The sequence below is a fragment of the Altererythrobacter sp. MTPC7 genome (genome assembly GCF_042851395.1).
Lineage (GTDB): Bacteria > Pseudomonadota > Alphaproteobacteria > Sphingomonadales > Sphingomonadaceae > CAJXSN01.
Map to the genome: position 1 here is coordinate 169,184 of NZ_BTGS01000001.1, position 55,867 is coordinate 225,050.

Below are 55,867 nucleotides of genomic sequence, written 5' to 3' on the forward strand. Positions count from 1 at the left end.
CGACCGTGCCCAAGATCACCGTCATCACCCGTAAAGCCTATGGCGGCGCCTATGACGTGATGGCGTCCAAGCACCTGCGCGGCGACCTCAACTACGCCTGGCCCACCGCCGAAATCGCCGTGATGGGCGCGAAGGGCGCGGTGGAGATCATTTTCCGCCAGGACCGCGACGATCCCGACAAGATCGCCGAGAAAACCAAGGAATACGAAGACCGCTTTGCCAACCCCTTCGTGGCGGCACAGCGCGGCTATATCGACGAGGTGATCTACCCGCACTCGACGCGCAAGCGGATCGCGCTGGGGCTACGCAAGCTTCGGACGAAGCAGCTTGAGAACCCGTGGAAGAAGCATGACAATATTCCGCTCTGACACCAAGTCACTGCTTCGGACTTACAAGGCTCTCTTGTGGGAGGAATGGGATCCGATCGAAGTGAATGATGGGGTTAATGATGGCGAAGGTGAGTGGCCCGACGATGAGTATGACAGTTACGCGCCGCAGCTTTTGAGCCTTGTTCAATCGGGTAAGTCAAAAGTTGAGATCGAAGCTTACCTGACGACTGTCGAAACAGAGTACATGGGGCTGCGGCCATCGGGACGATCAGGTCCGGTTGCTGATCGCGCTATTCAGATTTTCGGAGAGAGAAAATGAAACTCGGCCGTCTCAACCATATCGGTGTCGCCACGCCCTCGATCGAGGAATCGGTACGCTATTACCGCGATGTCATGGGCGCCACTCGCTTCTACAAGCCCTTCGATCTCGAGGCCCAGGGGGTGAAGGTCTGCTTCGTCGACACGCCCGGTGAGAACGGGACCAACGGAACGCAGATCGAACTGATCGAGCCGCTCGGCCCGGACAGCCCCATTGCCAAGTTTCTCGAAAAGAACCCCGCCGGCGGGCAGCATCATGTCTGTTACGAGGTCGAGGATATCGAAGACGCCCGCAAGTGGTTCGAGGACATGGGCAAGCGCATCCTCGGCCCCACGCGCATCGGCGCGCATGGTACGCCAATCTTCTTCCTCCACCCCAAGGACATGATGGGCCAGCTGACCGAAATCATGGAAACGCCGAAAGACGGGCATTGATTGCTCCCCCATCGTCGGCCCGGACTTGATCCGGGCTGATGCTTTCTTCAATCCGGCGCTCAGGTAAGCTGGACCCTGGATCGAGTCCGGGGTGACGAGAGATTTCGAGATGACCGACACGAACAATTCTGGGCCCACCTACGACGACTGGAAAGCCCGCGCCGACAAGGAGGTGAAGGGCCGCGACCTCACCTGGCACACGCCCGAGGGCATCGCTGTGAAGCCGCTCTATACGAGCGAGGACACCGCCGATCTCGATCCCGGCGTTCCCGGCATCGCGCCGTTTACGCGCGGGCCCTATGCCTCCATGTACACGGGGCGTCCGTGGACCATCCGCCAGTATGCGGGTTTCTCTACTGCCGAGGAATCGAACGCCTTCTACCACCGCAACCTCGCGGCGGGTCAGAAGGGGCTGAGCGTCGCTTTCGACCTCGCCACGCACCGCGGCTATGACAGCGACCATCCGCGCGTCGTCGGCGATGTCGGAAAGGCGGGCGTCGCGATCGACACCGTGCGCGACATGGAAATCCTGTTTGACCAGATCCCGCTCGACACCATGAGCGTGAGCATGACGATGAACGGCGCGGTGATCCCCGTGCTCGCTTTCTACATCGTTGCGGCAGAGCGGCAGGGGGTGAGCCAGGAGAAGCTCGCCGGGACCATCCAGAACGACATCCTCAAGGAGTTCATGGTCCGCAACACTTATATCTACCCGCCCGAACCGAGCATGCGGATCGTCTCCGACATCATCGCATATACCTCGGCCAACATGCCGAAATTCAACAGCATTTCGATCTCGGGCTACCACATGCACGAGGCCGGGGCGACGGCGGTGCAGGAACTCGCCTTCACCATCGCCCACGGCAAGGAATACGCCAAGCGCGCGATGGAGGCAGGCCTCGATATTGACGCCTTTGCGCCGCGCCTGTCCTTCTTCTGGGGCATCGGCATGAACTTCTTCATGGAGATCGCCAAGATGCGCGCCGCGCGTACGTTGTGGCACGACGTGATGACCGATCTCGGGGCCGAAAACCCCAAGTCGAAGATGCTGCGCACCCACTGCCAGACGAGCGGTGTCAGTCTGCAGGAGCAGGACCCCTACAACAACGTCATCCGCACCACGATCGAGGCGATGGCGGCGGTGCTGGGCGGCACGCAGTCGCTCCACACCAACGCGCTGGACGAGGCGATCGCGCTGCCGACCGACTTCTCCGCCCGCATCGCGCGCAACACGCACCTGGTGATTCAGGAAGAGACTGGCATCACCAATGTCGCCGATCCCTTGGGCGGCAGCTATTATATCGAAAGCCTCACTGCCGCGCTGGTGGAGCAGGCCAAGGCCATGCTCGAAGAGGTCGAGGCGGCTGGCGGGATGACCGAATATGTCGCCAGCGGCAAACCCAAGGCACAGATCGAGGAGGCGGCCGCGGCCAAACAGGCCAGCGTCGACCGGGGCGAGACGGTGATCGTGGGCGTCAACAAGTATCGCCGCGACAAGGAAGACGAGATCGACACGCTCGATATCGACAACCACGCCGTGCGGCAGAGCCAGATCGCGCGTATCGAGAAGGTCCGGGCAGGGCGCGACAATGCTGCTTGCGACGCGGCGCTGAAATCGCTGTCCGAAGGTGCGCGGGGCGGCGCGAACCTGCTCGAACTCGCCGTAGAGGCCGCGCGCCACGACGCGACGCTGGGCGAGATCAGCGCGGCGATGGAGGACGTTTTCGGTCGCTACGACACGCTACCAAAGCCGGTGCGCGGAGTTTTCGCCGCGGCTTACGAAAACGACAGCCGCTACGACCAGGTGGTCGAGGGCGTGAAGGCCGTCGAACGCCGCCTGGGCCGCAAGCCGAAGCTGATGGTCGCCAAGATGGGCCAGGACGGCCACGACCGCGGCGCCAACGTCATCGCAAGCGCCTTTGCCGATATGGGCTTCGACGTGCTCTCCGGCCCGCTGTTCCAGACGCCGGAAGAAACGCGCGACATGGCCCTCGCCAACGATGTCGACGCCATCGGCGCGAGCAGCCTCGCGGCAGGCCACAAGACGCTGATCCCTGAACTAATCACCCTGCTGAAGGATGCGGGCCGCCCCGACATCAAAGTCGTCGCCGGCGGCGTGATCCCGCCGCAGGACTACGACTTCCTGCGCGATGCCGGGGTGCAGGGCATCTATGGCCCGGGCAGCAATGTGGTCGAATGCGCAGCGGACGTGCTGCGGTTGCTGGGCCACAATATGCCGCCCGCAGGCGAGGATCTGGACGAGGCGGCGGAGTGAGGAGGCAAAAGATGAAAAATATTCGATATTTAAGTTGGTTTGGGGCAGGTTTCCTCCTCAATTTCGCACTTCCGATTCCTGACCCAACTATCGTCACGACAATCGACGTGCTGCTTGCGAACAGTCTGGTCGCCATACCCTTCGGACTGCTGGGACTGGTGATCGCATTTTTCTTTCGGAAGAAACCTCAAGGCGATCTACGATACCCTGCCGTTACACTGGCCGCGATTGTCGCTGTTTTGGTCTTTAAACTGATCCGGTTAGATATATTTGCGCTGCTTGCTGCTGGCGTTTACATTTGGTCGTTGCGCCGCAAGCCCATTCCAAAGTCAGAGTCCTAAATGACCCAAATTCGTAACGACTGGACCCGCGAGGAAATCGCGGAGCTTTTCGACCTTCCCTTCACCGAACTGCTCTTCCAGGCCGCCACCATCCACCGCGAGTTCCATCCGCCCGAGCAGATCCAACTGTGCACGCTGCTGTCGATCAAGACCGGCGGGTGTCCGGAGGATTGCGGCTACTGCTCGCAGTCGGTGAAGGCCGACAGTGGGGTCGAGGCGACCAAGCTGATGGACGTCCAGCGCGTTCTGCAATCGGCAGCGCAGGCGAAGGATGCGGGCAGCCAGCGGTTCTGCATGGGTGCGGCGTGGCGCAATCCGAAGGACCGCGACATGCCCGCGATTGCGGAGATCGTGAAGGGCGTGCGCGCCATGGGGCTGGAGACCTGCATGACGCTGGGCATGCTGACGCCGAAACAGGCGGATATGCTCAAGGAAGCGGGCCTCGATTACTACAACCACAATGTCGATACCGGGCCGGAATATTACGAGCGCGTGATCTCGACGCGCAACTACCGGGACCGGCTAGATACGCTGCAGAACGTGCGCGATGCGGGCATCAATGTGTGCAGCGGCGGGATCGTAGGCATGGGCGAAACGCGCGAGGACCGGGTGGGCTTCGTCCACACGCTCGCCACGCTGGAGCGGCATCCCGAAAGCGTGCCGGTCAACGCGCTGGTGCCTGTGAAAGGCACGGTGCTGGGCGACATGCTGGCGGACACGCCGCTCGCCAAGATCGACGATATCGAATTCGTCCGCACCGTCGCAGTCGCGCGCATCACCATGCCGATGAGCATGGTGCGCCTCTCCGCCGGGCGCGAGAGCATGAGCGAGGCGACACAGGCGCTGTGCTTCCTGGCGGGTGCGAATTCGATCTTCACCGGCGACAAACTGCTCACCGCGCCCAATGCGGGCGATGACAGCGACGGGGCGCTGTTTGCCAAGCTGGGCCTGACCCCGCTGGTGCAGGAAGAGCCCAAGCGCGCCTCTGCCCCGGCCTGCATGGCGAGCGAGCCCGCCGAGTGATCGGCATCCTTCCTGCCCTGGCACTGGCCGCCGCCTCTCCGGTCCAGTCCGGGCCGGAGGAAGCCATTCCCGAGCCGATCACCATCGGCGAGGCTTACAGCCTCGATGTGCTGGACGCGGCGCGGCAGGTGAACGTCATCCTCCCGCCAGCTTATGAGGCAGAGCCTGATCGGACCTGGCCGGTCATCTACATGCTGGATGGCGGCATGGAGCAGGACATTGCCATGGGGATCGGCATTGCGCGCTGGAACGCGATGTGGGGGCGCAGCGCCGATGCGATCATCGTGGGGCTGGAAACGAAGGACAGGCAGCGCGAATTGCTGCCGCCGACACAGGATGCGGCAGAGGCCGCCCGGTACCCGGCCGCAGGTGAAAGCGACCGTTTCCGCCAGTGGATCGCGCAGCAGGTAAAGCCGCTTATCGAAAGCCGGTATCGGCATATTGGGACCGCTGTCCTCGTGGGTGAAAGCGCGGCCGGTCATTTCGTCATGGAGACATGGGCGGATGCGCCGGGGATGTTCGACGGATACGCCGCGATCTCGCCAAGCCTGCAATGGAATGGGGAAAACCTGAGCCGGCGTTTGGCGAAGGCCGGTGCCTCGCCGCGGCCGAGGCTTTACCTCTCGCTTGCGGACGAGGGCGGGGCGACCGAGACGGGCATGGAACGCGCGCTTGCCGCCATGGGGGAAGGACAGGCCTACTGCTTCTCCGACCGCCGCGAAGACCTTCGCCATGCAACCAGCCTGCACGGTCTCCTGCCCGAAGCGCTGCAATTTCTGCTGCCGACGGAGGCGGACTGGCTGGAGGAATATGGACTGACCCTGCGCTGCGATCGGCAGGGGCAGGCCGCCGACTAATGCCGCGGACGCCGCGCGGTTCGATGCCGGCTCTGGGTTTCGACGTCCCCTCGTTGCTGGGCAAGGCGCGCAGCGGCGGGGCGCTGAAGATCGGCCTGTCGAAGATCGATGAACGAGATTGGTTGCAGCCCCGGCCCGACCGCGCAGCGCGTGCCGCCGCATTCGCAGAGTTTCCCGGCGGCATACAGATGACCTCCGAAGCGGCTCGCCCGGGGGCAGAGCTCGCCGGGATACTGGGTATCCCAGGCGGCCTCGCCGAAGCGGCGGCGAGCAGGCACGAGGATATGTGCCTGCTGTCCCGCAGGGAAGGCGAGGAGGTCTATCGCCTTATCGGGGCTGCCGTGGCCTGGCCTTCGGACTGGCTACCGTGCGAGAAGATGGGGCTACCCATGCGGGGGCTGCACGCCCCGATCCATGGCTACGAAGACCAGCTCGCGTCCGGCGTCGACCGGTTCATGGACAGGCTGAAGCCCGGCGCGATCTATGGCCGCAGCAACTGGTTTATCGCTGCAACCGGGGCGATGCGCTGGGTGGCGGAGCTGCCGGACATCGCCTTTGCCGGTGCGACCTCGGCCAATGCGGGAAAAACACTTTTCGTCCGGTCGGAGCGTCAGACCCTGCGGCGCCTGCCGGAAACGGGCGCGATCCTCTTCACGATCGGCATCTATGTCCAGCCGCTCGGCGCGCTCCCCGGTGCCTCGCTTCGATGGCTGGCAGACGCCGCTCGTGCCATACCTCCGGGGGAAAGGGAGCGGAGAGGGATCGGGGCTTACCTTCCGGCTCTAATCGGCTATGCGGAGAGCCGCGGAGAGGAGAGTGCGCGATGATGATCATGGCCCTGATATTGCTGCAAGGCGCAGCGACGCTGGATTGCGACAACGCGATGACCCAGACGGACATGAACCGGTGCGCTGCTCGTGAATTCGACCGCGCCGACCGCGCCTTGAACGTGCAGTGGACGCGCACCGCGGAGGAAATGCGCCGGCGTGATGCCACGGCATTTCGCGACGGGCGACCCGGCTATTTCCAGACCCTGCTTGAATCGCAAAGAGCCTGGCTGAATTTTCGCGATACCCAGTGCCGGGTGGAAGGATATTACGCGCGCGGAGGGTCGCTTGAACCGCTGCTGGTCGCCACATGCAAGACGCAGCTGACCCAGGAACGCACGCAAACCCTGCGCGATCTCGTCACCCAGTAAATGCGGCCTTTAAGCCGCCAATTCACGCCATTAGAGGCCACTTCATGTTCAAGAAAATCCTGATTGCCAATCGCGGCGAAATTGCATGCCGAGTCATCACGACCGCGCGCCGCATGGGCATTGCCACCGTCGCCGTCTATTCCGACGCCGATGCGCGCGCGCCCTTTGTGCGGATGGCGGACGAAGCCGTGCATATCGGCCCGGCCGCAGCTGCGGAGAGTTACCTGGTCGCGGACAAGATCATCGAAGCCTGCAAGCAGACCGGCGCCGAGGCCGTGCATCCGGGCTATGGCTTCCTGTCCGAACGTGCCAGCTTCGTGGAGGCGCTGGAGAAGGAAAACATCGCCTTCATCGGCCCGCCTGCCGGGGCCATTGCCGCCATGGGCGACAAGATCGAATCCAAGCGGCTGGCCAAGGATGCCGGCGTCAACACCGTACCGGGCTCGCCCGATGCGATCGACACCACGGAAGAGGCCCTGAAATGGGCCAATGACATCGGATATCCGGTGATGATGAAAGCCAGCGCCGGGGGCGGGGGCAAGGGCATGCGCCTCGCCTGGAACGACACCGACGTTAAGGAAGGCTTCGAGGCGACGAAGCGGGAAGGCCTCAATTCGTTCGGCGACGACCGCGTCTTCATCGAGAAATTCATCGAGGACCCGCGCCATATCGAAATCCAGATCCTGGGCGACAAACACGGGACCATCCTTTATCTCAACGAACGCGAATGCAGCATCCAGCGGCGTCACCAGAAGGTGGTCGAAGAAGCGCCGTCGCCCTTTGTCACGGAAAAGATGCGCAAGGCGATGGGCGAGCAGTCCGTGGCGCTGGCGCGGGCCGTCGATTACCATTCCGCAGGCACCGTCGAACTGATCGTCAGCGGCGCGGACAAGTCGGGCGAAAGTTTCTACTTCCTGGAAATGAACACCCGCCTGCAGGTCGAACATCCGGTGACCGAGGCGATTACCGGCATCGACCTGGTCGAGCAGATGATCCGTGTGGCAGCCGGCGAGAAGCTGGAGATGACGCAGGCCGATATCGGTATCGACGGCTGGTCGATCGAAAACCGCGTCTATGCCGAAGACCCGTATCGCGGCTTCCTGCCCAGCACCGGGCGCCTTGTCGAATACGACCCGCCGCTGGAAGGCTGGACCGACGACGGCAAGGCCAACGGCCGGCGCGGTGTCGATGGCGTAAGGATCGACGACGGCGTCTACGAGGGCGGCGAAGTCTCGATGTTCTACGATCCGATGATCGCCAAGCTGGTGACATGGGGAGAGACGCGCGACGAGGCTGCAGACCTCCAGGTGCAGGCGCTCGATGGGTTTCGCATCGAAGGGCTGGGCCACAATGTCGATTTCCTCTCCGCGCTGATGCAGCATCCGCGCTTCCGCTCGGGCGAATTGACGACCGGCTTCATCGCCGAAGAATATCCCGACGGGTTCGAGGGCGCGGCTGCTTCAGAGGACCTGAAGCGCGGACTTGCCGCCGTGGGCGGCGTGATCGCTGCCGCCGATGCCGACCGCGCGCGCCGGATCGACCAGCAACTCAGCGGACCGCTTTATGCGCCGGGGGACTGGGCCGTCCGCATCGGCGAACGCGCCGAGGGGGCGAGCGATTATGCCGTGCAGCTGGGCGAGGAAGACATTCGCGTCGACGACGCGCCCGTCGATCTCAGCTTCGACTACACGCCGGGCGACCGGATGATCGCCGTCGAACTGGACGGTGAGCTGCTGCGCATCCAGCTGGAGCCGACGCGGACGGGCTATCGAATGACGACGCGCGGGGCCACGCACACGCTGCGCATCCTGCCCCAGCGTCTTGCCCACCTGACACAGCACATGATCGAGAAGGTTCCGCCGGACCTTTCGAAGATGCTGATCTGCCCCATGCCCGGCCTGCTCGTGAAGCTGCATGTCGAGGAGGGCGAGCAGGTCCAGCCGGGCCAGCCCTTGGCCACGGTAGAGGCAATGAAGATGGAGAACATCCTGCGTGCCGAGAAGGAAGGCACGATTGCCAGCATCAATGCGGAAGAAGGCGAAAGCCTGGCGGTCGACGCGGTGATCCTGGAGCTGGAGTAGATGCATCTGAGCCATGCCCCGGATGCGCCTGCTGCGGAAGAAACGGATTTCGCCACCTTCCTGAAGGCCGATATCCGGGCTGGCACGATCCTGTCGGCGGACGAGTTTGCGGAGGCCCGCAAGCCATCCTACCGCCTGCTGATCGATTTCGGTCCCGCCATCGGCTGCAAGAAAAGCTGTGCCCAGATTGTCGCCAATTACGCGCGCGAAGATCTGGTCGGGCGGCAGATAGCGGCGGTCGTCAATTTTCCACCGCGCCAGATCGGCCCTGCCATGTCGGAAGTGCTGACGCTCGGCTTTGCGGACGATAAGGGCGATGTCGTGCTCTTTGCGCCCGACCAGACGGTGCCCGACGGATCACGGCTTTTCTAGCAGGTAGATCCCGTCAGAGATCGAGGTGGTAACATTGATTATGAGGCCCGTTCTCGTATCCGGCGAAGGCGTCTCCGGCCTCGAAACCGTATTTGCGATACAATGAGATGGCAGGGGCAAACCGTTCACTGGTCCCGGTTTCCAAGCTGAGCCGCTTGAAGCCGGAGGCTTTGGCCTTGGCCAGTATGGCTTCCAGTACCTTGTGTCCGGCGCCGCGTCTGGTGTGTTCCGGATCTGTCCGCATCGATTTGATTTCGGCCTGACGGTCGCAAATACGGTTCAATGCACCGACAGCCATCAGCGTATCTCCCTCTATCGCTGCGAAAAGGGTGATGTCGCCGCCGGAGAGGCCGCGAAGATCGAGAGCGAAGCTGGTGCCCGGTGGCGAGATTGCATGCATGTCCCGCTGGTGCGCTTCCAAGAGGCGGCGAACGGCGGGGTCGCCAAGATCCGTTTCGCTCGCGGTAATCAATGCGCCTGCAACTGCCCGGAGAGGAAATGCGCGACGTCCGCTATATCGACATCGTGCGCCAGATGCGCCTCTCCGATCCCCTTCAGCAGGATGAAGGGCAGGGTGCCTGCATCCATCTTCTTGTCGTGCATCATGTGGCCGGCCAGTCCCTCGCCGGAGCAGGAAAGGCCCAGCGCCGCTATTTCGGACGGCAGGCCGGCGGCAGAAACAGCCTCTGCGATGCGCGACGCATCATCTTGTGCCAATTCGCCGCGCCGGGCGGAATAACGCGCTGCCAATACCATGCCCAGTGCAACAGCCTCGCCGTGCAGGAGCCGGTCGGAAAAGCCCGTTTCCGCTTCCAGTGCGTGGCCGAACGTGTGGCCCAGGTTCAGCAGCGCCCGCGCACCGCTCGTCTCGCGCTCGTCCTGCGCGACGATCCTTGCCTTCGCCGCGACGCTCCGCGCGACGGCTTCTTCCAGTTGCGCGCCGTCATGCGCCAGTACGGCTTGCCCATGCCGGTCCAGCCAATCGAAGAATTCGGCATCGCCAAGCACACCGTATTTCAGAACCTCGGCATAGCCTGCGCGCATCTCCCGCGCAGGCAGCGTCGACAGACAGTCGGTATCGGCAAGGACCAGCGAGGGCTGGTGGAATGCACCGACCAGATTCTTGCCCGCGGCTGTATTGATGGCCGTCTTGCCGCCGACAGAGCTGTCGACCTGCGACAGGAGGGTGGTGGGCAATTGCACGAAGCCACAGCCGCGTTTCAGGATCGCGCAGGCGAACCCGGTCAGGTCGCCGACCACCCCGCCACCAAGCGCCAGCACGTGATCCCCGCGCTCGACCCCCTGTTCCAGTAACCAGTCGATCAGGGTTTCCAGTCCGGTCCAGCTTTTCGAACCCTCGCCGGGAGTGACGAGATAAAGCGCGGCGGTCTTCCCTGCATCCGCAAGCGAGGCAGACAGGCTGTCGCCATGGGCGTCCCATGCGTTGCGGTCGGCCACGACGGGCACGGTATCCTTGCGAAGGAACGGCGCTGCCTGAGAGCCGGTTTCGGCAAGCAGGCCGGGGCCAACCCTGACTTCGTAACTGCGGCCACCCGGGGCCACGGGAATCACAGCCATCTGTCGATCGCCTCCAGTATGCGCATTGCGGTCTGCTGGTGCGGGCCGTTTTCGCTCACGATCCTGACCTGCGCCTCGGCATATAATGGCGCGCGCTGCGCATTGAGGCGCGTGAGGATTTCTTTGGGATCGCCATTTTTGAGCAGGGGCCGCGTCCTGCGGCGTCCGGTGCGTTCGACCAGCGTATCGATATCGCAATCGATCCACACGGCGATCGCCTGTTCCCGGATGAGGCTGCGCGTTTCATCGTCCACGAACGCACCGCCGCCTGTTGCGATCACGCCGCGGCGTTCCTCGATCAGCCGGGCGATGACCCGCCGCTCGCCATCGCGGAAGACCGCCTCGCCATAGGTTTCGAAGATTTCCGCGATCGAGCGCTGGGCCGCGTCCTCGATCTCGCTGTCGGCATCGACGAAGTCGCGCTGGATCATGTCGGCCAGCTTCCGGCCGACGGTCGATTTGCCAACGCCCATCAGACCGACGAGCACGACCGGCCGATCGATCCGGTGGGCGATCCGGGCAATATCGGCGGTTTGTGCGGATGCTGGCTGCGTATCCATTGCCGCTTCGCCTAGAGATAGGCTAGGGCCGTGGCAACCACGGGCGCAGGCCGCCTGCAAGAGAGTGTAAGGTGACGGGTTTGACGATGGGTTTGCGAAAGACCGGGCTGGTCGTGGTCGCGGCATTGCTGGCGGTCCTCGCATGGGCCTGGTGGGACGGTGGCGAACGTCCGCTGGAACCGGTCGTCCAGCCGGTCGACCTGCCGGAGGGCTGGCAATGAAGCGCGCGCTGCTGGCCGGTACGGGCGCGCTCGCCCTCGGCTCGACGTTCCTTGTCGGAGCTTTCGCCGCAGCGCAGGGAACCCCTGAAAGCCTGCTGCCTCCCGGTTTCGAGGATCCGGCTCCTGCACCGGCGCCCGCACCGCGGCCGTCTCCCGCTGCTACGCCGCGACCGGCTCCTGCACCGACACCGACATCCGCTCCGCAGTCGCAGGGCACGCCGGTTGTGCAGCCGATACCGCAGGGCGGTTCGTCGGCGTCGTCGTCCTCGTCATCTCCATCGTCTTCTTCCAGCCGGTCTTCCTCCTCATTGCCGAGCGGGCTGCCGTCACTTGCCGAACTCGAGGCCCTGGAGACGGACGAGCTCGATGCGCTGCTGGGTCTTCGTCCCCGCACCGACATCCCCCCGGCTGCACGTCGCTCGCTGGGTCAGATCGGCGTCATCGGCGAGAGCGAGGGCGGACTGCCTTCAGCCTCGCTTGCCCGCCAGCCGGCATCTCTGGTGCAGGCAGCGCTGTCTGCCACCGAGGGTCCGCTGGTGTCGCGGTGGGGTCACATCATGCTGCGCCGGGTGCTCTCGAGCCGGCTGGCCGCGCCGGAAAGCATGGACCCGGTTACCTTTGCCGCCCTGCGCGCGCAGGTACTCAATCGCATGGGCGAACATGCCGCAGCGCGCGCCGTCGTGCAGGATATCGACACCGAGGACTGGAACGGTTCGCTCGCCGGGGCTGCAATCAACGCCTATGTCGGCACGTCGGACATTGTCGGCATCTGCCCGCTCGCGCGCTATCGCGGAGACATCCAGGAAGGCGAGCGCTGGCAATTGCTGCGCTCCATCTGCGCTTCTTTCGCCGGGGAAACGTCGCGAGCACGCCGGGATATCGGGCGCCTTCGCTCGAGCGGAGACGTTCCCGTCATCGATGCGCTTCTGGCGCAGCGCTATGCCGGCGCGGCCGGAGAAGGGCGCAGCGCGGTCAACCTGGAATGGGACGAGGTCGACGAACTGACACCGTGGCGGTTCTCCATGGCCAATGCGCTCGGCGCGGAAATCCCTGAAAACCTGTTGTCCGACGCCGATCCCTATTACCAGCGCATCGCTGCCGTGATGCCGATGCTCGGCTTCGACCAGCGCATCCCCGCTGCCAATCTGGCCGCGCGCGAGGGTATCCTGTCGAGCGAGGCGCTGGTCGACCTTTATTCGCAATATTACGCCTTGTCCGGCCGCGAGGGCGAGATCGGGGAAGACGCCCTTCGCCTGCGTGTCGCCTATGTCCATCAGGACCCGGCGCAGCGCATCGAAGCGATCCGTACCCTGTGGGGCAATGCGCAGGCCACTCCGGATTACGGGCGTCAGGTTCTCACCGCCTACGCCGCTGCCCGCATCCCGGCCGACGAAGATTTCGAGGAACAGGCCGCGGACCTGATCGCCTCGATGCTGGCGGCCGGGCTCGACCGCGATGCCATGCAATGGGCCGGCGTCGTGTCCGAAGGGAGCGAGAGCTGGGCCCTGCTGGCGCTGGCGCAGGAACGCCGTGCAAACCCGGTCGACGATGGCGCGGTCGATGCGTTCATCAGCGACGACGAGAGCAACGGGCAGCGCAAGTCCGGCTTTCTCGTCGCCGGGCTCGCCGGACTTGGCCGTCTGGACCAGGGCGCGGCGGAAGGGTTCAACGAGGACCTCGGCCTTCGGCTCGGGCGCCAGACGAAGTGGAGCGAGGCCATCACGCAGGCGGGCGAGGCGGGCAATGCTGCGCTCGTTGCACTGCTCGCGGGGCTCGGAATGCAGGGTGACGGCTGGGACAAGATGACCCCGCGCCATCTTTATTTCATCGTCCGCGCACTGGACAGGTCGGGCCTGTCGGCGGAGGCCCGCATGATTGCAGCCGAAGCCGTCGCCCGTGGCTAGGTTTCCCTTCGGGCCTGCGGCCGCAAGGACGTGACGCCGGCTGCACCCAAGGGCAGTGCAATCGAAGAATTCCTCGCCATGCTGGCGGCAGAGCGAGGAGCCGCTGCCAATACTCTGGCGGCCTATCGAAGGGATCTGGAAGGCGCCGAGGAAATCGCCGGTTCGCTGGCAGAGGCGGACAGGAACAGACTGGCTAAGCTAGGCCATCACTGGTCGGACCTCGCGCCGGCCACCGTGGCGCGCAAGACGTCGGCATTGCGCCAGTTCTACGCGTTCCTGCAGGACGAAGGTCTGCGAGCAGACGATCCCTCCAGCGCCCTGCCGCGTCCCGTCCCGCGCCGGGCCCTGCCGAAAATTCTTTCGCACGATGAAATCGCCGCTCTTTTCCGCACGGCTGAGGAGGCTGCAGATGCGGGCGCCCCGCTCGCGGTTCGCACTCTGGCCTTGCTCGAGATGCTGTACGGCTCAGGCCTTCGCGCGACCGAGCTGGTCTCCCTACCTCTTGCTGCGGTCCCGCGAGATGCGCCGTTCCTGACCGTGAGCGGGAAGGGCGGGCAGGTGCGGATGGTGCCTGTCAGCCGCCGGGCGAAGGAAGCGCTGGGCCGCTGGCTGGAAGCACGGGGGGAGGACGGTTCCGCGTTTCTCTTCCCGTCGAGATCGGGCCATCTTTCCCGCGTTCGGCTGTTCCAGCTGGTGAAGGAACTGGCCGTGAAGGCCGGGCTCGATCCACACAAGGTCAGCCCCCACGTCCTGCGCCATGCCTTCGCCACGCATCTGCTGGAGGGCGGCGCGGACCTGCGCGTTCTCCAGACCCTGCTCGGCCATGCCGATATCGCAACGACGCAGATCTACACGCATGTCGATGCGGCCAGGCTCGTCACGCTGGTGAACGAGCGTCATCCTCTCGGCAGGATGAATGGGTAGCGTTCGTCCGGCGACCCTGCCCCCGTGGGACGACGGGCGCCAATCGAGGCGGCAGCGCTTGCGCAGCCAATGGAGGCGGAGTAGCGCAGCGCCATGAATTCCTATCTCGAATTTGAAAAACCCATCGCCCAGCTGGAAACCCGCATTGCCGAACTGCGTGCGGCGGCCGAAGGCGATGATGTCGACATCTCCAACGAACTCCAGCGACTGGAACAGAAGAGCGCGGACCTGCTTGCGAGCACCTATTCGTCGCTCTCTCCCTGGCAGAAAACGCAGGTCGCGCGCCATCCGCAGCGGCCCCATTTCCGCGATTTCGTGGAGCATGCGTTCGAGGATTTCGTGCCTCTCGGCGGCGACCGGAACTATGGCGAGGATGAGGCGATCATCGGCGGCTTTGCGAAGCTGGACGGCCGCAAGGTCATGCTCATCGGCCATGAAAAGGGCCACGACACCGAAACCCGCCTGCGGCACAATTTCGGCATGGGCAAACCGGAAGGGTACCGCAAAGCGATCCGCCTGATGGAAATGGCCGGACGGTTCGGCCTGCCGGTGGTCACTTTGGTCGACACCTCCGGGGCCTTTCCCGGCGTTGAAGCCGAGGAACGCGGTCAGGCGGAAGCGATCGCCCGAGCGACCGAGGCCTGCCTTGCCTTGCCGGTCCCGATGGTAGCCACAATCGTGGGGGAAGGCGGCTCCGGCGGCGCAGTGGCTCTGGCTAGCGCCGAGCGCGTGCTGATGTTCCAGAACGCTGTCTATTCGGTCATTTCACCGGAAGGCTGCGCATCGATCCTGTGGCGCACGGCGGAGAAAGCGCCAGACGCGGCCGGAGCGATGAAGATCACCGCGCAGGATCTCGCAAGGCTTGGAGTGATCGACAGGATTGTGCCCGAACCGGTGGGCGGGGCGCACCGCGATGCAAAGGCCGCGAGCGCATCGCTGGCAGAAGCGATCGCCGACGAACTGGACGGGCTGGCCACCATGTCTACCCAGGAATTGCAGCGAATGCGCGAAGAGCGTTTCCTGCAGATGGCGGGGTAAATTTTCCCGGAGTAATCGCGCCGGCCTGATGTCGGTGCGACCGTTTGCGGTCGCCGGGGAACTCGCACGGCGTGCAATGGGTTGGGTAACCGAACCTGATGCGGCGACTGGTGGCGCGCATCCTTATTACTTCGGGGAGCCCATAATGATTTCCAGGAAATTTGCCGCACTTTCGACAACCGCCGCGATGGCGCTTACCCTTTCGGGCTGTGCCGCGGTGGGCGGTGCGCCGGTGCCCGGCACCTCCGCGCCGATTACGCAGAGCGAAGCGCAGCAGGGGGCGGAAGCGCATCCGCAGTTGCTCGCCGAATTCGGCGGCGCAATGACCGGTCCCTATGCCCAGTATGTCGAGCAGGTCGGCCAGAACATCGCGGTCCAGTCGGGGCTGGGCAATGCACGCAGCTCCTTCACCGTGTCGCTCGTCAACAGCCCGGTGAACAACGCCTTCGCCATCCCGGGCGGCTACGTCTACACGACGCGCCAGCTCGTCACACTGATGAACAACGAAGCGGAACTGGCCGGCGTCCTGGGTCATGAAGTTGCGCACGTCGCCGCCCGTCATTCGCAGCGTCGCCAGCAGGCAGCCCAGCGCAACACTCTGCTGGGCGCAGCCGGCGCCATCCTGTCGGGCGTCCTGCTCGGCAATAGCGGGCTGGGCGATACGCTTTCGCGCGGCATCCTGCAGGGGTCGCAATTGCTGACCCTCCGGTTCTCGCGCAGCCAGGAACTGGAAGCGGACGAACTCGGTATCCAGTACCTGACGAAGGCGGGGTACGATCCGATGGCCATGTCGACCGTGCTGCGCAGCCTCGCGCTGCAGAACAACCTCGATGCGCAGGTCCAGGGCCGTGACAATGCGACGATCCCCGAATGGGCATCGACTCACCCCGATCCGGCAAGCCGCGTCCAGACCGCTGCAAGCAAGGCTCAGGGACTTCCCGGAACGGTTACGAATCGCGACACGTTCCTGACGCGGATCGACGGTATGATCTATGGCGACGACCCCGAGCAGGGCATCGTCGAAGGGCGTCAGTTCATCCATCCCGAACTGAAACTGTCCTTCACCGCGCCGCAGGGCTTCTACATGGTCAATGGTACCCGCGCCGTTTCGATCAACGGGCAGAGCGGACAGGCGCAGCTGACGCTTGCGCCTTATAACGGTAACCTCGATACCTATGTGAACAACGTGTTCGCGAATTTGGGTGGGGAAGGCCAAACGCTTCGCCCGGCGAATTTGCAGCGCACGACCGTGAATGGCTTGCCTGCCGTTTACGGCACCGCGCGGGTCAATTCCGGCAACGGCCAGGTCGATGTGGTGGTATTCGCCTACGAGTTTTCGAACGACCGCGCTTATCACTTCCAGGCAATCAGCCAGGCCGGGCGCGCCAGTGCATTTACGCCGATGTTCCAGTCGATGCGCCGCATTTCGGCTTCCGAAGCGGCGAATGTCGTCCCGCGCAAGGTCGACGTGGTGACGGTTCGTGCCGGTGATACCGTCGCATCGCTCGCAAACCGGATGGCCTACACGAATGCGCAGGAAGCGCGCTTCCGCGTCTTGAACGGTCTGGGCAACAATGAAAGCCTCCAGGCCGGACAGAAGGTCAAGATCGTCGTTCGCGGGAGCTGATCGCGTTCCTTTGAAAACAAAAAAGGCGGCGGGGTTTCCCCCGCCGCCTCTTTTTGGTAATTGGTAGCTGGGATTAGCCGCCTTCAGCTTCTTCGCCCTTCATCTTGGTGGAGACTTCGCCGAACGTGGTGCTCAGCTGGCCGCCCAGCGTGCTCATGGCGCCCATGGCAGCCACGGCGATCAGTGCAGCAATCAGGCCGTATTCGATTGCGGTCGCGCCCTGTTCGTCGCGGACGATATTCTTGAGAATGTTCATAATTTAACTCCTGGTCTTGGTCTTCGGTACCCGTCTCGCCCGGACGGGCCGGATCGAGTGATTTGGGGTCTAGGCACAATCAGTTGACAAAATCCTAAGCTGATCGCGAAAACCGTAAGCTGTGCCGTCAGTCAGCTTTTGTTCCGCGCTCGCGTGCGTCGACGACTTCGTCCGAAACCCGGTCCCACATGAGCCCGGTCTCCGTTCCCACACCCGCGGCAGCGCCCACCATGGCGAGGAAAACGAGGGCGAGAATCAATCCGTATTCAATCGCGGTCGCGCCGCGGATATCGGCCAGCAGGGCTTTAATGTATGCGCGCATGGTTTCACCTCTGGTCCAAAAGCAACATCGCGCCGCTTTGACCGGTCAGGGTAAAGAAAGCCTTTCAAGGAACGGGAATAATGGAAAAATTTCTGACACCCATGCTCGTCGTTGCATGTGCGCTGCATCGAGGGGATGGCCGATTCCTGCTGCATCGTCGCCCTCACGGTAAGGCAGATGCCGGATTGTGGGAGTTCCCCGGCGGCAAGGTCGAGCCGGGGGAGGGGGCGGCACAGGCCTTGTCCCGGGAACTGATGGAGGAGTGCGGCCTCGCAGTGCCGCCAGAAACTTTCGAGCCCATAAGCTTCGCGCCCGAACCGCGGTCCGGCCGGGAACTGCTCCTCATGCTGTTTTACAGCAACGCCAATGTCGGCGACCCGCGCTCGCTGGAGGGCGGCGTGTGGCAGTGGCATTCGCTGGACCGGGCCCGGTATCTGGACCTTGCACCCCTTGATCGGCAGCTTTGCGAAAATTTGTCGGGCTGGCTTGCCCGAAAGAGGGCTTAAGGGGATTGCCAAGCCTGCAAAGCACTCCTATGCACCACCTCCACCGCGCGCCAGTAGCTCAGCTGGATAGAGTACCTGACTACGAATCAGGCGGCCGGAGGTTCGAATCCTTCCTGGCGCGCCAAGAAAGCCCATCCTCGTGAAGAGGGTGGGCTTTTTTGTTGCCGGTCGGTCCGGTGCGGAACCGTCAATGGGCCTTCGTGGTTGACCCCTCGAACGCGCCGAAAAAGGAAATCCGCATGACCGACACGCAGGGCATCTTCAAACGCCTGAAAGAAGACCACGACCATCACCGCAGGCTGCTCGACCAGATGGCGGATACCTCTGGCGAGACGGAAAAGCGCAAGGAATTGCTCGAAACCTTCACGAAGGAAGTAAAGAGCCATGCGGCGGCCGAGGAACAGGCCCTGTATTCGACCATGCTGCGCAAACCGCCGACCACGGACGAGACGCGGCATTCGGTCGCCGAGCATCATGAATTGAACGAAGCGCTGAACGACCTGGCGGCAACCGACATGTCTTCCTCGGCATGGATGGCGAAGTTCAAGCAGCTCGACCACGATTATCGCCACCACATCAACGAGGAAGAGGAAGACCACTTCCCCGATTTCGAGAAGCACCTGAACGAGGACGACATCGCCCACATGCAGGAGGTCTTCGATCGGCGGAAGAAGGAAGAGAAAGCCGAAGCCGAAGTGACGCCAGAATCGATGGACGAGGCGAAGGAATAACCCTAGGCGCTGGCGTCGATGTCCGGCGAAAACACAGAAAAACAGGCGCCCGATCTCGATCATTCGGTCGAGCCGGGCGTCTGGCGTTTCGGCAAGGCGGAGAAGGCGTCGGTCATCATCGATGCCGAGGCCTATTTCGAGCACATGCAGGCCGCAATGCTGGAAGCCCGCCGCAGGATCATGCTGATCGGGTGGGACTTCGATACGCGCATCCACCTCTCACAAGGCCGGCGCTGGTACAAACGGCCTGTCGATGCGTCCCCGCCGAAACGGCTGGGCAGTTTCCTGATGTGGCTTGCCCGGCACAGGCCCGAGCTGGAAATCAAGATCCTGAAATGGGGCCTCTCTGTCCTCCAGTTCGCCGCACGCGGATCGATGTTGCTCGACGTCATGCGCATGGCGCCGAAACACCAAATCACTTTCAAGTTCGATACGAAGCATCCCGTCGGTTGCACGCATCACCAGAAGCTGGCGGTGCTGGACGAAAAGCTTGCAGTGTGCGGCGGGATCGACCTAACTCATGACCGTTGGGACACGCGTGAGCACAGGGAAATCGAATCGCGGCGGAAGCGTCCTCGCGGCAAGCCCTATCCCCCGTGGCACGACATCACCTTCATGATGGAAGGCGAGATCGCGGGCACGCTGTCGGAACTTTGCCGGGCCCGCTGGCAGCGCGCCGGTGGCGGCAAGCTGACCGATCTGAAGCCATCCGAGAAGAGCCTCTGGCCCGAAAAACTCTGCGTCGATTTCGAGGATATCGAGATCGGAGTTGCGCGTACCCGCGCCGAGTACGAGGAAACGGACGAGGTCAAGGAAATCGAGACGCTTGTCCTGTCACAGATCAGGGCCGCCAAGCGCTTCATCTACATTGAAAACCAGTATTTCACCTCGCGCAAGATCGCCAATGCGATCATCGACAGGCTGGGGGAGGACGATCCGCCGGAGATCGTTTTCGTTCATCCGAAGAACGCCGAAGGATGGTTGGAACAGCAGGCCATGGATCACGCGCGCGCGGAACTTGCGCGCGTAATAGCGGAGGCGGACAAGAAGGATCGCTTCCGGCTGTATGTCGCATGGTCGGGCGAAACGCCGATCTACGTCCATGCAAAGCTGATGATCGTGGACGACTGCATCCTGCGAATAGGGTCCGCCAATCTCAACAACCGCTCCATGGGCCTCGACAGCGAATGCGACGTGTTCATCGATTGCAGCAGACCTTACAACCGGGGGCGCGACCTGGAGAAGACCATCCGCGATGTGCGCATATCGCTGCTGGCAGAGCACTGCGGCGTAGGGGAGGAGGCAATGGGCGACCTGGTCGATTCCCTGGGCTCCATGCACGAGGCGATCAGGCGCTTCGGGAAAGATGGCATTCGCCAGCTTCGCCCGTTCGAAGTGCCGGAGAAGAACGAGGTGCAGGACGCTTTGGCGGGATCGCAGATCCTGGACCCGGAAAAACCGGACGAGATGTTCGAACCGTTCGCCCATGGCGGACTGTTCCGTGATGGCAGCCGTCTGGGGCGGCTGCGCGATAAGGTGAAAAGGAAAACATGATGGGCAGTCTGGTAGGTCCCGACGAAGACAATCACCTCGGCAAGCCCGATGTGCCGGACGACGTGCAGGACGCGATCCGTACGCTGATCCGCTGGACGGGTGACGATCCCGACAGGGAGGGGCTGCTTGATACCCCGAAGCGCGTTGCGCGGGCGTGGAAGGAATATTGCCAGGGCTATGCGCACGATCCGGCGGTCCACCTGTCGCGGGTCTTCGAGGAGGTGGGGGGGTACGACGAGATCGTCTTGCTGAAGGACATTCCGTTCCAGAGCCACTGCGAGCACCACATGGCCCCGATCCACGGGAAGGCCGCGATTGCCTACCTTCCGACCGACAAGGTTGTTGGCATTTCGAAGCTTGCCCGCGTGCTGCACGGATACGCACGCCGCCTTCAGATACAGGAGAGGCTGACCGCCGAGGTCGCCGAATGCATCTGGGACAACCTCGAGCCGCGCGGCGTCGCGGTGGTAATCGATGCCAGCCATGCATGCATGACCGCTCGCGGCGTTCGTACGCCCGGCGTATCGATGGTGACGAGCCGGATGATGGGGACGTTCCTGGAAGACCAGCGCAGCCGGAAGGAAGTGTTGAGCCTGATGGGCTACGGCTGAGGCTGTCCGCCCGCGATTACGTGCCTGTTTGCGAACCGATGCCTTTTTCCAGGATGCCGCGAGCAATATCCGCTACGGCATCGGCTTTCCGGTTCGCTTCTTCGGAAGGGTCTGCCCACACGGCATAGCGTAGGCCGAGAAACACGTTCATCCCCATGATCGCCCAGGCATGGGCTTCTTCCAGGTCGTCGCGAAATTCAGCCTTGTCCATGCCGGCTTGCAGGCGGGCGTGAATGCGCTTCGCCGTGGTCTCGTAATGCAGGCGATAGCTGGCCGGATCGACGAACTCCGCCTCGTCGATGATCCGGTAGATTTCCTTGTGCTCGCGCGCGAAATCCAGGAACGCGGACAGTGCGCGTCGTTCGGTGTCGAGCGCGCTTGCATCCGGATCGGCACTGCCCGAGGCGGCATCGCGAACGCCGTTGCTGAAGTCGGTCACCAGCGCCCGGAAGATCGCGTCCTTCGTATCGAAATAGGTGTAGAAGCTGCCCAGCGCGACGCCGGCGCGGCGCGTGATGCCGCTGATCGAAGCCTCGTGAAAGCCCTTCTGCCCGAATTCGACCGTTGCGGCGTCCAGAAGCTTGCGGCGGGTGCGCCGTCCGCGCTCCGTCGCCGGCTCGGTAGCGACCGCCGCATTTTTTGCATCCCGTCCCATGCCACCCGGTTACGGCGAAGCCGCGCTTTCCACAAGTCAAAACTTGAAAGGTGGTTCAGGTTTCAATATGGGAAAGAAAAAAGTTTGTGGGAGAGATAATCATGACAATGCAATCCGCCATCCGCCGTGCGCTCCTGACCGGCTGCGCCGGCCTTGCGTTCAGCGTGCCGGCATACGCGCAGGGCACTGCGGTGGAAGAGCCAGTGACCGGCCCGGTCATCGCCGACGATGCGAGACTGTCCGGTACCGACAACGGCGTGATCGTCGTGACAGCTCGTCGCCGGGAAGAAAGCCTCCAGGACGTGCCGATCGCGGTCACCGCATTTTCCGGAGACGAACTTCTTCGCTCGGGTACGCTCGAATTGACCGAATTGACGCAGGAAGTGCCCAACCTGACGCTGGAAGTCAGCCGGGGTACCAATACGACGCTGACCGCCTTCATCCGCGGGGTGGGGCAGCAGGACCCGGTCGCAGGCTTCGAGGCGGGCGTGGGCCTGTATGTCGACGACGTCTATATCAATCGACCGCAGGCTGCCGTGCTCGACATCTATGACGTCGAGCGGGTCGAGGTTCTGCGCGGTCCGCAGGGGACGCTATACGGCCGCAACACGATCGGCGGGGCCATCAAATACGTGACGGCACGGCTGCCCGACACTGTCTCTGCGAAGGTCCGCGCGACCTACGGATCATACGATCAGGCAGACCTCGTCATCTCGGCCTCCGCGCCACTTGGCGACAATCTCCGGATCGGGGCAAGTGGCGCGAGGCTCAGCCGCGGCGGCTTTGGCGATAACCTCGTCCAGGCTGGCGTTGAAAACTACAACAAGGATGTCTGGGCGGCTCGCGGGACGATCGAGTTCGAAAGCGGTCGCCTGTTCGCGCGGCTGTCGGGCGATTACGTGAAGGATGACAGCGACCCGCGGCAGGGTACGCGCCTCATTCCGAGCCTGCTGACCGGCGCGCCCGTGCTGGACGATGTCTACGATACGCGTGCGGGCCTCGATGTCATCCCGCAGGAGGTGGAGGCCTATGGCGGTGGCCTCAATCTCGAATACGAGGTCAGCGACACTGTCACGCTGAAGTCGATTACCGGTTACCGTGAAGACAAGTCGTCCACCCCGATCGATTTCGACAGCCTGTCTGCCGCCGATCTGGACGTGCCGGCCATCTACGAAAACGACCAGTTCAGCCAGGAATTGCAGCTGCTGTATGAAGGCGATCGGCTGAGCGGGGTGCTGGGTGCCTATTATCTCGATGCCAACGCCTTCACCGCATTCGACGTGGCGCTGTTCACGACCGGCGATTTGATCGGTCTGCCCGGGCTCAATGCCCAGACGCTGGGCGATGTCGGAACCAAGACGTGGTCAATCTTCGGCGATTTCACCTATGATCTGACGGACCGGATCAGCCTGTCGCTCGGCGGGCGTTACACCAGCGACAAGCGGACCAGCCGGGTGCTGAGGACCACCTTCATTGGCGGCTTCTCGGACCTTTTCGGTCCTTCGGACGCCATCCCCATTGCCGTCACCTCGGACTTCAACGGCAACGAGACATTCAAGAAGTTCACCCCGCGCGCCTCGATCAGTTTCGAGCCGACGCCTGACCACAATTTCTATTTCTCCTATGCGCGCGGCTTCAAGGGCGGCGGCTTCGATCCGCGGGGCCAAACGACCGGCGCGCCAGATCTGGACGGCGATGGCGACGTCGATTTCGATGACCAGTTCGAATTCCTGAGGTTCGCCCCCGAAACTGTCGACAGTTTCGAAATCGGCTACAAGGCGTCGCTGATGGACAATCGCCTGAATGTCGCTCTGGCGGTGTTCAAAGGGGACTATACCGACGTGCAGATCCCGGGGTCCGTCGGGATCGATACCGATGGGGACGGGGTCAACGACCAGTTCACCGGCGTTACGTCCAACGCCGGCGACGCCGATGTGAACGGTATCGAGCTTGAGGCGAATGCGCTGGTCGGGCGCGATTTTGCAGGGGCGGGCAGCCGGCTGAACGTGAATTTCGCGCTCGGCCTGCTGGATGCGGAATACAATCAGTTCATCGATGCCTTCGGCGTCGATGTCGCCGACCAGCGCGTCTTCCAGAACACGCCGGACGTCACGCTGAGCGCTGGGTTCGATCTGGGCCTGCCCGTTGGGCCGGGAATGGTCGACCTGATCGGTGGCATCGCCTTCCGTTCCGATGCGAGCCAGTTCGAAACGCCCAATCCCTTCCTCGACCAGGATGGCTTCGCGCTGGTCAATGCCAGCATCGTTTTCACCGACGACAGCGACCGGTTCTCGATCGGTGTCCACGGGAAGAACCTGTTCGACAAGCGGTACATCGTATCGGGATACAATTTCGTCGCTGGGGGAACGAACGGACAGCCTTTCGTCCCGACCCTCGGGCTGGAGGGGACGCTGACCGGCTTCTACGGCGATCCGCGGCGGGTATTCGTGACCGGCGAAATCCGCTTCTAAAAAACGTGCTGACAAACAGAAAAGGGGCGCCCTGCTAGAGGCGCCCCTTTCTTTTCGCCGAGTGGCGAGGCCTAGAGCTGGCCGAGCATGTGCTCCGCGCTGCTGACCGAGAAATCGCCCGGTGCCTCGACGTTTAGCTCGACGACCTTTCCATCGTCGACGATCATAGAATAGCGCTGGCTGCGCTCGCCCAGGCCGAAGCCGCTGCCGTCCATCGTCAGGCCCAGCGCCTGCGCGAAATCGCCGTTGCCGTCGGCCAGCATGGTGATGTCGGGGCTGCCGGCGGATTTCTGCCATGCATCCATCACGAACGGGTCGTTGACCGAAGTGCAGGCGATCTCGTCCACGCCCTTGGCTCGCAATTCGTCGGCTTTCTCGATGTAACCGGGCAAGTGCTTCGCAGAGCACGTCGGGGTGAACGCGCCCGGCACGGCAAACAGTGCGACCTTGCGACCGGAGAAGAAGTCTTTCGCCTGGACCTGTTCCGGCCCGGCCTCGGTCGCCTTCACCAGTTTTGCGTCGGGGAGGGTGTCGCCTTTGGAAATCGTCATGCTCTGGGCATCCTTTCTGTTTGCCGCGAATATCTGCTCCACCAGATAAGCCGCTCCCGGTCGCTTGCAACCATGCGCTGGCGAAATTGGATCGAGTAAGAAAATAACGTCGGCGGGGCGGGGTCCGCAACGAATTTGCGGAGCGTGCAATCAAGGCGCATTTGGCGATATAAAGATATCTTTATATTTGCCCCAGGGGCCCTGTGTCGCTATGTCTTCGGCCAACCTTGTCGCAGCTTTTGCCCTGCATTGGCTGCCCCGTATTCATTGACAATTTTCGAGGAGATTTCCCAATGGCAACCGCCGTCAAGGATCAGGATTACATCATCAAGGACATCGGCCTCGCACAGTACGGCCGGGACGAGATCGCCATCGCCGAAACCGAAATGCCGGGCCTGATGGCCCTGCGCGAGGAATACGGCGAAGCGCAGCCGCTGAAGGGTGCGCGCATCACCGGCTCGCTGCACATGACGATCCAGACCGCGGTTCTGATCGAGACGCTCGTCGCTCTCGGCGCGGAAGTGCGCTGGGCGACCTGCAACATCTTCTCGACGCAGGACCACGCCGCAGCGGCGATTGCCGACCAGGGCATCCCCGTCTTCGCCGTGAAGGGCGAGACGCTGGCCGATTACTGGACCTATGTCGGCCGCATCTTCGACTGGGCGACCGAAGACGATGCCGATCTGACCGCCAACATGATCCTGGACGATGGCGGCGATGCCACCATGTTCGCCCTGTGGGGCGCGCGCCTGGAAGCGGGCGAAACCATGCTCGATCCGCAGAACGCCGAAGAGATCGAGATGCAGAAGGCGCTGAAGAAGTTCGTCGCCGAGCGTCCGGGCTACCTCACCAAGAGCGTCCAGAACATCAAGGGCGTTTCGGAAGAAACGACCACGGGCGTCATGCGCCTCTACCAGATTGCCAAGCAGGGCAAGCTGCCGTTCCCGGCGATCAATGTGAACGATAGCGTCACCAAGTCGAAGTTCGACAATCTCTACGGCTGCAAGGAATCGCTGGTCGACGCGATCCGCCGCGCGACCGACGTGATGCTGGCCGGAAAGGTCGCCTGCGTTGCCGGTTACGGCGATGTCGGCAAGGGCTCTGCCGCCTCGCTGCGCGATGGCGGCGCCCGCGTGATGGTGACCGAGATCGACCCGATCTGCGCGCTCCAGGCTGCCATGGACGGTTTCGAGGTCGTGACGATGGAAGAAGCGGTGAAGCGCGCCGATATCTTCTGCACCGCGACCGGCAACGAAGACGTCATCACCGCCGAGCACATGAAGGCGATGAAGAACATGGCCATCGTTTGCAATATCGGCCATTTCGATAGCGAGATCCAGATTTCCGCGCTCGACAATTACGAGTGGAAGGAAATCAAGGAAGGAACCGACCTCGTCACCTTTCCGGACGGCAAGAGCCTGCTGATCCTCGCCAAGGGTCGCCTCGTGAACCTGGGCTGTGCCACCGGCCACCCCAGCTTCGTGATGAGCTCCAGCTTCACCAACCAGACGCTGGCGCAGATCGAGCTGTTCAAGAACACGGACCAGTACAAGAACGACGTCTATGTCCTGCCCAAGCACCTCGACGAGAAGGTCGCGGCGCTTCACCTCGACAAGCTGGGCGTCATGCTGACGCAGCTTTCGCAAAAGCAGGCCGATTATATCGGCGTGCCGCAGGAAGGTCCGTTCAAGCCCGATCATTATCGCTACTGATTTTTCGGGTCAGCCGATAAAGGGAAGCCCCCGCCGCCTTCACGCAAGGCAGCGGGGGTTTTTCGTTTCCGCAGGCGTTGCATCGGGCGGCCTGCCCTAATAGCTGGAATGCCATGGAATTGTCCTCCACAGCACTGGTCTTCATCGCGCTGCTGCTGGCGGCGTGGACGGCGGCCGCAGCCGGGCTGCTGATCGCGGCGGGTTCGCGCAACCGCGAGGCCGAGGCCAGCCGCCATGCCGCACGTCGCCTTGCCCGAATGATCGACGAGGCGCCGGCAATCCCGCTGCTGGTCCGCAGCGATGGCCGGATCGAAGGGTCTGCACGCCTGGCGCACTGGCTCGGCCTGCCGAAAATGCCCGAATTCCTGAGCGAACTGCACCGTGACGAAGAAACCGGCCTGTCTCCCGAACAGCTGGAGGAACTGACCGGTCATGTCCGCCGCGCACAGAAAACGGCAGCTCCGTTCCGGATGGAGCTGAGCGTACCGGGTTCGCAGCGCAGCCTTGCCCTCAGGGGCAATCTGGCAGACGCGCAGATTTCGCCGGGCGGGGCGGCCATCGTGTGGGTCTTCGATTTCAGCGAGAGCGAGACCGAGCTTGCGCGGATGCGCGAAGAGACGAGCCGGGCGAAGGGCGACTTCGCCGCGCTGGTCAATCTGATCGAGGCGGCGCCCATGCCGATGTGGTTCCGCGGGCGCGATACGAAGCTCAGGCTGGTGAATGCCTCCTATGTCGAGGCAGTCGATGGCGGCACGGCCGACAATGTGATCGCGCAGCAGATCGAACTGGTGGAAAGCGTGGACGGGCTGACCGCCGCGCAAATCGCCGGGCAAGCCTCGCAGCAGGCGCAGCCGATCGAACGCATCGTCCAGGCGACCATCGACGGGGAACGGCGCGCGCTGCGTGTCAGCGACCTGCCGGTCCAGGGCGAAGGCATTGCGGGATATGCCGTCGATATCGAGGATATGGAGCAGCAGGCCCGTGGCCACCGCGCCTATTCCGAAGCGCAGCGTTCCATGCTGGACCGGCTGTCCGTCGGGGTGGCGCAGTTCGACGGGGAGCGCAAGCTCGCCTTTGCCAACCAGCCTTTCCGGCGCATTTTCGGCATTCGGCCCGGCAGCGGAACGCTGGGCATGGCCTTCGACCGCTGGCTGACGGAAGCGCGCGAGGAAAACCGCACGCCGGAGGTCCGCGACTTCCCTGCCTGGCGCAAGGAGCACCTGGAATGGTTCTCGGTCGACCAGGTGCAGGAAGAAAACTGGCCGCTTGCCGATGGAACGCACCTCGCGATCGTGGCGCAGCCGATGCCCGATGGCGGCCTGATGCTCATCGCGGAAGACCGGACCGAACAGCTTGCCCTTTCCGCGACCAGGGACACCATGCTGCGCACCCGGACGGCCACGTTCGACAGCCTGTTCGAAGCGCTCGCCGTGTTCGCGCCGGACGGGCGCCTGCAGGTCTGGAACCGCTCCTTCGCCGCGACATGGGGTGTCGACGAGGCCTTGCTGGACACCCATCCCGCTGCCGACGAATTGCTGGCCGCGATTGCCCCGGGATTGTCGCGCCCGCCGCGTGTGAAATCTATCGGGGAGACGATCCGCAGCGCCACCCTCGATCGCAAGCAAACGGCTGGCCGGATCGCCATGGCCGATGGCCGGACGCTGGAGTTCGCGGGCGTGCCGCTGCCCGATGGCAACGGACTTCTGACAGCGCTCGACGTGACGGCCAACGAACAGGCCGAAACGGCCCTGCGCGAACGCAACCAGGCACTGGAAGCGGCAGACCAGGTGAAGACGCGTTTCCTCGCCAACATGTCCTACGAATTCCGGACGCCGCTCACCTCGATCGGAGGCTTCGCCGAGCTTATCGACAGCGGTGTCGCCGGCGACCTTTCGCCGCAGGGCCGCGAATATACGCAGGCGATCATCGAATCCGTCGGCCGGCTGACCGAGCAGGTCGAGAATGTCCTCGACCTGTCGCAGGGCGAGGCGGGCCTTCTCCCGATCGCCAAACAGAAGCTTGAACTGCAGAAATTCGTGACCGGCATCGTGCGCGAGCGCGAGCAGGCGATCGTCGGGAAGGGGCTGTCGCTCGACCTGCGCGGCAGCCAGACCGCGCGGCTGGAAGCGGACCCGCGCCAGCTCGGCCGCGCCGTGGGCCACCTGCTGGACAATGCGATCGAGGCAACGCCGAAAGGCGGCAAGCTGCTGGTCGATCTGTCGCGAAAGAAGGACGGTGTCAGGATCGTCGTCTCCGACAATGGCCGCGGGATGACAGCAGAGGAATTGTCCCGCGCAATGGACGGCCTGCGCCCTGCCGAAGACGGCGAAGGGCTGGAGCGCCGTCAGGGTCTCGGCATACCGCTCGCCCGGCAATTGGCGGAACTGCATGGCGGTTCGCTGGAAATTCATTCGGAGCGCGGCGTCGGCACGACGGCGATCATTCACCTCCCGTGACCATCGACCTGCCCGATCTGGCCGCGATGGATGCGCTGGGCGCGCGCATCGCCGCACTGCTTAAGCCGGGCGATGTCGTCGCGCTCAGTGGCGGGCTGGGCGCTGGCAAGACCACGCTCGCCCGGGCCATCATCCATGCGCTGGGGCACGAGGGAGAAGTTCCCTCGCCGACCTTCACCATCCTGCAGGAATACGAGAGCACTGCTCCGCCCGTAGTCCATGCCGATTTCTACCGGCTCGAGCATCCTGACGAGGTCGACGAGCTCGGGCTGGACGACTACCGCCACGGCGCTGTCCTGCTGGCAGAATGGCCGGATCATGCAGGCGGTTTCGGACACGAGGCGGGATGCCTCTCTGTAACGCTGGAAAGTGTTGGCGAAGGACGCGCGGCGACTATTGCGCGGGGCCGCGATTGGCTAAAGCGCTTTGCATGAGTGAATTGCCAGACGGAATCGCAGAGTTTCTCGGGAGCGCGGGCTGGGCAGGGGCGGATATCGCCCCGCTCGCCGGCGATGCGTCCTTCCGCCGCTATTTCCGCCTTCGCAGCGGCGATGCGAAAGCAATGCTGATGTACGCCCCGCCGCCGGAGGAAGACCCCGAACCTTTCCTCAAGGTGGCGAAGTGGTTGTCCGAGCACGGGCAACGAGCCCCGCAGATCATCGCGGAGGATGCGGGTGCGGGCTGGGTACTCACCGAAGATTTCGGCGACGACCGGATGCGCGACTGGCTGGATGTCCACCCCGCGGGCGAACTTGGCGCTTATGAAGCGGCGATCGACGCGCTTGTCGACCTGCACCGGCGGCCAGCCGGTCCGTTCGATCCGTACGACATGGCGACCTATCTGCGCGAGGCGCGGCTGTTCACGGAATGGTATTGTCCTGCGGCCGGACTGGACGTTGACGCGGCCGGCTTCGACGCGGCGTGGGAAGAAGCGCTTCAACCCCTGCTCGAACGGCAGGAATCCGGTGTTACCGTGCTGCGCGACTACCACGCGGAAAACATCATGCTGCTCGGTCCCGATGAACAGGGGCATGGCGAGCAGGGATTGATAGATTTCCAGGATGCACTGGTCGGCCACCCGGCCTACGACCTGGTTTCCCTCTTGCAGGACGCGCGGCGCGAAGTTCCCCGCGAACTGGAGGCGAAGATGCTGAAACGCTATGTCTCGGCAAGCGGCGCAGGCGCGGATTTTGCTGGTGATTACGCCCGGCTCGGCGCGCAGCGTAACGCCAAGATCGTCGGCATTTTCACCCGCCTTCACCGCCGCGATGGAAAGCCGCGCTATCTCGATTTCATCCCCCGCGTGTGGGAGGCGATGGAGCGCGATCTCGCCCATCCGGCGCTGTCCCCCGTGGCAGCGTGGTTCGACGAGAATATCCCCGGCACGGTCCGGGCGGATCGCGGCGGCAAGCTCGCATGACCGGTCTTGCCAGCGATACGGCGATGGTCATGGCGGCTGGCATGGGCAAGCGGATGCGGCCCCTGACCGCTTCGCAGCCCAAACCGCTGGTGCGGGTCGCGGGTAAACCCCTGATCGACCATACGCTGGACCGGCTGGGCGAAGCGGGCATCGCGAAGGCGGTCGTGAACGTCCACTATCTGGCCGACTCGCTGGAGGCGCATCTTGCCGAGCGGGAAGCGCCCGCCGTCACGATCTCGGACGAGCGCGCGGAGCTGCTCGAGACGGGCGGAGGCATGGTCAAGGCGAAGGAACTGCTGCCCGATCCGTTCTTCTGCCTGAATTCCGACAATATCTGGCTCGACGGTCCGCAAAATGCCTTTGCCGACCTGTCGCAGAGATGGGACCCGGCCATCATGGATGCGCTGCTGCTGGTGGTGCCGCATGCGCGCGCGCTGAACTTCAGCGGGGCGGGGGATTTCTACCTCGATCCGAAGGGCCGCGTTTCGCGGCGTCGGGCGGACCGTATTGCACCCTTCATCTATACCGGCATTCAGATCGTATCGCACCGCCTGCTTCGCGACAGCATGATAGAGAAATTCTCGACCAATATCCTGTGGAATCGCGCGTTGGAAGAAGGGCGGCTTTACGGCCTGCCATTCACCGGCACCTGGTTCGAAGTGGGCACGCCCCAGGCAATCCGTCCGACCGAGGATGCACTGCAGCGTGGCTGATCGCGCAGGGCCGGACGTCTACTCGATTGCGGCCCACCGCGGCTTCGCCGATGCCCTGGTCGCGGGCCTGCTGCCGCGATATGCGGAAGACGATGTCGGTCTGGCCCGGCTGACCCTGCTGCTGCCAAGTTCACGTGCCGCGCGCACGGTGACGGAGGCGTTCATCAGGCTGCTCGGCGAGACCGGCCAGCAGGGCATGCTGCTACCGCGCATGGTCGTGGTCGGCGATCTCGACCTCGACGATACGCTGGGGCCGCTTCTCGATCCTCTGGACATGCCCGATATCCCGCCTGCGATCGATCCGGTACGCCGCCTGTTCGTACTGGCCGACATTTTGCGCGACGAGATGGGCCGCGATGCCCCGCCTGCGCCCGCGCTGGTGAAGCTGGCGCGCGATTTCGGTCAGACGATGGACCGCTTGCTGGTAGAGGAAGTGACGCCGGACGAATTGCTGTCCGACAGGGTGCTGCAATTGTTCGGCGATCTTGCCGGCCACTGGCAGAAAAGCCTGCACCGTTTCGCGGTCGTGCAACGCAAATGGCTGGCCGAGCTGGAGCGGCTCGATGCAGTGGATGCCGGTACGCGGCGCAACCTGTTGTTCGATGCGGCGGCGCGTGCATGGCGCACGAATGCTCCCGAAAACCCCGTAGTGGCAGCGGGTGTGACAAGCGCATCGCCGTCGCTGGCGAGGCTGCTGAAAGTCGTGAGCGAATTGCCTCAGGGGGCAGTAATCCTGCCCGATCTCGATCTCGGCATGGAGGACGAGGTGTGGGATGAACTGGGCAGGGCCGGAGCCCGCCCGACGCCTGAAGACGCCCCGTTCGCCAAGGGTGATGCAGCGACCCATCCGCAATATCATCTCAAGCTGCTGCTCAATCGCATGGGTGTGGCGCGGGGCGAAGTCCGGCACTGGCATCGCCGCGGCATGGGCGCTGCGCCGCCGGAGCGGAGCCATGCCATCGGGGCGCTGTTCCTGCCTCCGGAGGCGAGCACGTGCTGGGTCGACCTTCCCGCCGATCGCCGCCGCCTCTCGGGGGTGCGGCTGATGGAGAGCACTTCTCCCGAAGCAGAGGCGCAGGCGATTGCGCTGCTGGCGCGGCAGGCGTTGGAAACACCGGAGAAGCGGGTCGCCGTCGTCACTCCCGACCGTGCCCTCGCGCGGCGCGTGGTCCAGCATTTGCGGCGCTGGAATATCGAAGCCGACGACAGCGCCGGCCGCCCGCTGTCGCAAACACCCGCCGGGCGCCTGCTCCTTTTGCTGGCTGAGGTCGTTGCAGAGGATGCGGCGCCCGTGCCGCTTGTCGGCTTGCTCGGCCATCCGCTGGTTCGCCGGGGCGAGGAAAGGCGCGCGCATCTTGCGGCTCTCAGGGCATTCGATCGCCGCCTTCGCGGACCGCGGCAGGCCCCGGGGCTCGACCCTCTGGACCCGGTTGCAGCGAAAGCCGGGGTGGCAGAATGGTGGAGCGACATCAAAACCGTTCTCCTGCCGCTGGTCGGTGCCGCGCAGGACATGACCCTGTCGGACAGTCTCGACCTGCTGGTGACGGCAGGCGAGGCATTGTGCGGCGAGGAGCTCTGGGCGCAGGAAGATGGACGGGCGCTGTCCTCCTTCATCGAGGACTGGAGGCTGTGGTCGCGCGAAACCGGCTTCGCCATCGATCCGCGGGACCTGCATACGGTCCTGCTCGACGCGCTGGGAGACATCGCCGTTCGCCCACCTTATGGCGGCCATCCTCGTATCGCGGTCTACGGCTTGCTGGAAGCGCGGATGAGCCGCGCCGACATGGTCGTGTGCGCGGGTCTCAACGAAGGAAACTGGCCAGCGCGAACCGGCGCGGAGCCGCTTCTCGCACCGGCAGTCCTGCGCGCATTGGGCGTGCCATCGGCAGAGTTCCGGATCGGCCTGTCCGCCCACGACCTCGCCGGGGCGCTTGGCGCGCCTGAAGTCGTGCTCAGCCGGTCGCAGCGCGATGCGGACGGACCGGCTATCGCCTCGCGGTTCTGGCTGCGGGTGAAGGCCCTGCTTGGCGGCGATCTGCGCGCGTCGCATGAAGAGACGCAAATTCCGCACATCGCCGAAGCGCTGGACAAGCCGGACGAGGTGACGCCGGCGACCCAGCCAAAACCCGTGCCGTCACACGCGCAGAGGCAGGTTCCGGTTTCCGTCACCGCGCTCGACCGGCTGCGGTCCGATCCCTATCAGTTCTATGCCGCGCAGATCATGGGCTTGCGCGACTGGGACAGGCTGGACGCGGAGCCGACGCCTGCCTGGCAGGGCGAGCTCGCGCACGACATCCTCGAGCGCTGGCATCTCGAAGAGGGCGAGATGCACGCCATTGCGCAGGAGCGGCTGCAGGAAATGAACGCCCATCCGCTGACGCGGCACCTGTGGGAGCCGCGCCTGCTGCGCGCTCTCGACTGGGTGCAGCAGACCCTGGATGCCGATGGCGAGCGCGAGCCTGTCCTGTTCGAACGGCGCGGCGAGATCACCTATCGCGGCGTCTCCATTAATGGCCGCATCGACCGGCTGGACCGGTTGTCCGATGGCAGTTTTGCAGTCGTCGATTACAAGACGGGCAGCCCGCCATCGGGATCGCAGGTCGAGGCGGGCTATGCCCTCCAACTTGGCACACTCGGCATCATGCTGGAAAAAGGCGGCTTCGAGGGGTTCGAAGGCTCTGCCGAAGCCTTCGAATACTGGTCGCTGGCGAAATCGAAGTCGAGCGAGACCGGGTTCGGCTATATCGAGACACCTTTGAAAACCGGCAACAAGCGCAGCGGCATCCCGCCGGAAGAGTTCCTGCCCAAGGCGCTGTCCTTCCTCGAAAATGCGCTGGACGACTACATTCTCGGCAGCGCCCCGTTTACGGCGCGCCTCAATCCCGACGCACCGGGATACGATACCTATGACCAGCTCATGCGGCTGGAGGAATGGCTGGGACGGGACCAGGACGAACCTGCCGGGGGAGAACGCGCATGAGCGGCGAAGTCCATGCGCTGAAGGGCGCGCAGGCCGATGCGGTGAATCCGGGTGACAGCGTATGGCTGTCGGCCAGCGCCGGGACCGGCAAGACACAGGTGCTGTCCGCCCGTGTCCTGCGCCTGCTGTTGCAGGAGGATTGCCGTCCGGAAACCTTGCTCTGCCTGACATTCACGAAGGCGGGTGCGGCCGAGATGGCGACCCGGGTGAACGACGTGCTGGCGCGCTGGGTCCGGCTGGACGAGGTGAAGCTGGCGGGGGAGCTCAGCGCCATCGGCGCACCGACCGACAGGGAAACGCTTCGGCGCGCGCGGACCCTGTTCGCGCAGGTGCTCGATTGCCCGGGCGGCGGCCTGCGGATCGATACGATCCATGCCTTCTCGCAATATCTCCTGGCGGCGTTTCCCGAAGAGGCTGACCTCCTGCCCGGCACCCGTGCCATGGAAGACCGCGACCGCGTCCTGCTTTCCCGCGAGGTCCTGACCCGGGTCATCGCCGATGGCACCGACGCAGAAAGGGATGCGCTGGCCGATCTCAGCGTGCGTCTCGGCCCCGACGGAGCTTTTGGCTGGCTGATGCAATGCGCTGGCGCACGCGAGGCCTGGTTCGGCCCTGCCGGATGGCAACCGCCGATGCGAGGGAGGCTGCTGCAGCTGTTCGGCCTGCCGGCGGATATCGATGAAACGGCCATAGCCGATTTGTGCAGCGACGAGCGTTTCGACATCGCCTCCCTGCGTCGTTGCAGGCAGACCCTGGCGGACTGGGACACGAAGACGGGGCGCGAGGCGACCGAGTTCATCGACGGCTGGCTGTCGTCAGCCAGCGCCGATCGCTATCGCACGCTGGACGGTTTTGCCGGAACGCTGTTCACTATGACCGGCACGCCGAAGGGACTGTCCAATATCCTGAAGCGGGATCCCGACTATGCCGAACCGGTCGAGCGCGTGCGGGAAAACCTTGCCGCGATAGAGCAACAGGCGCGCCTGTTGGCGCTGGCCGAATGGCTGGCGCCCGCCCTCGCGCTGGGGCGCTCGTTTGCCCTGGCGTGGGAAGAGGCGAAGACCCGCGAAGGACTGATCGACTTCGATGACCAGATCCGCCGCGCTGCGCAATTGCTGTCCGACAAGGATATGGCCGGCTGGATCCGATACAAGCTCGATCGCCAGTTCGATCATATCCTGGTCGACGAGGCACAGGACACGAATGCGGCCCAGTGGTCCATCATCGACGCCCTGACGGAAGACTTCTTCACCGGTATCGGCCAGCAGGGCGACAAGCTGCGCACGATATTCGTGGTCGGCGATTACAAGCAGGCGATCTTCCGCTTCCAGGGAACCAGCCCGGAAAACTTCGCCATCGCGAAACAGGCCTATGCCACGCGCATTGCCGAGGCAGCGGCGGCCGCTCGCGAGTTTGCACGCGATAATCGCAGCGCGCCGCCACTGGCCCTGCGCGACCTCCAGGACCTCGACCTCGATCGCAGCTTCCGGACAACGCAGCCGGTTCTCGATTTCGTGGACGAGGCGGTAGATGCCATTGGCTGGGAGCAACTGGGGCTGAAAGAGCCGCCTTCGAAACATCGCGGCGCGCCGCAGGCAGGCTATGTCGAATTGTGGCGACCGGTCAGCGCGAAGGAGGAGGACAGGCAGGACGAGGGCGAACAGGCCGACGATAGCTGGCTGCCCGGACCCGAACGCAGCATGGCCGACCGGATCGCGGCACAGGTTCGCAAATGGCTCGACGAGGGACACCCTCTTGCAAAGGGGAGCGAGCGCATGGCGGGCCCGGGCGACATCATGGTGCTGGTCCGCAAGCGCAAGGAACTGGCCGGTCTTATCGTTGCCCGCCTTCATGCAGCCGGCGTGCCGGTTGCAGGGGTGGACCGGCTGAGGTTGGGCGCACCGCTGGCCGTGAAGGACCTCGTCGCGGCGCTGCGGTTCGGGGTGAACCCGCTCGACGATCTCAACCTGGCCCATGTCCTCGTCTCCCCGCTTGGCGGTTGGACGCAGGACGACCTGCTGCATCATGGCTATCGTCCGCGCGGCGTCGCCCTGTGGGACCACTTGCGCCGTTCGGAAGACCGGCTGGTAGTCGCCTCCGTCGCGAAATTGCGCGATCTGCTTGCCCGGATGGATTTCGAACCGCCCGAAGCGCTGCTGCACTGGATGCTGGCAGGGCCGTGGAACGGGCGGCGCAAGCTGGTCGGCAGGCTGGGCAGCGAAGCGAACGACCCGATAGACGAACTGGTCAACGCAGCTTTCGCCTATTCCGCGTCGCACGTGGCCAGCACAGCCGGCTTCCTTCAATGGTTCGACGCGGGCGAGGGCGAGGTGAAGCGGGAGGCAGGCGGCAGCGGCGGCCTCGTCCGCGTGATGACGGTACACGGATCGAAGGGATTGCAGGCTCCCATTGTCATTCTTGCCGATGCTACCGGTAATCCGCACGCATCGCGCCATTCGGGCCTGTCGCTGGCCGCCGATAACACCGGCGATTCCCGGCTTCCGCTTCCCCCGATCGGCAAGGACGACCGGCTCGGCCCGCTCGCCGAAGAGGACGAGAGGCGGAAGAAGGAGGAACTGGAGGAGCACTGGCGCCTGCTCTACGTCGCAATGACCCGCGCCGAAGAAGCGCTGTATGTCGGCGGTGCGCTGGGGCTGAGAGAGGACGAGCCGAACGAGGATAGCTGGTACGCCCGCCTTGCGCCGCTGGTGGATGGCACGTTCTATGAAGACCCGATCTGGGGCGGCACTGCAGGATATGGCATGATGCCCGAGGTGGAGCCGCAGCAGGTTGGTGCACCGAACGCGGGTGCCGGGCTGATTGATGTGCCCGAATGGGCGACCCGGCTGATCGGTCCCGAGCCGCGTCCGCCCCGTCCGCTCGCACCGTCTGCCGCCGGAGACGACCGCGGGGCCGACCCGCCGCTTCCGCCGGAAATCGCGGCGCAGGCCGCGCGGCGCGGAACCGTCATCCACGGCTTGCTGGAAAGGCTGCCCGATGTCGCGAGGGAAAAACGCGCGGAGGCGGGGCAGCGCTGGCTTGCCCGGCAGGCCGCCGACTTCGACGAGGAAGCACGGGGAGGGATGTTGCAAGCTGCCCTGTCCGTCCTGGACGAGGCAGGCTTTGCCGACCTGTTCACCCCGCGCTCCCTTGCGGAAGTGCCGCTGACGGCCATTGTCGGTGGGCAGGTGATCAGCGGCACGGCGGATCGCCTGCTGGTGACGCCCGGCCGTGTCCTCGTGGTCGATTACAAGACCGCCCGCCGCCCGCCGGAACGTCTCGAGGATATTTCACGGTCGATCCTGTCGCAGATGGCAGCCTATGTCGCGGTGCTGGAAGCGATCTATCCCGGCCGGACGGTAGAGGCCGCTGTCCTGTTCACCCAGACGCCGCAATTGTTCGTCCTTCCGGATGCCGTTCTCGCCCCGCACAAAGCCGCGTTGCAGGGGCAGCAGGAAAGGTTTGCAGGGCCGGGCGTTGATGAGACGCAGGCACCGCCTAGGTAGCGTGCAACACAGATTGGAGATTCCCCATGGCAACCACCGCCGTAACCGATGCAAGTTTCAAGTCCGACGTCCTTGAAAGCGATACGCCCGTGCTGGTCGATTTCTGGGCCGAATGGTGCGGCCCGTGCAAGATGATCGGCCCCTCGCTGGAGGAAATCAGCGACGAACTGGGTGATCGGATCAAGATTACCAAGATGGACATCATGGAAAACACCGACACGCCCAGCCAGCTCGGCGTGCGCGGCATTCCTTATCTCGCGCTCTACAAGGGCGGAGAGAAGGTGGCAGAAATGACTGGAGCCGCGCCGAAGAGCCAGCTGAAATCCTGGATCGAAGAGCAGCTGTAAGCTTCTCTTACCGGGTCCCTTCACGCAGCACTGCGACGAAGGCGTCCCACATCTCCGGTGACGATGCACCGACGAGCCCGGCTTTCCGGCCGGCCTTGTCGATGTCGTCCACACGGTAAGCCGATCCGTCGCCCCGGGCCGCCTTTCCTCCTGCTTCATTCAGGAACAGCACGCCTGCGGCATGGTCCCACGGCAATAAGCGTCTGAAGCTGGAGACGTCGTTCTGCCCCAGCGCGAGGCGCGGATATTGTTCTGCCGCGCAGCGGGGTATCTCGACCATTTCGTAATGCGGCGCCACCTTGAGCCGGGCGAACTCCTGCTGCTCCGGCGTCAGGAACATCATCGACATGGCGGCGACGGGTTTTTCCCGTCCAGCAGGCCGGGCATGGATCCGCTCCCCATCGACGAAGGCGCCGGTACAGCTATGCGCATGGCAGAACCGGCCTGTCAGGCAGTCCAGGATCCAGCCAGAGCGGCACAATCCGCCCTCGCTGCGGGCGATGATAATGCCGAAGGGCGGTTGACCGTGAGCGAAATTGTGCGTCCCGTCGATCGGATCGATGATCCAGCAATCGCCGGACAGCGCATCCATGATAGACGGATCGCCGTGAACGGCTTCCTCGCCGACAATGGCGGGACCGGCATCTATTGCCGCGAGTCCCTCCGCCAGCATGATTTCCGCCTCGCGGTCGGCAATCGTCACGAGGTCGTCGGCTGCCTTTTCGACGATCTGGCTGTCCGACAGGTTGCGATAGCGCGGCAGGATGGCCTGCTCGGTCACGCGGCGCATCAGCGCCTCGATATGCGCGTCCAAGGCGCTCACGAGCGATAGTCGGCGTTGATGGCGATGTATCCGTTGGTGAGATCGCACGTCCAGACGGTGGACCGGCCATCACCGATGCCCAGATCGACCTCGACCGTGATCTCGTCGCCCTTCAGATGCCGCGCCAGGGGCGTCTCGTCGAAGTCGTCGACCGGCTGGCCATTGCGCGCAGCCCAGTGGCCTCCGAACCCGATCGACAGCCTGTCGCGGTCCGCCGGTTCGCCCGCCTTTCCGACGGCCATGACCACGCGGCCCCAATTGGCATCCTCACCGGCAATCGCAGTCTTTACCAGCGGCGAATTGGCGATGGAGAGCCCGACGATGCGCGCGCTCTCGTTGCTGCTGGCGCCTGTGACCGAGATCGCGATGAATTTCGACGCCCCTTCGCCGTCTCGTACGACGGCCTGCGCCATGTCGCGGCATACCGCTTCCAGTGCGGCGACGAAGGCATCTGCGCCTGCGTCCTCCCAACCGGCAATCGTGTCGTTTCCTGCCTTGCCGGTGGCGAAGACCATGACCGTGTCGCTGGTGGACGTATCGCCGTCGACCGTAATGCAGGAATAGGTGCGCGCATTGATGGCTTCCAGCGCCTGTTGCAGGAAGGCCGGGGCGACTGCCGCGTCGGTAAAGACATATCCCAGCATCGTCGCCATGTCGGGAGCGATCATCCCGCTGCCCTTGATGATCCCGCACAGTTCCACGCGGGCTTCGCCGATCATCGCGGACGCGTGCGATCCCTTCGCAAACGTATCCGTGGTGGAAATCGCGAGCGCCGCGTCTTCCCAGCTGCACCGAGGCGCATCGAAGACCGCATCGAGACCGGCGTCCGCCACGTCGATAGGGAGGGGAACGCCGATGACCCCGGTGGAAGATACGAACACTTGCTCGGCGGCGCAGCCGAGGTGGCCGGCGACCTTCGCGGCGATCCGCTCCACCGCTTCGCGGCCCCTGTATCCGGTGAAGGCGTTGGAATTGCCCGCGTTCACGATCAGGGCCCGCGCGGCCCCTTGCGCGACCTGTGCACGGCCCAGTTCCACCTCGGTGGATGCGCAGGCGCTTTTCGTAAAGACCCCTGCAACGCTGGTCCCTTCGGCCAGTTCGGCAAAGGTCAGGTCGGCGCGGTCCCAGTCCTTGTACCCCGCACGCACGGTGCGCAGCGTCACCCCGCCGATCGACGGCATTTCGGGGAAGGGTAGGGCGAGCGGGGAGCGTTCCAGGTCCATGATGCAGCCGCGTTATGCCAGCCGTGGCCAAGTTTCCAGAGCGCTGGCGGCATGATACATGGACTTGCAACCATTCCATGCCTATCTGGACCGCACCATGCTTCGCCGCTTCCTGACCCTGCTTGCCATGCTGACCGGTTTCGCGGTTCTGGCTGCGCCTGTGCAGGCCCGGCAAGCTCCGGAAGCGGCCGCTGCGTGCGAGGCGGTCGAAGCGGCCATGGCGACGGACGTCGCTGCGACGTATGGCATTGAGATTTCGAGCGTTACCGCTGGACGGGGTGCTCCGATCGCGCTTCCGCTGCCGGTAATCGACACGCTGCGGCTCGCGCCGACGGTGGCGCTGCGGATCGACCGCTCCCGCGAATAAACTGGCCGTTCGCTTTTTCCAGCGAGGCCCCCCGCGCGCCTGCCCGATGGCGCGCATCTTCATCCCGTTTCCATACAGATTTCACGCCAGGTAGGCTCTCATGTTCCAGAATCTCGCGAAGTCGCTCTTCGGCTCGTCCAATGACCGCTACGTCAAATCGCTCAGCAAGATCGTCAACCAGATCAACGCGCTGGAAGACGATGTAAAGGCGCTCAGCGACGCCGAACTCCAGGGCCAGACCCAGAAGTTCCGCGACCTGCTGGCGGACGGCAAGACGCTTGACGACATCCTTCCCGAAGCGTTCGCCACCGTGCGCGAGGCCTCGATGCGCGTGCTGGGCATGCGGCATTTCGATGTTCAGATGATCGGCGGCATCGTCCTGCATCGCGGCGAGATTGCCGAAATGCGCACGGGCGAGGGCAAGACGCTGGTCGCGACGCTGGCGACCTATCTCAACGCGATCGAGGGCAAGGGCGTCCACGTCGTCACCGTGAACGACTATCTCGCCCGCCGCGACGCGGAATGGATGGGGCAGCTATACAGCTGGCTTGGCCTGACGGTCGGGGTTATCGTGCCCAATATCGCCGAGCCGGAACGCCGGGCCGCCTACGAGGCGGACATCACCTACGGCACGAACAACGAGTTCGGCTTCGACTATCTGCGCGACAACATGAAGCACGAGCGCAGCCAGATGGTCCATCGGCCCTTCAACTTCGCCATCGTCGACGAGGTCGATTCGATCCTGATCGACGAGGCCCGTACCCCGCTCATCATCTCCGGTCCTACCGAGGACAAGACGGACATGTATGTCACGATCGACGAGATCGTGAAGAAGATCGATCCAGAGTGGTACGAGGCGGACGAGAAGACGAAGAACATCAGCTGGACCGAAGACGGCGCGGAGGCGATCGAGCAGCTTCTGGCCGATAGCGGCGTGCTGGAAACCGACAATCTCTACGACGTCGAGAACACGCAGGTCGTTCACCACCTCGACCAGGCGCTGAAAGCGAACATCATGTTCAAGCGCGATACGGATTACATCGTGAAGGACGACAAGGTCGTCATCATCGACGAATTCACCGGGCGCATGATGGATGGCCGTCGCTGGTCCAACGGCCTGCATCAGGCCGTGGAGGCGAAAGAGGGCGTGAAGATCGAGCCCGAGAACCAGACCATGGCCTCGATCACCTTCCAGAACTATTTCCGCATGTATCCGAAGCTGTCGGGCATGACGGGTACGGCCGCGACGGAGGCGGGCGAATTCTGGGACATCTACAAGATGAACGTGGTCGAGATCCCGACCAATGTCCCGGTCCAGCGGATCGACGAGGACGACGAATTCTACAAGAACACGATCGACAAGTTCAAGGCGATTGCCCGCGCCATCGCCGAGAAGAGCGAGACCGGGCAGCCGACGCTGGTCGGGACCGTCTCGATCGAGAAATCCGAATTGCTGAGCAAGTTCCTCGACGAGGAAGGCGTGAAGCACTCCGTCCTCAATGCCCGCTTCCATGAAAGCGAGGCGCATATCGTGGCGCAGGCCGGCCGTCTGGGCGCAGTGACCATTGCGACCAACATGGCAGGCCGCGGCACCGACATCCAGCTGGGCGGCAATGTCGAATTTCGCGTCGAGGACGAGCTGAAGGACATGCCCGAAGGCGCCGTCCGCGATGCGGCAATCGCGCGCATCAGAGAAGAAGTTGCAGCGGAGCGCGAGCAGGTGCTGCAGGCAGGCGGACTGTTCGTCCTGGGTACGGAACGCCACGAAAGCCGCCGGATCGACAACCAGCTGCGTGGTCGCTCGGGCCGCCAGGGCGACCCCGGCCTCTCGCGCTTCTATCTCTGCCTCGAAGACGACCTTCTGCGCATCTTCGGGCCGGACACGCTATTCGCCCGGATGATGAATTCGAACCTCGAGGACGGCGAGGCTATCGGCTCCAAATGGCTGTCAAAAGCCATCGAGACGGCACAGAAGAAGGTCGAGGCACGCAATTACGACGTGCGCAAGCAGGTCGTCGAATACGATGACGTGATGAACGACCAGCGCAAGGTTATCTACGAACAGCGCGCCGACATCATGGATGCCGATGCGGTGGATGAAGTCGTGGTCGATATGCGCCACGACACCATCAACGCGATCGTCGGCAATGCCTGTCCTCCGGGTTCCTATCCCGAGCAATGGGATATCGAGGGGCTGAAGGAGAGGACCACGGAAGTTCTCGGCCTGACGCCCGACATCGATGCATGGCTGGAAGAGGACCAGGTCGAGCCCGAGATTATCGAGGAACGCCTTCAGAAACTGGCCGACGAAAAGATGGAAGCGAAGATCGCCGCCACCGATCCGTCGATCTGGAAACGGGTGGAGAAGGGCATCCTGCTGGACCGGCTCGATCACCACTGGAAGGAGCACCTCGCCACGCTGGATGCGCTTCGCCAGGTAATCTGGATGCGCGGCATCGCCCAGAAACAGCCGATCAACGAATACAAGCAGGAGGCATTCGGCCTGTTCGAAGGCCTGCTCGACACGCTGCGCGAGGATGTCACGAGTATCCTGATGAAGAGCGAACTTCGCGCAGCTCCCCAGCCGGAAGCGCTGCCCGAACTGCCCGAGTTCCTGACCGGTCACATCGATCCGCTGACGGGCCTCGACAACAGCAATGACGGCGACGGCTCCGCATCGCAGGCAGAGACGTTCGGATCTCTGGCCGGCTCCGCAAGAGCTGGTGCGTCATCGGGCGGCGCGGCGGTCAATCCCTATGCCGGACAGGACATTCCGCGCAATTCGCCGTGTCCCTGCGGTTCGGGCAACAAGTACAAGCATTGCCACGGGGCGCTGGCCTGATCCTGCCTGTTTGCGAGATGCAGCGGTAGGGCCGGACGATGCTCTGGCTCGCCGCTGCTTTCTTCCTGACGGCCCTGCTGTATGCATCCGTCGGCTTCGGTGGAGGCTCGACCTATAGCGCGCTGCTTGCACTGGCAGGTTTCGATTTCCGGCTGCTTCCGGTCCTTTCCCTGCTGTGCAACCTTGTCGTGGTTGTCGGCAGTTCAATACGTTTTGCTCGTGCAAAAATAACACCGTGGAAGGGCGCACTGCTGCTGACGGGCCTGGCCGCTCCCGCGGCGTTTCTCGGTGGACTGACGCCGATCCAAGAAGGGGCATTTTTCCTGCTGCTCGGGGTGAGCCTGATCTTCGCGGGGCTGCTTTTGTTCGTCCCACGAAGCGACACCGATGGAGAGGCAACAAAGATCGGTCGGTTCGTCCCGCTTGCAGCAATCCCGCTCGGCTACCTTTCCGGTCTCGTCGGTATCGGAGGAGGAATTTTTCTCGCGCCGCTATTGCACCTCGTTCGCTGGAATTCGGCGCGGGCGATTGCCGCGACGGCCAGCCTCTTCATTCTCGTCAATTCGGCTTTCGGACTTGCCGGCCAGCTCCTGAAAAACGGGACCGCATTGCTGGTGGAGGCTGCGGGGTTCGGGCTACCCCTGATGGTCGCGGTGGTCGTGGGCGGGCAGATCGGCAGCCTGCTGGCCCTTCGCCTGTTCCCGGCCACCGCGATCCGCGCCCTGACAGCCATTCTCACGATGTGGGTGGGCGCACGGCTTCTTCTTGCAGGGTAGGCCGGGCGCCATGCAGAGCGTTACCAGTTGCTGAGACCACCGCCGAGCGAGTTCTCTGCCGTTTCGGACTGCGACCGCTTCAAATGGTCGAACACTGCCACGTGGATCGCGTCGCGAAATTCGACCCCGACATGGAACTGGTTGGTCCAGCGTACGATCGCCGCAATCGGGCCAACGCTGCCAAGCGTGAGAAGAAGGTTCTCACCCACTTCCAGCCGGCAGAACTTGTCGAAAAACTGGCAACCCTGGAGGTTCAGATCCTTGAAATGGACATCGCGGGGGTTTCCCCGTCCATTTCGATAGGAACCCCATAGGCTGATCGGCTCGCGAGCAAGCTCGCGCCGTCCTATGTCTGTCATGCGATACCCGGTTCTTTTTCGTTTTGTTTTATGGGCACGCTGTAGCTGTCATAGGCGGCCGTAAAAACCACATATGATAAGAATCAGTTTTATTTCTGTAGCTTACCTCTTTGCGACGCCGGGTGGTCGCAGAGACACAACCAGGAGATGCAAAGAAGGCTGGATATCCGCGCTACACACGGGCCGTATTAAGAGGGGAAGAGCTTCCGCCGGTCGGCGAAACCGCATCGCGCAGGGATCGCTGTTCAGAAGGCTGGAAAAAGTGGCTCCCCGAGTTTGAGGCATGGGGGTGTTTCAGCGGTTGTCAGATGACCCCCCCGGCCCCCTTCGCGATCGGACTATGAGTGTCGCTCCAAGATGAGTCGCGCATAATTATCCGAATGAAAACAGGTATATCGTGCCGATCTGACGCAATTCGTCCGATAATCGCCCGGCTCCAAAACCTGTCGCAATCGTGGTTACACTCCACAAATTAGTCGCAATTATTTTGTGGGGCGCTATGTGGGGCAGATGCCAAAGATAGCAAAACCGCTCGCTGCCCTTGAAGTGTCCCGCTTGTCGCATCCCAAGGGAAAGTCGTCCAAACACCTGCACCCTGTCGGGACCGTGCCAGGGCTATGCTTGCAGACTACGGCGGGCGGCGGACGATCATGGGTGCTGCGCGTGAAGGTCGGGACGAAGCGGCGCGACATGGGATTGGGCAGCTATCCAGCCGTCCCGCTCGCCAAGGCGCACGAGGATGCGCGCGAGATACGAGATGCCATCAGTTCGGGACGCGATCCTGTCGCTGAAAAGCGCGAAGCCCGAGCGGCGCTGATCGCAAAGCAGATGCGCGACCTGACATTTGCCCAAGCGGTCGACCGCTACATGGAAACGGGCCGCATGGCGAAGCTGCGCCACGATTGGCAGCGCGACGAATGGCGGACTACGCTGGAAACGTATGCGGTCCCCGTGATCGGAAAGATGCTGGTCGACGATATAGGCCTGCCAGACGTGAAGCGGGTGCTGGAACCGATCTGGCAGGACAAGAACGCAACGGCGGTGAAGGTGCGCGGTCGCATCGAGTCCGTATTGGCATGGGCTATCGATGCAGGACACCGGCAGGATGCTGCCAATCCCGCGTCCAAGGGGGCGCTCAAACAATGGATCGACGATCAGGGCGGCGCAATTGTCACAAGCCGTCCCCATGTCCCTGTCGACCGCATGGCCGCGTGGTTAGCCGCTGCGGCCGATCAGGACGGTATGGCGGCTGTCGCGCTTCGCTTCCTCGCTTTGACCGCAGTACGGGTCGACAACGTAGCAGGTGCGACGTGGAGCGAGATCGACCGCGAGGCGCGGGTGTGGACGATACCGGCGGCTCGCATGAAGGGCAGGGCAAAGGATCGTCGCGAGCACCGTGTCCCGCTATCCGACGCTGCGTTGGCGCTAATCGACGGGCTGGAGCGGCGCGAGGGCGTAGATCTGTTGTTCCCATCGCCGCGCGATAAGGAATTGACGAACGCTGCAATCGGCAAAGCGATGCGGACGATCCACGAAAAGGACAGCGCGGGATTCGTTGACAAGGACTCAGGTCTGCCAGCGGTGCCGCATGGGCTGCGCGCATCGTTCAAGACGTGGGGCAAGGGCAAGTTTTCGCGCGACCTGATCGAAACTGCATTGGCGCATAAAATCGGATCAAAGACCGAACAAGCCTATGATCGCGGCGATGCGTTGGACGAACGCCGTCCTATTATGCAAGCATGGTCGGATTGGTGCAGCGGTCGCGCGTCGGACGGCAACGTAGTGCCTATGGCGCGGGGCGTGGCATGATCGGCGCTATTGCTGTCGGCCCGGCTGATCGCTTTCAAGTCGGTCACGCCAACACTTTTCCCGCCGATCATACACAATGTCAGGCAGACGCTTACGAAACTGTTTCAAAGCATCTTTCGCAACACACAGGTTTGCAGATTTATCGAAGTACGTCTGTCCGCTCTCAGCATGAAGAAGGCAGGACGCCACGTAGTCCTGATACAAAACATGATTGAAAAGTAGATATTGCTCTTCCATCCATTGTGCGGCTTGATCGGAGGTCATCATTTTTTCGGAGGTTCGTAGGTCTTTAAGACGTGCTCGCCGTAGTACTCAAACTCAGGATTTGCGCCTTTCTGCCAAACGCATCGATAAAGATGCTTTTGGTGTGAAGTTCGTGGTCCGTCATCGAATGGACAAAGGTCTACTGTCATCGGGACGCCACCTGATTTGAGTGCGACTATATCACCCTTTTTAAATGCATTTGCCAAGTTTCGAACTCCCATGACAACGATTCAATCCAAAAGAGATTGACTGCGGCAGCCTACTGACTCACCTTCACGAAGTCTAACTGAATTAGAGGCAACGCGAGCCGCACATGATAATGGACCTAACCTTCCTCCGTGCTGTCCGGGCCGCTGCATCAAGCGGTCGATGCGAGCGGCTGGAAGGGACATTCCTGCGCGCTTTAAGGGCAGCTGCGAAAGGTTGGTCCGAACCGCTGGACGTGATCGTTCGCAGCAGATTGCTTACGCAAGGCGAGCGTGAGTTGCTGACCGTGCTGGACGCGATGTTGCAGTACGGAACCACGCTTGGACCTAGCGAGCGCGAGACGCTGGATCAGTTGGACCGTGGCGAGTTGCGGCCCGTGAGCGGAAGGGGCGGCGCGTTCTCGCCAGTCGAACAACGCTCCTATGCCGCACGCTACCTTGCAGGGGGATCCAATGAGTCAGTGATGGCCGAACTTACAACGGAAACCGGCATGGATCGAACCACGATACTGGATTGGGTTCGCCCATTGCGCTCCACTCTCCAGCGCGCGCCGGACCCTCATCTTGTCCTGCGCGCGATCATCGATCCCCATGCCGAAGCGACGGCGATCCGGGAGCGGGTGGATTCAGCAAACCGGGCCGTGCTGGAGAATTTGCCTTGCGAACCTGAATGAGCGGATAGAGTATTCCAACCGCGAAACTGTCGCATCCGGTCGCAATCTGGTTAAATTGAGCGTCACCTAACGCAATTGAGGTGACGAATAATGCTGCAGACTGTCGATCAGGTCGCTGAAAAGCTGACTATCTCTCGGGCCACAGTTTGGCGCTACACGCGCAGCGACCCGCAATTCCCGAAACCGATCAAGCTGTCACCTGGTTGCGCTCGCTGGCGCGCGGACGAGGTGGATCAATGGCTGGCCACGCGCGAGCGCGCATGCGCTTGATATGAAAAAGCCCGGCTCGCCGTTGGCGCGGCTGCCGGGCTGGGATCGTGTGATGACAGAACTTACCACGGGGGAGGGCGTCCCGCAATCATCGTCCGAAATCACGGTCGCCACATTGCAAAAGGCGGTTGTGAGCGCACCGGCAACCGAACCGGACCGTTCCGCGCGCTTGTGCGCCATCGCAGCGGCGGCCGGCACGTTGTCGGCGATCGAATGCGAGTCCGTGCTCGCCTTCATGAAGAACGTGACAGGCATGTCGATCGGCGCGCTGCGAAGCGAGGCGGCGAAGAGTAGCAGGCGCGGTGACGATCACCTTGCCCATGCCCGCAAAACGATCAAGGCAATCGGTCCTGAGAACATCCTGTTTGCCGAGTCCTATCTTTGGCGATGGGAAGGCACCGTATGGCGAAGGCGCGACGATATCGCGGTCTCGCAAGAGGTGATCGCCACGCTCAGTGCGAGCAACGAAAAGATCACGAACGCGCTTGTCGAAAGCGTTACCGGGCTGATCCGCAAAGAAGCGTTCCGGCCCGATCATCGGTTCAACATTGGCAATCCCGAGGTGGTGAATACGCTGACCGGCGAACTGGAATTGACCGCCCGTGGATGGATCCAGCAACCGCACCGGCGCGAGCACTACAGGACCACGCTTGTCCCCGTGCGATACGATCCGACGGCTCAGGCGCCGCTTTTCTGGCAATTCCTCTATGACGTGTTCCGAGACGATTCCGATCGGGACGCAAAAGTCGCCGTGGTGCTCGCCCTGATCGGCTACACACTAATGGCACATGCCAGGCACGAGAAATTCGTCCTGTTGATCGGCAATGGTGCGAACGGCAAGTCGGTCCTGTTGCGGGTGATTGAGGCGCTGGTCGGGCGGGACAACGTAGCGGGCGTGAAGCCGTCGCAATTCGACAATAAGTGGCAACGCGCGCACTTGCATATGAAGCTGGCCAACATCGTTAGCGAATTGCCCGAGGGGAAGGTGATCGCAGACGATGAATTGAAGGCGATCGTCTCGAGCGAGATTAGCACCGTAGAGCGAAAGAACCGCGACCCGTTCGACATGCGGGCATTCGCGACGTGCTGGTTCGGTACGAACCACATGCCGCACACGCGCGACTTTTCCGATGGCCTGTATCGTCGGGCGGTGATTGTGCCGTTCAATCGGCAATTTGGCGAGCACGAGCAGGACGAGCAGCTAGCCGACAAGCTGATCGCCGAATTGCCGGGCATCTTGAACCTTGCGCTGCATTACTACGCCCACGCATCGCGGCACGGCTTCACGCTACCGCCATCGTCCATTGCAGCAAGAGAGGAATGGCGGCGCGAGGCCGATCAGGTCCGTTCCTTCATTGCCGAGCGTTGCGAGATGGACCCGGCTGGCGAGATCACGTTGGCCGACCTTTATCTCAATTTCGAGATATGGGCGCGGCGATCAGGCGTCCGCAACATCGTCGGGAAGGTCCAATTCGGCAAGCGCATCCGGGGACAGGGTTTTAGCAGCAAACACAATGACGGGACGTGGATCACGGGCCTGCGGTGGAAGCCCGATATTGGAACGAACGGAACGTAAAATCCGCCACGCCCCGGCATTGTTTGGGAGTGCACCCTGACTCTATGGGTAAACATATGGAAAAGCGTTCCGTTCGTTCCAATGACGGATAAGTTGCAGTAATTGTATGCAATACGATTGTGATTACTGACGGTTTATGAAATAATGCACAAACTTACCGCTATGAACGATTTATAAAATGACGATTTTCGTCTTGACATGTAATTATGGGCATTCATGATGTCGTCCTATTAGCAGGAGAATTGACATTATGGCTCAAGTTACACGTCAAGAAACACCACGCGGTCCGGTCTATTCGTACGCTGCCGCGTCCTTCCACTCACCGGACGAAATGCCAGGATTGGGTAGCCCCACGCTCCGCAGCAATTTCGACAATCTGGTAAAGCGCGAAGCAGAACTGCACGGCGATTATCTGGAGGATCGGATCCCGGCGATGCGTCGCGAAGGCATGGGTCCGACGATTTATCGGGCGGCGGGTCAAGCGATCGACGACGCGCGAGACGAGGCGAGCCGGGCGATCGCGGCCGATCTGCGCGCTAAGGAACCGGCGATTGAAATCGACGCGGCGGAAGCTGTCGAAATTCGCTCAGCCGTCCGTTCGATGGATCCGGGCCAACAGGCGCGCTTCATCCAAGACGCTACGCTTCCCGAACTGATTGCCATTGTCGGCACCGGTAACAAAGTGCCGATGCAGCCGGATATGTTCGATCTGGCCATGCAAAGATATATGGTGGAGAACCATATTGAACGCGCGGCCATCGCTGCCAGCAACCCCGCTCAACCGACCTTGGACCGGATCATCGCCACGGGTAGCGATCGCGCCGCCACGCTGGCAGAGGCGACGGAAGCGGTCGATCGGCACAAGGCCAAGGTGGCAGCAGCAGATGACTATGAGCGTGTGGCGCAAAGCATGATCGCGTTCATCGCGGCCATTTTCGATCAGAGCGCAGAGCAAGTGCTCGATAGCGTTATTGGACGGGCAGATGGCTAGACCGATGCGGTTTGCCGGCCAGACAGTTTATTTGCGGACCGCTCCGACGCTACCGGCTGGCGAGGTGTACCGTTCGCTCAATATCTCCCGACAACGCGCGCACATGCTCCGCAGGAACCGCCGGTTTCCCCGGTCCATCGCGGGGGAGATCGAGACGGCGGCTTTGGTCGCATGGCTGCGTCGGTTCGATTGTACCGTCAAATTCGTGTGAGGTGACAATGACACAATCAACCGAACTCGAACGGACTAAATCGGAGCCTTGGCGCAAACCCGATGGGACGTTCGGTCCTGGCAATCCCGGCAAGCCAAAAGGCGCTCGCCATCGATTCAATAAGGCCGTCCTAGATCGATTGGGCGGATTGACCGACAAGGCGATGGCAACGCTCGAACGCAAGCTGGATGAAGGCGAGTTGAAAGCCGCGACCTTTGTGTTGGCACGCTTCCTGCCATCGGAGCGCGTGGTCGACGTGGCAGCGGAACCGCACGAAATTGCCGATGCGATCGGAGAGGGTGAACTGACCGTTCAAGAATCCAATCGATTGGCTCAGGCTGTAAAGACGCTGAAGGAAGCGGCGGGCGTAGACGAGATGCGCGCGCGCCTAGATGAGATCGAAGCGTTGCTGACCGCACAGGGGCGGTCCTAAATGTCGCGCCGATCGATCGACAGCCGCATGGATCGGATCGTCGACCGATTGCTTCCGCCGGGCAGCATGGCACGTCGCGAATATCGACTGCCGGATGCGATGAAAGCCGCGCTCGCTATTCATCGACAGGAAAGCGCGCGGATAATTGCCCGGTTCGAAAAACCCGGCAGTTGGTACGAAGCGCATTTGGAAAATGATCCGACCGCAGCAATTCCAGAGATGCCCCGCCAGTTGCGCGAGGCGTTAGGATTAGTCGACCCGCCCGTCATCACCGATCGGCACACGGACAACGATGCAGCGGCTGCATGGGATCGATTTAGGGAAGGGGACCGGTGATGTGGGCAGCGATGGTGAGCGAACCGGCGATGGTCCTAATTGTAAAGCCCGGCTCGGGCGTTTGGCGCCTGTCCCGTGCCCAATTCAAGCGAACGCTCGGGTCGTGGCGACGGTTCGGCAAAGCGCGCGACATGGGCGCGTTGTTCGACGCCGATCATTTGGAGTTCGATCCGGACGAAAGGCGCGAGACGATTCGGCGCGATGTGCTGGGCCGTCCATACCTGTCGGTCGGTCCATCGTTTGTGACGCTGTACGTACTGGCAAAAGGCGGCTCAGATGACCTTTATCGCGATATGGACGATCTGTTCGTCTATCGAGACGACGCCGATCGCGCCGCTCGGGCCGTTGCGCGCGAGGCAATCAGATGCGGCGCGACACTAGAGGAAGTTCCGGCTTAACCGCTTAGCGAGATGTGGGGCGCTTTGTGGGGCGCGGCGCGCCAAGCCATCTAACGCACTGACTTTTCGTCATAAAATGTTGAAAATGGCTCCCCGAGTTGGATTCGAACCAACGACCAAGTGATTAACAGTCACCTACTCTACCGCTGAGCTATCGGGGAGCAGCCCGACAGGCAGACGGGGCCTATATGGGGCGGGGATTCCTTTGGCAAGGGGGCTTTGCCGGGAAAATGCACTTGTTTTCGTGGATGCTCCGGGTGCGGCGTTCAGGTCACGAATTGCTCCGCGACGATCCGTTCGTCGAGAGAGTGTCCGCGGTCGAACAGCAAGGTCAGTTCCTGCTCTCGCGAAATAGAAATGCACACCTGTGCCACGTCGCGAAACTCCGTCTGGTCTGCTACCACGGCAACCGGGCGTTTGTCCGGTTCCCTGACCCGGAAGATCACGTCATTGCGTTCCGGCAGCACGGCCCCGCGCCACCTGCGGGGCCTGAAGGCGCTGATGGGGGTGAGGGCGATGAGCTGGGAATCAAGCGGCAGGATCGGGCCGTTGGCCGAGAGGTTGTAGGCTGTCGAACCTGCGGGCGTCGCGACGAGCACTCCGTCGCAAACCAGTTCCTGTATCCGGACCTTGCCGCTGACCTCGACCTCGATCTTCGCGGTCTGGCGCGTTTCGCGCAGCAGCGAGACTTCGTTGATCGCGAAGCGGGTCTGTATGCTGCCGTCCTGACCGGTGGCCTCCATGCGCAATGGCGCGATTGCGCGTGCGCTTGCCCTGTTCACCGCGGCGAGCAGGTCCGGGCGCTTGCGGGACTTGTTCATCAGGAACCCGACTGTGCCCATGTTGATGCCGTATACCGGCTTCACATCGCCTGCATCGAGCATCTGGTGCAGCGTTTGCAGCATGAAGCCGTCGCCGCCCAGCACGACGATCGCATCGGCTTCGTCCGGGGTCACGAAATCGTATATCCCGGAAAGCTCCGAAGCCGCCTCGCGCGCACGCTCGGAATCCACGGCAAGCAGTGCCAGCCGTGTAAACTCGTGCGAACCGCTCATCTCTCTCTCCGAATTCCAAAATCTGTTGCGCCGTCCCATAAGATGACGCCCGCGTCAAAGACCAGAGATTTGCCGGCGGACCGTCGCTAGGGCTAGGCAGATGAACGAGATGGCCGCAATCGAAAGAGATATGCTGACAGGCCTGCCCGGCCGGGCGGCGTCGCTGGCGCGGCTCGACGAATGGCTGGCGGGATCGGGGCCGCCCGTTCACGCGATGGTCCTGAGCCTGGGGCGCTTCGAAACCGTCAATCTCGCATATGGCGAAGCGGCAGGTGACGGAGCGCTCGCCGAGATCGCGCGCCGCCTCGTGCACTTTGCAGAAGACGAGTTCGAGCTGTCCAACTGGATCGCCGCGCGGCTCGGCGGCGGAAAGTTCCTTCTCGCCCTGTGGGAAGAATGCACGCGCGAGCGCTGGCAATGGCTTGGCGAGGCACTGGCCGATGCGGTCGCGCTGCCGATTGCTGCGGTCGAGGCGGATGTGAGCCTGCGTCTTTGGCCACGCATCGCCCTGATCCGCGCGGCGGGCGGCGAGGATGCACAGGCAGTCCTGGACCGGCTCGCGGAAGCTCTCGGGCAGATGAAGGGTGATCCCGGACGCCGCATCACGTGGATCGACCGGTCGCACGTCCCCATCGGCATCAGCGGCGCGCAGCTCGAAGCGGACCTGATCGGCGCGATGGCTCGCGACGAGATAGAGCTTCGCTTCCAGCCGCAATATTCCCTGCCCGACGACAGGCTGGTCGGGGCGGAGGCGCTCGCGCGCTGGAATCATCCGGCGCTCGGTCAGATCGGTGCGGGGACGCTGTTTGCCATTGCGCAGCGCGCGGACCAGACCTCGGCCCTGTCGCGCCATGTCGCCGAGCGCGCGCTGGAACACGCGGGCCGCTGGCCGGAGGCGATGAAGCTCTCGCTCAACGTGACGCCGTCCGACGTGGCTGCCGCCGGTTTCGCATCGGAGTTTCTCACGCTGGTTGCGAAGACCGGCCTGGAGCGGTCGCGGTTGACGCTGGAAATCACCGAGCAGGTCCTGCTGGGCGACGTGGATGCAGCGGCGAAGGTCCTGGCCCGGCTCCATGCTGCGGGAATCGCGATCGCGCTGGATGATTTCGGGGCGGGTTTCTGTAACTTCCGGTACCTGAAAGTCCTGCCCTTGCGATTGTTGAAGCTGGACCGCGCAATGGTGGACGGGATCGCCGACGATCCTCGCGATGTAGAGGTCCTCAAAGCCATCATCGCCATGGCGCGCGCGCTCGATCTGACCGTCGTCGCGGAAGGGATCGATAGCGCGGACAAGCGCGCCATCGCCGAGCGGGAAGGCTGTGCGATCTACCAGGGATTTCTGAAGAGCCGGCCGATCAGGCCGGACGACTTCCTGGCTCTCGTTCGCCGATAGCCGCTACGGTCAGGCCGCGGTTTTTTCAGACGCCTTGCGCTTCTTGCGGGCGATCCCGCTCAGGCCCTTCGTCAACTGGAACAGGCCGTTCAGGCGGCTCTGCGGATCGCCCCATGCACGGTTGATCACCAGCTTCATGTCGGGACGCAGCTTCGCCGTGCCCTTCAGGCGATCGACATAGGCGATGAGCCCCGGCCCGTCGGGGAAGTTGTCCTCGTGGAACGTGACCAGCGTGCCGCGCGCGCCGACATCGATCTTCGCAATGTTCGCCTCGATCGCCTGATGCTTGATTTCCAGCAGGCGGACGAGGTTCCGTGTCGCATCGGGGAGGGGGCCGAACCGGTCGATCATCTCTGCTGCCATACTCTCGATCTCGGCCTTGTCCTGCGCCTGGTTCAGGCGGCGATAGAGCGCCATGCGCACGGCAAGGTCCGGGACGTAGTCTTCCGGGATCATGATAGGGGCATCGACGGTGATCTGCGGGCTGAGGTCGCGCGTGTCCTTCTCCAGCCCGGCTTCGCCGGCCTTGGCCGCCAGGATCGCGTCTTCCAGCATCGACTGGTAAAGTTCGAACCCGACTTCCCGGATATGGCCGGATTGCTCGTCCCCGACCAGATTGCCGGCGCCGCGTATGTCCAGATCGTGGCTGGCAAGCTGGAACCCTGCGCCCAGGGAGTCGAGATCGCCGAGCACCTTCAGGCGTTTCTCCGCCACTTCCGACAGCTGCATGTCCTGCGCATAGGTCAGGTAGGCGTAGGCGCGCAGCTTGGCCCGTCCGACGCGGCCGCGCAGCTGGTAAAGCTGGGCCAGCCCGAAGCGGTCTGCGCGGTGGATGATGATCGTGTTGGCGCTGGGAATATCAAGCCCGCTTTCGACGATGGTCGTCGAGAGGAGGATGTCGTATTTCTTCTCGTAGAACGCGCTCATGCGTTCTTCGACCTCGCTTGCCCCCATCTGGCCATGGGCCGTCACGACCTTCACCTCGGGCACGGTTTCTCGCAGCCATTCCTCCAGCGGCTCCATGTCCGAAATGCGCGGTACCACGATGAAGCTTTGCCCGCCGCGATGATGTTCGCGCAGCAAGGCCTCGCGCATGACCATGTCGTCCCATTCCATGACGTAGGTCCGCACCGCGAGACGGTCGACCGGCGGCGTCTGGATGGTGCTGAGTTCGCGCAGGCCGGTCATGGCCATTTGCAGCGTCCGCGGGATGGGCGTGGCGGTCAGGGTCAGCATGTGCACGTCGGCGCGCAGCTGCTTCAGTTTCTCCTTGTGGGTCACGCCGAAGCGCTGCTCCTCGTCGACGATGACGAGGCCGAGGTTCTTGAAGCTGGTCGACTTGGACAGGATAGCGTGTGTGCCCACGACGATGTCGATGTCGCCGCTCGCGAGGCCCTCACGCGTGTCCTTCATCTCGGCCGAAGGGACGAGGCGCGACAGGCGGCCGACTTTCAGCGGGAAGCCGGCAAACCGGTCCGAGAAATTCTGGAAATGCTGGCGCGCCAGCAGCGTGGTCGGGGCGACCACGGCGACCTGCTGGCCGTTCATCGCAGCAACGAAGGCAGCCCTCAGCGCGACCTCGGTCTTCCCGAACCCGACATCGCCGCAAACGAGGCGGTCCATCGGGCGCCCGCTCTCCAGGTCCCGCAGGACGTCGGCAATCGCGCGTTCCTGGTCGTCCGTTTCTTCCCATGGGAAGCGGTCGAGGAACTGGTTGTAACCGGCCTCCTCGACTTCCAGCACCGGCGCCTTGCGCAGGGCGCGGGCGGCGGCGGTCTTCATCAGTTCGCCGGCAATCGCCTGGATGCGTTCGCGCAGCTTTGCGCGGCGGCGCTGCCATGCCTCGCCGCCCAGGCGGTCCAGTTGTACCGCCTGTTCGCTGCTTCCGTATCGGGTCAGGACGTCGATATTCTCGACCGGAATATAGAGTTTGTCGCCGCCGGCATATTCCAGCATCACGCAATCGTGCTGGCTCTTGCCTGCGGCAAT

55 protein-coding genes and 2 tRNA genes (2 of these 57 cut by a window edge) are annotated in these 55,867 nt (G+C 63.1%); 42 read left to right on the forward strand and 15 right to left on the reverse strand.

Going from position 1 to position 55,867, the window contains the following annotated elements:
• From ACGHJ7_RS00830 to ACGHJ7_RS00880, 11 genes are all read left to right on the forward strand, one after another.
• On the forward strand, positions 1-368 hold the 3' portion of the coding sequence (locus tag ACGHJ7_RS00830) for an acyl-CoA carboxylase subunit beta (RefSeq protein WP_390473774.1). It extends 1,165 nt beyond the left edge of the window; only the last 368 of its 1,533 coding nucleotides appear in the window; its start codon lies beyond the left edge, outside the window; the stop codon is at positions 366-368.
• Positions 349-648 carry a hypothetical protein gene (locus ACGHJ7_RS00835; RefSeq protein WP_390473776.1) on the forward strand — a complete coding sequence of 100 codons (300 nt, stop codon included), beginning with the start codon at positions 349-351 and terminating at the stop codon, positions 646-648. Before ACGHJ7_RS00830 ends, ACGHJ7_RS00835 begins: the two co-directional genes overlap by 20 nt.
• Positions 645-1,082, forward strand: a complete 438-nt coding sequence (gene mce, locus ACGHJ7_RS00840) for a methylmalonyl-CoA epimerase (protein ID WP_390473778.1) — start codon at positions 645-647, stop codon at positions 1,080-1,082. The genes ACGHJ7_RS00835 and mce overlap by 4 nt, the downstream gene beginning before the upstream one ends.
• 109 nt (positions 1,083-1,191) lie before the next feature.
• Positions 1,192-3,357 (forward strand): methylmalonyl-CoA mutase, encoded by a 2,166-nt coding sequence (gene scpA, locus ACGHJ7_RS00845; protein ID WP_390473779.1) that lies wholly within the window; start codon positions 1,192-1,194, stop codon positions 3,355-3,357.
• An 11-nt stretch (positions 3,358-3,368) separates the two neighbouring features.
• Positions 3,369-3,698, forward strand: a complete 330-nt coding sequence (locus ACGHJ7_RS00850; RefSeq protein ID WP_390473781.1) for a hypothetical protein — start codon at positions 3,369-3,371, stop codon at positions 3,696-3,698.
• Positions 3,699-4,721, forward strand: coding sequence for a biotin synthase BioB (bioB, locus tag ACGHJ7_RS00855; RefSeq protein ID WP_390473783.1), 1,023 nt, complete (start codon positions 3,699-3,701; stop codon positions 4,719-4,721). It abuts the gene before it with no gap.
• Positions 4,718-5,578, forward strand: a complete 861-nt coding sequence (locus ACGHJ7_RS00860; RefSeq protein ID WP_390473785.1) for an alpha/beta hydrolase — start codon at positions 4,718-4,720, stop codon at positions 5,576-5,578. The genes bioB and ACGHJ7_RS00860 overlap by 4 nt, the downstream gene beginning before the upstream one ends.
• Entirely contained in the window at positions 5,578-6,405 is an 828-nt protein-coding gene (locus ACGHJ7_RS00865) for a DUF3445 domain-containing protein (RefSeq protein ID WP_390473786.1), read from the forward strand. Before ACGHJ7_RS00860 ends, ACGHJ7_RS00865 begins: the two co-directional genes overlap by 1 nt.
• A complete protein-coding gene (locus ACGHJ7_RS00870) occupies positions 6,402-6,776 on the forward strand; it encodes a lysozyme inhibitor LprI family protein (RefSeq protein WP_390473788.1) in 375 nt (124 codons plus the stop codon). The genes ACGHJ7_RS00865 and ACGHJ7_RS00870 overlap by 4 nt, the downstream gene beginning before the upstream one ends.
• A gap of 44 nt (positions 6,777-6,820) precedes the next feature.
• Positions 6,821-8,857, forward strand: coding sequence for a biotin carboxylase N-terminal domain-containing protein (locus tag ACGHJ7_RS00875; protein WP_390473790.1), 2,037 nt, complete (start codon positions 6,821-6,823; stop codon positions 8,855-8,857).
• Entirely contained in the window at positions 8,858-9,229 is a 372-nt protein-coding gene (locus tag ACGHJ7_RS00880) for a tRNA-binding protein (RefSeq protein ID WP_390473792.1), read from the forward strand.
• 13 nt (positions 9,230-9,242) lie between these two features.
• On the opposite strand, the gene ACGHJ7_RS00885 is transcribed toward ACGHJ7_RS00880, so the two are convergent.
• The 3 genes from ACGHJ7_RS00885 to ACGHJ7_RS00895 are packed head-to-tail and all read right to left on the reverse strand — an operon-like array spanning position 9,243 to position 11,367.
• On the reverse strand, positions 9,243-9,701 hold the full coding sequence (locus ACGHJ7_RS00885; protein WP_390473793.1) for a GNAT family N-acetyltransferase: 459 nt from the start codon (positions 9,699-9,701) through the stop codon (positions 9,243-9,245).
• Complete coding sequence (aroB, locus tag ACGHJ7_RS00890) at positions 9,698-10,807, reverse strand: 3-dehydroquinate synthase (protein WP_390473795.1); 1,110 nt, start codon at positions 10,805-10,807, stop codon at positions 9,698-9,700. Before aroB ends, ACGHJ7_RS00885 begins: the two co-directional genes overlap by 4 nt.
• On the reverse strand, positions 10,798-11,367 hold the full coding sequence (locus ACGHJ7_RS00895; RefSeq protein WP_390473796.1) for a shikimate kinase: 570 nt from the start codon (positions 11,365-11,367) through the stop codon (positions 10,798-10,800). Before ACGHJ7_RS00895 ends, aroB begins: the two co-directional genes overlap by 10 nt.
• A 71-nt stretch (positions 11,368-11,438) precedes the next feature.
• Here ACGHJ7_RS00895 and ACGHJ7_RS00900 point away from each other — a divergent pair, with 71 nt between their 5' ends.
• The 5 genes from ACGHJ7_RS00900 (at position 11,439) to ACGHJ7_RS00920 (ending at position 17,081) form a co-directional block, all read left to right on the forward strand.
• A complete protein-coding gene (locus ACGHJ7_RS00900; RefSeq protein ID WP_390473798.1) occupies positions 11,439-11,588 on the forward strand; it encodes a hypothetical protein in 150 nt (49 codons plus the stop codon).
• Positions 11,585-13,492, forward strand: a complete 1,908-nt coding sequence (locus tag ACGHJ7_RS00905) for a hypothetical protein (RefSeq protein WP_390473799.1) — start codon at positions 11,585-11,587, stop codon at positions 13,490-13,492. The genes ACGHJ7_RS00900 and ACGHJ7_RS00905 overlap by 4 nt, the downstream gene beginning before the upstream one ends.
• Positions 13,493-13,522: 30 nt before the next feature.
• The gene (locus ACGHJ7_RS00910; protein ID WP_390473801.1) at positions 13,523-14,416 is read left to right on the forward strand and encodes a tyrosine recombinase; all 894 of its coding nucleotides are present in this window, start codon (positions 13,523-13,525) and stop codon (positions 14,414-14,416) included.
• Positions 14,417-14,509: 93 nt separating this feature from the next.
• Positions 14,510-15,454, forward strand: coding sequence for an acetyl-CoA carboxylase carboxyltransferase subunit alpha (locus ACGHJ7_RS00915; RefSeq protein WP_390473803.1), 945 nt, complete (start codon positions 14,510-14,512; stop codon positions 15,452-15,454).
• Between the two features lie 145 nt (positions 15,455-15,599).
• Entirely contained in the window at positions 15,600-17,081 is a 1,482-nt protein-coding gene (locus ACGHJ7_RS00920) for a M48 family metalloprotease (RefSeq protein WP_390473805.1), read from the forward strand.
• Positions 17,082-17,154: 73 nt separating this feature from the next.
• Here ACGHJ7_RS00920 and ACGHJ7_RS00925 read toward each other — a convergent pair whose 3' ends face one another.
• Both ACGHJ7_RS00925 and ACGHJ7_RS00930 read right to left on the reverse strand, forming a co-directional pair.
• Positions 17,155-17,337: a Flp family type IVb pilin gene (locus tag ACGHJ7_RS00925; protein WP_390473807.1), complete on the reverse strand. Its 183-nt coding sequence runs from the start codon at positions 17,335-17,337 to the stop codon at positions 17,155-17,157.
• 127 nt (positions 17,338-17,464) lie between these two features.
• Positions 17,465-17,659: a Flp family type IVb pilin gene (locus tag ACGHJ7_RS00930; protein ID WP_390473808.1), complete on the reverse strand. Its 195-nt coding sequence runs from the start codon at positions 17,657-17,659 to the stop codon at positions 17,465-17,467.
• A gap of 80 nt (positions 17,660-17,739) precedes the next feature.
• On the opposite strand from ACGHJ7_RS00930, the gene ACGHJ7_RS00935 reads away from it, so the two are divergent.
• The 5 genes from ACGHJ7_RS00935 (at position 17,740) to folE (ending at position 21,061) form a co-directional block, all read left to right on the forward strand.
• On the forward strand, positions 17,740-18,165 hold the full coding sequence (locus ACGHJ7_RS00935) for an NUDIX domain-containing protein (protein WP_390473810.1): 426 nt from the start codon (positions 17,740-17,742) through the stop codon (positions 18,163-18,165).
• Between the two features lie 47 nt (positions 18,166-18,212).
• Positions 18,213-18,289, forward strand: a tRNA-Arg gene (locus ACGHJ7_RS00940).
• A 115-nt stretch (positions 18,290-18,404) separates the two neighbouring features.
• A complete protein-coding gene (locus ACGHJ7_RS00945) occupies positions 18,405-18,896 on the forward strand; it encodes a hemerythrin domain-containing protein (RefSeq protein WP_390473812.1) in 492 nt (163 codons plus the stop codon).
• Between the two features lie 18 nt (positions 18,897-18,914).
• Positions 18,915-20,450: a phospholipase D-like domain-containing protein gene (locus tag ACGHJ7_RS00950; RefSeq protein ID WP_390473814.1), complete on the forward strand. Its 1,536-nt coding sequence runs from the start codon at positions 18,915-18,917 to the stop codon at positions 20,448-20,450.
• Positions 20,450-21,061 carry a GTP cyclohydrolase I FolE gene (gene folE / locus ACGHJ7_RS00955; protein WP_390474093.1) on the forward strand — a complete coding sequence of 204 codons (612 nt, stop codon included), beginning with the start codon at positions 20,450-20,452 and terminating at the stop codon, positions 21,059-21,061. The genes ACGHJ7_RS00950 and folE overlap by 1 nt, the downstream gene beginning before the upstream one ends.
• 16 nt (positions 21,062-21,077) lie before the next feature.
• Here the strand turns inward: folE and ACGHJ7_RS00960 are convergent, their stop codons facing one another.
• The gene (locus tag ACGHJ7_RS00960) at positions 21,078-21,716 is read right to left on the reverse strand and encodes a TetR/AcrR family transcriptional regulator (RefSeq protein WP_390473815.1); all 639 of its coding nucleotides are present in this window, start codon (positions 21,714-21,716) and stop codon (positions 21,078-21,080) included.
• A 101-nt stretch (positions 21,717-21,817) separates the two neighbouring features.
• Here ACGHJ7_RS00960 and ACGHJ7_RS00965 point away from each other — a divergent pair, with 101 nt between their 5' ends.
• The gene (locus ACGHJ7_RS00965) at positions 21,818-24,187 is read left to right on the forward strand and encodes a TonB-dependent receptor (protein ID WP_390473816.1); all 2,370 of its coding nucleotides are present in this window, start codon (positions 21,818-21,820) and stop codon (positions 24,185-24,187) included.
• Positions 24,188-24,258: 71 nt separating this feature from the next.
• Here the strand turns inward: ACGHJ7_RS00965 and ACGHJ7_RS00970 are convergent, their stop codons facing one another.
• Positions 24,259-24,738, reverse strand: a complete 480-nt coding sequence (locus ACGHJ7_RS00970; RefSeq protein WP_390473818.1) for a peroxiredoxin — start codon at positions 24,736-24,738, stop codon at positions 24,259-24,261.
• Positions 24,739-25,031: 293 nt separating this feature from the next.
• On the opposite strand from ACGHJ7_RS00970, the gene ahcY reads away from it, so the two are divergent.
• The 8 genes from ahcY (at position 25,032) to trxA (ending at position 37,872) form a co-directional block, all read left to right on the forward strand.
• Positions 25,032-26,450 carry an adenosylhomocysteinase gene (ahcY, locus tag ACGHJ7_RS00975; protein ID WP_390473820.1) on the forward strand — a complete coding sequence of 473 codons (1,419 nt, stop codon included), beginning with the start codon at positions 25,032-25,034 and terminating at the stop codon, positions 26,448-26,450.
• 113 nt (positions 26,451-26,563) lie between these two features.
• Positions 26,564-28,906, forward strand: a complete 2,343-nt coding sequence (locus ACGHJ7_RS00980) for an ATP-binding protein (RefSeq protein WP_390473821.1) — start codon at positions 26,564-26,566, stop codon at positions 28,904-28,906.
• On the forward strand, positions 28,903-29,340 hold the full coding sequence (gene tsaE / locus ACGHJ7_RS00985) for a tRNA (adenosine(37)-N6)-threonylcarbamoyltransferase complex ATPase subunit type 1 TsaE (RefSeq protein WP_390473823.1): 438 nt from the start codon (positions 28,903-28,905) through the stop codon (positions 29,338-29,340). Before ACGHJ7_RS00980 ends, tsaE begins: the two co-directional genes overlap by 4 nt.
• Entirely contained in the window at positions 29,337-30,326 is a 990-nt protein-coding gene (locus ACGHJ7_RS00990; protein ID WP_390473824.1) for an aminoglycoside phosphotransferase family protein, read from the forward strand. The genes tsaE and ACGHJ7_RS00990 overlap by 4 nt, the downstream gene beginning before the upstream one ends.
• A complete protein-coding gene (locus ACGHJ7_RS00995) occupies positions 30,323-31,039 on the forward strand; it encodes a nucleotidyltransferase family protein (protein WP_390473826.1) in 717 nt (238 codons plus the stop codon). Before ACGHJ7_RS00990 ends, ACGHJ7_RS00995 begins: the two co-directional genes overlap by 4 nt.
• Positions 31,032-34,019 carry a PD-(D/E)XK nuclease family protein gene (locus ACGHJ7_RS01000; RefSeq protein ID WP_390473828.1) on the forward strand — a complete coding sequence of 996 codons (2,988 nt, stop codon included), beginning with the start codon at positions 31,032-31,034 and terminating at the stop codon, positions 34,017-34,019. The genes ACGHJ7_RS00995 and ACGHJ7_RS01000 overlap by 8 nt, the downstream gene beginning before the upstream one ends.
• A complete protein-coding gene (addA, locus tag ACGHJ7_RS01005; protein ID WP_390473830.1) occupies positions 34,016-37,525 on the forward strand; it encodes a double-strand break repair helicase AddA in 3,510 nt (1,169 codons plus the stop codon). Before ACGHJ7_RS01000 ends, addA begins: the two co-directional genes overlap by 4 nt.
• A 26-nt stretch (positions 37,526-37,551) precedes the next feature.
• Positions 37,552-37,872, forward strand: a complete 321-nt coding sequence (gene trxA, locus ACGHJ7_RS01010) for a thioredoxin (protein ID WP_390473831.1) — start codon at positions 37,552-37,554, stop codon at positions 37,870-37,872.
• 7 nt (positions 37,873-37,879) lie between these two features.
• On the opposite strand, the gene ACGHJ7_RS01015 is transcribed toward trxA, so the two are convergent.
• Both ACGHJ7_RS01015 and argJ read right to left on the reverse strand, forming a co-directional pair.
• Positions 37,880-38,662 (reverse strand): inositol monophosphatase family protein, encoded by a 783-nt coding sequence (locus ACGHJ7_RS01015; RefSeq protein ID WP_390474095.1) that lies wholly within the window; start codon positions 38,660-38,662, stop codon positions 37,880-37,882.
• Positions 38,663-38,691: 29 nt separating this feature from the next.
• Entirely contained in the window at positions 38,692-39,918 is a 1,227-nt protein-coding gene (argJ, locus tag ACGHJ7_RS01020; RefSeq protein ID WP_390473833.1) for a bifunctional glutamate N-acetyltransferase/amino-acid acetyltransferase ArgJ, read from the reverse strand.
• 58 nt (positions 39,919-39,976) lie between these two features.
• On the opposite strand from argJ, the gene ACGHJ7_RS01025 reads away from it, so the two are divergent.
• The 3 genes from ACGHJ7_RS01025 to ACGHJ7_RS01035 all read left to right on the forward strand — a co-directional run bounded on the left by ACGHJ7_RS01025 (position 39,977) and on the right by ACGHJ7_RS01035 (position 43,903).
• Positions 39,977-40,285 (forward strand): hypothetical protein, encoded by a 309-nt coding sequence (locus ACGHJ7_RS01025; protein ID WP_390473835.1) that lies wholly within the window; start codon positions 39,977-39,979, stop codon positions 40,283-40,285.
• A gap of 100 nt (positions 40,286-40,385) precedes the next feature.
• Positions 40,386-43,127 carry a preprotein translocase subunit SecA gene (gene secA, locus ACGHJ7_RS01030; protein WP_390473837.1) on the forward strand — a complete coding sequence of 914 codons (2,742 nt, stop codon included), beginning with the start codon at positions 40,386-40,388 and terminating at the stop codon, positions 43,125-43,127.
• A gap of 38 nt (positions 43,128-43,165) precedes the next feature.
• The gene (locus ACGHJ7_RS01035; protein ID WP_390473839.1) at positions 43,166-43,903 is read left to right on the forward strand and encodes a sulfite exporter TauE/SafE family protein; all 738 of its coding nucleotides are present in this window, start codon (positions 43,166-43,168) and stop codon (positions 43,901-43,903) included.
• Positions 43,904-43,923: 20 nt separating this feature from the next.
• Here ACGHJ7_RS01035 and ACGHJ7_RS01040 read toward each other — a convergent pair whose 3' ends face one another.
• Positions 43,924-44,262 carry a PilZ domain-containing protein gene (locus tag ACGHJ7_RS01040; RefSeq protein ID WP_390473841.1) on the reverse strand — a complete coding sequence of 113 codons (339 nt, stop codon included), beginning with the start codon at positions 44,260-44,262 and terminating at the stop codon, positions 43,924-43,926.
• 510 nt (positions 44,263-44,772) lie between these two features.
• Here ACGHJ7_RS01040 and ACGHJ7_RS01045 point away from each other — a divergent pair.
• Positions 44,773-46,071 (forward strand): tyrosine-type recombinase/integrase, encoded by a 1,299-nt coding sequence (locus tag ACGHJ7_RS01045; RefSeq protein WP_390473843.1) that lies wholly within the window; start codon positions 44,773-44,775, stop codon positions 46,069-46,071.
• Between the two features lie 6 nt (positions 46,072-46,077).
• Here the strand turns inward: ACGHJ7_RS01045 and ACGHJ7_RS01050 are convergent, their stop codons facing one another.
• On the reverse strand, positions 46,078-46,338 hold the full coding sequence (locus ACGHJ7_RS01050; RefSeq protein ID WP_390473845.1) for a DUF6953 family protein: 261 nt from the start codon (positions 46,336-46,338) through the stop codon (positions 46,078-46,080).
• Complete coding sequence (locus tag ACGHJ7_RS01055) at positions 46,335-46,556, reverse strand: DUF2158 domain-containing protein (RefSeq protein WP_390473847.1); 222 nt, start codon at positions 46,554-46,556, stop codon at positions 46,335-46,337. Before ACGHJ7_RS01055 ends, ACGHJ7_RS01050 begins: the two co-directional genes overlap by 4 nt.
• Before the next feature lie 263 nt (positions 46,557-46,819).
• Here ACGHJ7_RS01055 and ACGHJ7_RS01060 point away from each other — a divergent pair, with 263 nt between their 5' ends.
• The 7 genes from ACGHJ7_RS01060 (at position 46,820) to ACGHJ7_RS01090 (ending at position 51,430) form a co-directional block, all read left to right on the forward strand.
• Complete coding sequence (locus ACGHJ7_RS01060) at positions 46,820-47,215, forward strand: hypothetical protein (protein ID WP_390473849.1); 396 nt, start codon at positions 46,820-46,822, stop codon at positions 47,213-47,215.
• A gap of 90 nt (positions 47,216-47,305) precedes the next feature.
• A complete protein-coding gene (locus ACGHJ7_RS01065; protein ID WP_390473850.1) occupies positions 47,306-47,485 on the forward strand; it encodes a helix-turn-helix transcriptional regulator in 180 nt (59 codons plus the stop codon).
• A 52-nt stretch (positions 47,486-47,537) separates the two neighbouring features.
• A complete protein-coding gene (locus tag ACGHJ7_RS01070; RefSeq protein ID WP_390473852.1) occupies positions 47,538-49,061 on the forward strand; it encodes a phage/plasmid primase, P4 family in 1,524 nt (507 codons plus the stop codon).
• Positions 49,062-49,311: 250 nt separating this feature from the next.
• Positions 49,312-50,052 (forward strand): hypothetical protein, encoded by a 741-nt coding sequence (locus tag ACGHJ7_RS01075; RefSeq protein WP_390473854.1) that lies wholly within the window; start codon positions 49,312-49,314, stop codon positions 50,050-50,052.
• Positions 50,053-50,270: 218 nt separating this feature from the next.
• Positions 50,271-50,696, forward strand: a complete 426-nt coding sequence (locus ACGHJ7_RS01080) for a hypothetical protein (protein ID WP_390473856.1) — start codon at positions 50,271-50,273, stop codon at positions 50,694-50,696.
• Complete coding sequence (locus ACGHJ7_RS01085; RefSeq protein ID WP_390473858.1) at positions 50,697-51,032, forward strand: hypothetical protein; 336 nt, start codon at positions 50,697-50,699, stop codon at positions 51,030-51,032. It begins immediately after the preceding gene.
• Positions 51,032-51,430 carry a hypothetical protein gene (locus tag ACGHJ7_RS01090; RefSeq protein WP_390473859.1) on the forward strand — a complete coding sequence of 133 codons (399 nt, stop codon included), beginning with the start codon at positions 51,032-51,034 and terminating at the stop codon, positions 51,428-51,430. Before ACGHJ7_RS01085 ends, ACGHJ7_RS01090 begins: the two co-directional genes overlap by 1 nt.
• Before the next feature lie 86 nt (positions 51,431-51,516).
• On the opposite strand, the gene ACGHJ7_RS01095 is transcribed toward ACGHJ7_RS01090, so the two are convergent.
• Positions 51,517-51,591 (reverse strand) — tRNA-Asn (locus ACGHJ7_RS01095).
• Positions 51,592-51,696: 105 nt separating this feature from the next.
• Positions 51,697-52,485 (reverse strand): NAD kinase, encoded by a 789-nt coding sequence (locus ACGHJ7_RS01100; RefSeq protein WP_390473861.1) that lies wholly within the window; start codon positions 52,483-52,485, stop codon positions 51,697-51,699.
• Positions 52,486-52,585: 100 nt separating this feature from the next.
• On the opposite strand from ACGHJ7_RS01100, the gene ACGHJ7_RS01105 reads away from it, so the two are divergent.
• Positions 52,586-53,878: an EAL domain-containing protein gene (locus ACGHJ7_RS01105; RefSeq protein WP_390473863.1), complete on the forward strand. Its 1,293-nt coding sequence runs from the start codon at positions 52,586-52,588 to the stop codon at positions 53,876-53,878.
• A gap of 9 nt (positions 53,879-53,887) precedes the next feature.
• Here the strand turns inward: ACGHJ7_RS01105 and mfd are convergent, their stop codons facing one another.
• Positions 53,888-55,867 carry the 3' portion of a transcription-repair coupling factor gene (mfd, locus tag ACGHJ7_RS01110; RefSeq protein WP_390473865.1) on the reverse strand. It continues 1,515 nt past the right edge of the window, so only the last 1,980 of its 3,495 coding nucleotides appear in the window; the start codon falls outside the window, past its right edge; the stop codon is at positions 53,888-53,890.

Bases quoted from the DNA above. Each gene is read 5' to 3' on its own strand.
- ACGHJ7_RS01035 (WP_390473839.1), top strand. From the start codon at position 43,166: ATGCTCTGGCTCGCCGCTGCTTTCTTCCTGACGGCCCTGCTGTATGCA.
- ACGHJ7_RS01100 (WP_390473861.1), bottom strand. From the start codon at position 52,485: ATGAGCGGTTCGCACGAGTTTACACGGCTGGCACTGCTTGCCGTGGAT.
- ACGHJ7_RS01045 (WP_390473843.1), top strand. From the start codon at position 44,773: ATGCCAAAGATAGCAAAACCGCTCGCTGCCCTTGAAGTGTCCCGCTTG.
- ACGHJ7_RS01090 (WP_390473859.1), top strand. From the start codon at position 51,032: ATGTGGGCAGCGATGGTGAGCGAACCGGCGATGGTCCTAATTGTAAAG.
- ACGHJ7_RS00865 (WP_390473786.1), top strand. From the start codon at position 5,578: ATGCCGCGGACGCCGCGCGGTTCGATGCCGGCTCTGGGTTTCGACGTC.
- ACGHJ7_RS00935 (WP_390473810.1), top strand. From the start codon at position 17,740: ATGGAAAAATTTCTGACACCCATGCTCGTCGTTGCATGTGCGCTGCAT.
- ACGHJ7_RS00835 (WP_390473776.1), top strand. From the start codon at position 349: ATGACAATATTCCGCTCTGACACCAAGTCACTGCTTCGGACTTACAAG.
- ACGHJ7_RS00905 (WP_390473799.1), top strand. From the start codon at position 11,585: ATGAAGCGCGCGCTGCTGGCCGGTACGGGCGCGCTCGCCCTCGGCTCG.
- mce (WP_390473778.1), top strand. From the start codon at position 645: ATGAAACTCGGCCGTCTCAACCATATCGGTGTCGCCACGCCCTCGATC.
- ACGHJ7_RS00875 (WP_390473790.1), top strand. From the start codon at position 6,821: ATGTTCAAGAAAATCCTGATTGCCAATCGCGGCGAAATTGCATGCCGA.
- aroB (WP_390473795.1), bottom strand. From the start codon at position 10,807: ATGGCTGTGATTCCCGTGGCCCCGGGTGGCCGCAGTTACGAAGTCAGG.
- ACGHJ7_RS01015 (WP_390474095.1), bottom strand. From the start codon at position 38,662: ATGCGCCGCGTGACCGAGCAGGCCATCCTGCCGCGCTATCGCAACCTG.
- ACGHJ7_RS00960 (WP_390473815.1), bottom strand. From the start codon at position 21,716: ATGGGACGGGATGCAAAAAATGCGGCGGTCGCTACCGAGCCGGCGACG.
- ACGHJ7_RS00965 (WP_390473816.1), top strand. From the start codon at position 21,818: ATGACAATGCAATCCGCCATCCGCCGTGCGCTCCTGACCGGCTGCGCC.
- ACGHJ7_RS00945 (WP_390473812.1), top strand. From the start codon at position 18,405: ATGACCGACACGCAGGGCATCTTCAAACGCCTGAAAGAAGACCACGAC.
- ACGHJ7_RS01050 (WP_390473845.1), bottom strand. From the start codon at position 46,338: ATGATGACCTCCGATCAAGCCGCACAATGGATGGAAGAGCAATATCTA.
- ACGHJ7_RS01085 (WP_390473858.1), top strand. From the start codon at position 50,697: ATGTCGCGCCGATCGATCGACAGCCGCATGGATCGGATCGTCGACCGA.
- ACGHJ7_RS00930 (WP_390473808.1), bottom strand. From the start codon at position 17,659: ATGCGCGCATACATTAAAGCCCTGCTGGCCGATATCCGCGGCGCGACC.
- ACGHJ7_RS00950 (WP_390473814.1), top strand. From the start codon at position 18,915: ATGTCCGGCGAAAACACAGAAAAACAGGCGCCCGATCTCGATCATTCG.
- scpA (WP_390473779.1), top strand. From the start codon at position 1,192: ATGACCGACACGAACAATTCTGGGCCCACCTACGACGACTGGAAAGCC.
- addA (WP_390473830.1), top strand. From the start codon at position 34,016: ATGAGCGGCGAAGTCCATGCGCTGAAGGGCGCGCAGGCCGATGCGGTG.
- ACGHJ7_RS01105 (WP_390473863.1), top strand. From the start codon at position 52,586: ATGAACGAGATGGCCGCAATCGAAAGAGATATGCTGACAGGCCTGCCC.
- ACGHJ7_RS00970 (WP_390473818.1), bottom strand. From the start codon at position 24,738: ATGACGATTTCCAAAGGCGACACCCTCCCCGACGCAAAACTGGTGAAG.
- ACGHJ7_RS00915 (WP_390473803.1), top strand. From the start codon at position 14,510: ATGAATTCCTATCTCGAATTTGAAAAACCCATCGCCCAGCTGGAAACC.
- ACGHJ7_RS00870 (WP_390473788.1), top strand. From the start codon at position 6,402: ATGATGATCATGGCCCTGATATTGCTGCAAGGCGCAGCGACGCTGGAT.
- ACGHJ7_RS01025 (WP_390473835.1), top strand. From the start codon at position 39,977: ATGGACTTGCAACCATTCCATGCCTATCTGGACCGCACCATGCTTCGC.
- ACGHJ7_RS00895 (WP_390473796.1), bottom strand. From the start codon at position 11,367: ATGGATACGCAGCCAGCATCCGCACAAACCGCCGATATTGCCCGGATC.
- trxA (WP_390473831.1), top strand. From the start codon at position 37,552: ATGGCAACCACCGCCGTAACCGATGCAAGTTTCAAGTCCGACGTCCTT.
- ACGHJ7_RS00920 (WP_390473805.1), top strand. From the start codon at position 15,600: ATGATTTCCAGGAAATTTGCCGCACTTTCGACAACCGCCGCGATGGCG.
- ACGHJ7_RS01065 (WP_390473850.1), top strand. From the start codon at position 47,306: ATGCTGCAGACTGTCGATCAGGTCGCTGAAAAGCTGACTATCTCTCGG.
- ACGHJ7_RS01055 (WP_390473847.1), bottom strand. From the start codon at position 46,556: ATGGGAGTTCGAAACTTGGCAAATGCATTTAAAAAGGGTGATATAGTC.
- secA (WP_390473837.1), top strand. From the start codon at position 40,386: ATGTTCCAGAATCTCGCGAAGTCGCTCTTCGGCTCGTCCAATGACCGC.
- argJ (WP_390473833.1), bottom strand. From the start codon at position 39,918: ATGGACCTGGAACGCTCCCCGCTCGCCCTACCCTTCCCCGAAATGCCG.
- ACGHJ7_RS00880 (WP_390473792.1), top strand. From the start codon at position 8,858: ATGCATCTGAGCCATGCCCCGGATGCGCCTGCTGCGGAAGAAACGGAT.
- ACGHJ7_RS00850 (WP_390473781.1), top strand. From the start codon at position 3,369: ATGAAAAATATTCGATATTTAAGTTGGTTTGGGGCAGGTTTCCTCCTC.
- ACGHJ7_RS01075 (WP_390473854.1), top strand. From the start codon at position 49,312: ATGGCTCAAGTTACACGTCAAGAAACACCACGCGGTCCGGTCTATTCG.
- ACGHJ7_RS00995 (WP_390473826.1), top strand. From the start codon at position 30,323: ATGACCGGTCTTGCCAGCGATACGGCGATGGTCATGGCGGCTGGCATG.
- bioB (WP_390473783.1), top strand. From the start codon at position 3,699: ATGACCCAAATTCGTAACGACTGGACCCGCGAGGAAATCGCGGAGCTT.
- ACGHJ7_RS00990 (WP_390473824.1), top strand. From the start codon at position 29,337: ATGAGTGAATTGCCAGACGGAATCGCAGAGTTTCTCGGGAGCGCGGGC.
- ahcY (WP_390473820.1), top strand. From the start codon at position 25,032: ATGGCAACCGCCGTCAAGGATCAGGATTACATCATCAAGGACATCGGC.
- ACGHJ7_RS01040 (WP_390473841.1), bottom strand. From the start codon at position 44,262: ATGACAGACATAGGACGGCGCGAGCTTGCTCGCGAGCCGATCAGCCTA.
- ACGHJ7_RS00925 (WP_390473807.1), bottom strand. From the start codon at position 17,337: ATGAACATTCTCAAGAATATCGTCCGCGACGAACAGGGCGCGACCGCA.
- ACGHJ7_RS01080 (WP_390473856.1), top strand. From the start codon at position 50,271: ATGACACAATCAACCGAACTCGAACGGACTAAATCGGAGCCTTGGCGC.
- ACGHJ7_RS00980 (WP_390473821.1), top strand. From the start codon at position 26,564: ATGGAATTGTCCTCCACAGCACTGGTCTTCATCGCGCTGCTGCTGGCG.
- folE (WP_390474093.1), top strand. From the start codon at position 20,450: ATGGGCAGTCTGGTAGGTCCCGACGAAGACAATCACCTCGGCAAGCCC.
- ACGHJ7_RS01070 (WP_390473852.1), top strand. From the start codon at position 47,538: ATGACAGAACTTACCACGGGGGAGGGCGTCCCGCAATCATCGTCCGAA.